General features: G+C 46.5%; 50 protein-coding genes (2 of these 50 running past the window's edge). 18 read left to right on the forward strand and 32 right to left on the reverse strand.

Annotated features, from left to right (window positions below; all coding sequences use genetic code 11):
• From glmS to SD450_RS05735, 3 genes are all read right to left on the reverse strand, one after another.
• Nucleotides 1-336: the start of a glutamine--fructose-6-phosphate transaminase (isomerizing) gene (glmS, locus tag SD450_RS05725; protein ID WP_318343676.1), read on the reverse strand. The gene continues 1,512 nt to the left of window position 1, outside the view; 336 of the gene's 1,848 nt are visible here — the first part of the coding sequence; its start codon is at nucleotides 334-336; its stop codon lies off the left edge, out of view.
• A 132-nt stretch (nucleotides 337-468) separates the two neighbouring features.
• A complete protein-coding gene (locus tag SD450_RS05730; RefSeq protein WP_318343677.1) occupies nucleotides 469-2,292 on the reverse strand; it encodes a DUF4270 domain-containing protein in 1,824 nt (607 codons plus the stop codon).
• A gap of 5 nt (nucleotides 2,293-2,297) precedes the next feature.
• Complete coding sequence (locus SD450_RS05735; protein WP_318343678.1) at nucleotides 2,298-3,107, reverse strand: glycogen/starch synthase; 810 nt, start codon at nucleotides 3,105-3,107, stop codon at nucleotides 2,298-2,300.
• 102 nt (nucleotides 3,108-3,209) lie between these two features.
• Here SD450_RS05735 and panC point away from each other — a divergent pair, with 102 nt between their 5' ends.
• From panC to SD450_RS05765, 6 genes are all read left to right on the forward strand, one after another.
• Nucleotides 3,210-4,058 carry a pantoate--beta-alanine ligase gene (gene panC, locus SD450_RS05740; RefSeq protein WP_318343679.1) on the forward strand — a complete coding sequence of 283 codons (849 nt, stop codon included), beginning with the start codon at nucleotides 3,210-3,212 and terminating at the stop codon, nucleotides 4,056-4,058.
• Between the two features lie 12 nt (nucleotides 4,059-4,070).
• Nucleotides 4,071-4,421 (forward strand): aspartate 1-decarboxylase, encoded by a 351-nt coding sequence (gene panD / locus SD450_RS05745; protein WP_072876081.1) that lies wholly within the window; start codon nucleotides 4,071-4,073, stop codon nucleotides 4,419-4,421.
• 2 nt (nucleotides 4,422-4,423) lie between these two features.
• Nucleotides 4,424-5,389, forward strand: coding sequence for a lysylphosphatidylglycerol synthase transmembrane domain-containing protein (locus SD450_RS05750; RefSeq protein WP_318343680.1), 966 nt, complete (start codon nucleotides 4,424-4,426; stop codon nucleotides 5,387-5,389).
• A 24-nt stretch (nucleotides 5,390-5,413) separates the two neighbouring features.
• Nucleotides 5,414-6,559, forward strand: a complete 1,146-nt coding sequence (locus SD450_RS05755; protein ID WP_318343681.1) for an alpha/beta hydrolase — start codon at nucleotides 5,414-5,416, stop codon at nucleotides 6,557-6,559.
• Nucleotides 6,560-6,682: 123 nt separating this feature from the next.
• Nucleotides 6,683-8,041 (forward strand): DNA repair protein RadA, encoded by a 1,359-nt coding sequence (gene radA / locus SD450_RS05760; protein ID WP_318343682.1) that lies wholly within the window; start codon nucleotides 6,683-6,685, stop codon nucleotides 8,039-8,041.
• Nucleotides 8,042-8,099: 58 nt separating this feature from the next.
• Nucleotides 8,100-10,253, forward strand: a complete 2,154-nt coding sequence (locus tag SD450_RS05765) for an outer membrane protein assembly factor BamB family protein (RefSeq protein WP_318343683.1) — start codon at nucleotides 8,100-8,102, stop codon at nucleotides 10,251-10,253.
• Here SD450_RS05765 and SD450_RS05770 read toward each other — a convergent pair whose 3' ends face one another.
• Together SD450_RS05770 and SD450_RS05775 are read right to left on the reverse strand one after the other, a co-directional pair.
• On the reverse strand, nucleotides 10,254-11,294 hold the full coding sequence (locus tag SD450_RS05770; RefSeq protein ID WP_318343858.1) for an aldo/keto reductase: 1,041 nt from the start codon (nucleotides 11,292-11,294) through the stop codon (nucleotides 10,254-10,256).
• A gap of 60 nt (nucleotides 11,295-11,354) precedes the next feature.
• Nucleotides 11,355-12,119: an exodeoxyribonuclease III gene (locus SD450_RS05775; protein WP_318343684.1), complete on the reverse strand. Its 765-nt coding sequence runs from the start codon at nucleotides 12,117-12,119 to the stop codon at nucleotides 11,355-11,357.
• 124 nt (nucleotides 12,120-12,243) lie between these two features.
• Here SD450_RS05775 and SD450_RS05780 point away from each other — a divergent pair, with 124 nt between their 5' ends.
• The 4 genes from SD450_RS05780 (at nucleotide 12,244) to SD450_RS05795 (ending at nucleotide 14,746) form a co-directional block, all read left to right on the forward strand.
• Nucleotides 12,244-12,792: a cysteine hydrolase family protein gene (locus SD450_RS05780; protein WP_318343685.1), complete on the forward strand. Its 549-nt coding sequence runs from the start codon at nucleotides 12,244-12,246 to the stop codon at nucleotides 12,790-12,792.
• Nucleotides 12,793-12,838: 46 nt separating this feature from the next.
• A complete protein-coding gene (locus tag SD450_RS05785; RefSeq protein ID WP_318343686.1) occupies nucleotides 12,839-13,363 on the forward strand; it encodes a DUF1697 domain-containing protein in 525 nt (174 codons plus the stop codon).
• Between the two features lie 85 nt (nucleotides 13,364-13,448).
• Nucleotides 13,449-13,967 carry a DUF6978 family protein gene (locus tag SD450_RS05790; RefSeq protein WP_318343687.1) on the forward strand — a complete coding sequence of 173 codons (519 nt, stop codon included), beginning with the start codon at nucleotides 13,449-13,451 and terminating at the stop codon, nucleotides 13,965-13,967.
• Entirely contained in the window at nucleotides 13,964-14,746 is a 783-nt protein-coding gene (locus tag SD450_RS05795; protein ID WP_318343688.1) for a DUF1828 domain-containing protein, read from the forward strand. The genes SD450_RS05790 and SD450_RS05795 overlap by 4 nt, the downstream gene beginning before the upstream one ends.
• A 29-nt stretch (nucleotides 14,747-14,775) precedes the next feature.
• Here the strand turns inward: SD450_RS05795 and SD450_RS05800 are convergent, their stop codons facing one another.
• The 3 genes from SD450_RS05800 to SD450_RS05810 form a co-directional block, all read right to left on the reverse strand.
• Complete coding sequence (locus tag SD450_RS05800; RefSeq protein WP_318343689.1) at nucleotides 14,776-14,988, reverse strand: hypothetical protein; 213 nt, start codon at nucleotides 14,986-14,988, stop codon at nucleotides 14,776-14,778.
• 119 nt (nucleotides 14,989-15,107) lie between these two features.
• Nucleotides 15,108-16,649 (reverse strand): glycine--tRNA ligase, encoded by a 1,542-nt coding sequence (locus SD450_RS05805; RefSeq protein ID WP_318343690.1) that lies wholly within the window; start codon nucleotides 16,647-16,649, stop codon nucleotides 15,108-15,110.
• A 36-nt stretch (nucleotides 16,650-16,685) separates the two neighbouring features.
• Nucleotides 16,686-17,582 (reverse strand): hypothetical protein, encoded by an 897-nt coding sequence (locus tag SD450_RS05810; protein WP_072876105.1) that lies wholly within the window; start codon nucleotides 17,580-17,582, stop codon nucleotides 16,686-16,688.
• Nucleotides 17,583-17,791: 209 nt separating this feature from the next.
• On the opposite strand from SD450_RS05810, the gene SD450_RS05815 reads away from it, so the two are divergent.
• Complete coding sequence (locus SD450_RS05815; RefSeq protein ID WP_318343691.1) at nucleotides 17,792-18,325, forward strand: ComF family protein; 534 nt, start codon at nucleotides 17,792-17,794, stop codon at nucleotides 18,323-18,325.
• Between the two features lie 65 nt (nucleotides 18,326-18,390).
• Nucleotides 18,391-20,010, forward strand: coding sequence for an Ig-like domain-containing protein (locus SD450_RS05820; protein WP_318343692.1), 1,620 nt, complete (start codon nucleotides 18,391-18,393; stop codon nucleotides 20,008-20,010).
• Here the strand turns inward: SD450_RS05820 and SD450_RS05825 are convergent.
• The 3 genes from SD450_RS05825 to katG form a co-directional block, all read right to left on the reverse strand.
• Complete coding sequence (locus tag SD450_RS05825) at nucleotides 19,994-20,770, reverse strand: amidohydrolase (protein WP_318343693.1); 777 nt, start codon at nucleotides 20,768-20,770, stop codon at nucleotides 19,994-19,996. The genes SD450_RS05820 and SD450_RS05825 overlap by 17 nt on opposite strands.
• Nucleotides 20,770-21,246, reverse strand: coding sequence for an ankyrin repeat domain-containing protein (locus tag SD450_RS05830; RefSeq protein WP_318343694.1), 477 nt, complete (start codon nucleotides 21,244-21,246; stop codon nucleotides 20,770-20,772). The genes SD450_RS05825 and SD450_RS05830 overlap by 1 nt, the downstream gene beginning before the upstream one ends.
• 102 nt (nucleotides 21,247-21,348) lie before the next feature.
• Nucleotides 21,349-23,577 (reverse strand): catalase/peroxidase HPI, encoded by a 2,229-nt coding sequence (gene katG / locus SD450_RS05835; protein ID WP_318343695.1) that lies wholly within the window; start codon nucleotides 23,575-23,577, stop codon nucleotides 21,349-21,351.
• 273 nt (nucleotides 23,578-23,850) lie between these two features.
• Here katG and SD450_RS05840 point away from each other — a divergent pair, with 273 nt between their 5' ends.
• Both SD450_RS05840 and SD450_RS05845 read left to right on the forward strand, forming a co-directional pair.
• Nucleotides 23,851-24,456: a DinB family protein gene (locus tag SD450_RS05840; RefSeq protein WP_318343696.1), complete on the forward strand. Its 606-nt coding sequence runs from the start codon at nucleotides 23,851-23,853 to the stop codon at nucleotides 24,454-24,456.
• A 102-nt stretch (nucleotides 24,457-24,558) separates the two neighbouring features.
• On the forward strand, nucleotides 24,559-25,089 hold the full coding sequence (locus SD450_RS05845; RefSeq protein ID WP_318343697.1) for a lipid-binding SYLF domain-containing protein: 531 nt from the start codon (nucleotides 24,559-24,561) through the stop codon (nucleotides 25,087-25,089).
• A 63-nt stretch (nucleotides 25,090-25,152) separates the two neighbouring features.
• Here the strand turns inward: SD450_RS05845 and SD450_RS05850 are convergent, their stop codons facing one another.
• Both SD450_RS05850 and SD450_RS05855 read right to left on the reverse strand, forming a co-directional pair.
• Nucleotides 25,153-26,613 (reverse strand): DUF5689 domain-containing protein, encoded by a 1,461-nt coding sequence (locus tag SD450_RS05850; RefSeq protein WP_318343698.1) that lies wholly within the window; start codon nucleotides 26,611-26,613, stop codon nucleotides 25,153-25,155.
• A 73-nt stretch (nucleotides 26,614-26,686) separates the two neighbouring features.
• Nucleotides 26,687-29,422, reverse strand: a complete 2,736-nt coding sequence (locus SD450_RS05855) for a TonB-dependent receptor (protein WP_318343699.1) — start codon at nucleotides 29,420-29,422, stop codon at nucleotides 26,687-26,689.
• 97 nt (nucleotides 29,423-29,519) lie between these two features.
• Between SD450_RS05855 and SD450_RS05860 the strand changes: the two genes are divergently transcribed.
• A complete protein-coding gene (locus SD450_RS05860; RefSeq protein WP_318343700.1) occupies nucleotides 29,520-30,557 on the forward strand; it encodes an endonuclease/exonuclease/phosphatase family protein in 1,038 nt (345 codons plus the stop codon).
• Nucleotides 30,558-30,568: 11 nt separating this feature from the next.
• Here SD450_RS05860 and SD450_RS05865 read toward each other — a convergent pair whose 3' ends face one another.
• The 8 genes from SD450_RS05865 to uvrC form a co-directional block, all read right to left on the reverse strand.
• The gene (locus SD450_RS05865; RefSeq protein WP_318343701.1) at nucleotides 30,569-31,006 is read right to left on the reverse strand and encodes a hypothetical protein; all 438 of its coding nucleotides are present in this window, start codon (nucleotides 31,004-31,006) and stop codon (nucleotides 30,569-30,571) included.
• A 92-nt stretch (nucleotides 31,007-31,098) separates the two neighbouring features.
• Entirely contained in the window at nucleotides 31,099-33,891 is a 2,793-nt protein-coding gene (locus tag SD450_RS05870) for a TonB-dependent receptor (protein WP_318343702.1), read from the reverse strand.
• A 172-nt stretch (nucleotides 33,892-34,063) separates the two neighbouring features.
• Nucleotides 34,064-35,695, reverse strand: coding sequence for a glucose-6-phosphate isomerase (gene pgi, locus SD450_RS05875; protein ID WP_318343703.1), 1,632 nt, complete (start codon nucleotides 35,693-35,695; stop codon nucleotides 34,064-34,066).
• Nucleotides 35,695-36,972 carry a M23 family metallopeptidase gene (locus tag SD450_RS05880; protein ID WP_318343704.1) on the reverse strand — a complete coding sequence of 426 codons (1,278 nt, stop codon included), beginning with the start codon at nucleotides 36,970-36,972 and terminating at the stop codon, nucleotides 35,695-35,697. Before SD450_RS05880 ends, pgi begins: the two co-directional genes overlap by 1 nt.
• A gap of 8 nt (nucleotides 36,973-36,980) precedes the next feature.
• Entirely contained in the window at nucleotides 36,981-37,958 is a 978-nt protein-coding gene (locus SD450_RS05885; protein WP_318343705.1) for a tryptophan 2,3-dioxygenase family protein, read from the reverse strand.
• A 13-nt stretch (nucleotides 37,959-37,971) separates the two neighbouring features.
• Nucleotides 37,972-38,751 carry a DUF3108 domain-containing protein gene (locus tag SD450_RS05890; protein ID WP_318343706.1) on the reverse strand — a complete coding sequence of 260 codons (780 nt, stop codon included), beginning with the start codon at nucleotides 38,749-38,751 and terminating at the stop codon, nucleotides 37,972-37,974.
• Between the two features lie 336 nt (nucleotides 38,752-39,087).
• A complete protein-coding gene (locus SD450_RS05895; protein WP_318343707.1) occupies nucleotides 39,088-41,349 on the reverse strand; it encodes a patatin-like phospholipase family protein in 2,262 nt (753 codons plus the stop codon).
• 6 nt (nucleotides 41,350-41,355) lie between these two features.
• Nucleotides 41,356-43,146 carry an excinuclease ABC subunit UvrC gene (gene uvrC, locus SD450_RS05900; protein WP_318343708.1) on the reverse strand — a complete coding sequence of 597 codons (1,791 nt, stop codon included), beginning with the start codon at nucleotides 43,144-43,146 and terminating at the stop codon, nucleotides 41,356-41,358.
• Nucleotides 43,147-43,618: 472 nt separating this feature from the next.
• Here uvrC and SD450_RS05905 point away from each other — a divergent pair, with 472 nt between their 5' ends.
• On the forward strand, nucleotides 43,619-44,182 hold the full coding sequence (locus tag SD450_RS05905; RefSeq protein ID WP_318343709.1) for a 5-formyltetrahydrofolate cyclo-ligase: 564 nt from the start codon (nucleotides 43,619-43,621) through the stop codon (nucleotides 44,180-44,182).
• On the opposite strand, the gene SD450_RS05910 is transcribed toward SD450_RS05905, so the two are convergent.
• The 4 genes from SD450_RS05910 to ileS are packed head-to-tail and all read right to left on the reverse strand — an operon-like array spanning nucleotide 44,170 to nucleotide 49,291.
• Nucleotides 44,170-44,820 carry a lipoprotein signal peptidase gene (locus tag SD450_RS05910; protein WP_318343710.1) on the reverse strand — a complete coding sequence of 217 codons (651 nt, stop codon included), beginning with the start codon at nucleotides 44,818-44,820 and terminating at the stop codon, nucleotides 44,170-44,172. The two genes, SD450_RS05905 and SD450_RS05910, sit on opposite strands and share 13 nt — an antisense overlap.
• Nucleotides 44,821-44,852: 32 nt before the next feature.
• The gene (locus SD450_RS05915) at nucleotides 44,853-45,473 is read right to left on the reverse strand and encodes a hypothetical protein (RefSeq protein ID WP_318343711.1); all 621 of its coding nucleotides are present in this window, start codon (nucleotides 45,471-45,473) and stop codon (nucleotides 44,853-44,855) included.
• A gap of 29 nt (nucleotides 45,474-45,502) precedes the next feature.
• On the reverse strand, nucleotides 45,503-45,886 hold the full coding sequence (locus SD450_RS05920) for a TraR/DksA family transcriptional regulator (protein ID WP_318343712.1): 384 nt from the start codon (nucleotides 45,884-45,886) through the stop codon (nucleotides 45,503-45,505).
• A 3-nt stretch (nucleotides 45,887-45,889) separates the two neighbouring features.
• Nucleotides 45,890-49,291 (reverse strand): isoleucine--tRNA ligase, encoded by a 3,402-nt coding sequence (gene ileS / locus SD450_RS05925; protein ID WP_318343713.1) that lies wholly within the window; start codon nucleotides 49,289-49,291, stop codon nucleotides 45,890-45,892.
• 183 nt (nucleotides 49,292-49,474) lie between these two features.
• On the opposite strand from ileS, the gene SD450_RS05930 reads away from it, so the two are divergent.
• Nucleotides 49,475-49,756, forward strand: coding sequence for a hypothetical protein (locus SD450_RS05930; RefSeq protein WP_318343714.1), 282 nt, complete (start codon nucleotides 49,475-49,477; stop codon nucleotides 49,754-49,756).
• Between the two features lie 221 nt (nucleotides 49,757-49,977).
• Here SD450_RS05930 and SD450_RS05935 read toward each other — a convergent pair whose 3' ends face one another.
• The 4 genes from SD450_RS05935 to SD450_RS05950 form a co-directional block, all read right to left on the reverse strand.
• Nucleotides 49,978-52,416 carry a TonB-dependent receptor gene (locus SD450_RS05935; RefSeq protein ID WP_318343715.1) on the reverse strand — a complete coding sequence of 813 codons (2,439 nt, stop codon included), beginning with the start codon at nucleotides 52,414-52,416 and terminating at the stop codon, nucleotides 49,978-49,980.
• Entirely contained in the window at nucleotides 52,400-53,119 is a 720-nt protein-coding gene (gene recO, locus SD450_RS05940) for a DNA repair protein RecO (RefSeq protein ID WP_318343716.1), read from the reverse strand. Before recO ends, SD450_RS05935 begins: the two co-directional genes overlap by 17 nt.
• An 88-nt stretch (nucleotides 53,120-53,207) precedes the next feature.
• Nucleotides 53,208-54,551: an NADP-specific glutamate dehydrogenase gene (gdhA, locus tag SD450_RS05945; RefSeq protein WP_318343717.1), complete on the reverse strand. Its 1,344-nt coding sequence runs from the start codon at nucleotides 54,549-54,551 to the stop codon at nucleotides 53,208-53,210.
• Nucleotides 54,552-54,676: 125 nt separating this feature from the next.
• Nucleotides 54,677-55,828: a cystathionine gamma-synthase gene (locus SD450_RS05950; protein WP_318343718.1), complete on the reverse strand. Its 1,152-nt coding sequence runs from the start codon at nucleotides 55,826-55,828 to the stop codon at nucleotides 54,677-54,679.
• Between the two features lie 85 nt (nucleotides 55,829-55,913).
• Here SD450_RS05950 and SD450_RS05955 point away from each other — a divergent pair, with 85 nt between their 5' ends.
• Complete coding sequence (locus tag SD450_RS05955) at nucleotides 55,914-56,657, forward strand: DUF3298 and DUF4163 domain-containing protein (protein ID WP_318343719.1); 744 nt, start codon at nucleotides 55,914-55,916, stop codon at nucleotides 56,655-56,657.
• 31 nt (nucleotides 56,658-56,688) lie between these two features.
• Here the strand turns inward: SD450_RS05955 and SD450_RS19535 are convergent, their stop codons facing one another.
• The 3 genes from SD450_RS19535 to SD450_RS05965 all read right to left on the reverse strand — a co-directional run.
• Nucleotides 56,689-56,898 (reverse strand): conjugal transfer protein TraO, encoded by a 210-nt coding sequence (locus tag SD450_RS19535; protein ID WP_404828229.1) that lies wholly within the window; start codon nucleotides 56,896-56,898, stop codon nucleotides 56,689-56,691.
• Nucleotides 56,899-56,902: 4 nt separating this feature from the next.
• Entirely contained in the window at nucleotides 56,903-57,238 is a 336-nt protein-coding gene (locus SD450_RS05960) for a hypothetical protein (protein ID WP_318343720.1), read from the reverse strand.
• Between the two features lie 154 nt (nucleotides 57,239-57,392).
• A protein-coding gene (locus SD450_RS05965; protein ID WP_318343721.1) for a DinB family protein crosses the window boundary here: on the reverse strand, nucleotides 57,393-57,671 show its 3' portion. It continues 189 nt past the right edge of the window; the window shows 279 of its 468 coding nt (coding positions 190-468); its start codon lies off the right edge, out of view; its stop codon occupies nucleotides 57,393-57,395.

Raw genomic sequence — 57,671 nt, forward strand, 5'->3', positions numbered from 1 at the left:
CTGTTTGATGGAATCGTAATTTTCTATGATACCGTTGTGAATGATGACCAGATCCCCGGAATTGGAAAAATGGGGATGCGAGTTGACATCGTTGGGTACCCCGTGGGTGGCCCATCTGGTATGTCCCAGCCCTAGTTTTCCTGAAATTGAAATGGAAGATTCTGTTTTTTGCTTGAGGTCTTCCACTTTTCCCTTGGTCTTGGAAAGATGGGTGTTCTCCCCGTCGTAAAGTGCTATTCCCGCACTGTCATATCCTCGATATTCCAGCCTTTGAAGGCCCTTGATTATAATAGGATAAGCATCCCGATGGCCAATGTAACCTACAATTCCACACATAAGATTTTTTTTAGTTAATGTCCACTATTGGGGGATAAAGTGTGCTCCAAAATTAAGATCTATTGGGCAAAATCAATACATCTGTCCACAGAAAACGATGAACGCCCAAAAATCTTCTTCAAGTGGCAACCATCAATTGGCCTCTGTGTAGAAAATCTCGAGTTTTAGCTTCTTCCCTTCTTCTCCTGTAGCCACATTGCTGCCATAGAGCACTGTCCCCAAAGGGTTCACAGCAGACATCACGGGATAATCCACTTCGTCAGACACATTGCCCACCGCTTCTTGTACGTTGGGAATCGCTATATTGGACGTCAACGACAGTGCCAATTTGGCGTTGGTGGAGTCACGGACGATAATGTTGTTGATGTGCTCCGTTATCCTAATGGTATATTTTATGCCTTTTCCGCTTTCCTTTTGGATGACACCATCGTGATTGGAAAAATATTCCAGTGGGTTTGCCGTGGTGTTCGGCGTACTGCTCTCGTTGGACGAGTTGTACAAGGGAAAACCGGTCTCAGCATTAAAAAGATAGAGTCTTGGTGGTTCTTCCACGGTCCCACCCGAATTGTCCAAGGTTTCCCTGTCCACATAAAAGACCAGATTGGCCTCGTTGATGATCCAGTTTTTGGCCCTAAGCTCATCTATGAGCTGCCCTCCTCCGTTTTCCAATTCGTCGAAAAGCCTGATCTCTGCCATCGCAGCCCCTCCTTTCACATATATTCTCGAAGCGTTCTCCCCATTGTCCAATGCACTGGCAATATCTGTTGGCAAGGGTTCATTTTCGAATACATTTACGGCATTGCCCGAAATACCATTGTTGGTGCTCATCATCAGCCCTAGCACAAAATCCTTCTCGGCAGTCACGACGGTCTCCTCCTCAGTATCGTAATCTTGGTATTCATAGGTGACCGTAATGGTGGCCTCGGTAATATCCAGCAAGAACATCAGCTCCTCCATATTTGTTCCGGAAAGATGGATTCCCCTAAGAAAGTTCCTAAAATTGGATTGGTTGAGCAATTCCGGCTTTCCTTCCATGTCCAGAAGGTTGGTCTGGAAAAATTCATTGCTCAACGGGATACGGATTCCCGGAGTCAATCTGGTTTCTACCTGCTCGGATTCGTCAACATCTTCAGTATCAGGGTCGTCTTCCCTGAAAAACAACATGTCCTCATTGCTAATAGTGACTTCTTCATTGGCAATAAGTTCGCCGATAAATCCTGAAAAATCATGATTGGAATAGTACTCTTGTGCTTCCTGAAAGCCTGAATTCGGATCCAAATTCCTCAGAAAATAATTTGAACGCGAAACACTGAGGTTAAACGTAGCGGTCCTGTCCCCATAAATACTGTCCAGATCATATCGCTTTTTGAAGGTATTTGCCACAAAGTCGTCGCCTGTACCATCCTCATTAGGGTCGAATGGGTTGGAGCCTATGACCCTTTCCTGATTGTCCGTAACGCCGTCCCCATCCCAATCAGAGTTGGGGTCGTCCACATCATCCCCTTCTTCAAATTCGTCGTCCACACCGTCACCATCAGTGTCTCCCGAAGGGGGCAGTTGGAAAGGGATGTAGAGATAGACCTCCTTCACGGTTTCATTTTCCTGGACCGTGGATGCACTATCGTCAGAATCCGCATTGTCCTCTGCGGCCTGTGTGATATCCCCAAAAGTGGGGTTCTCGGTGGACAAAGTAAGCTGCGAGATGATGCTGGCCGTCCTTTTTCCATAAAGGGGATCGGTAAAGGTGCCCAATTGGTACAGTGGCAACCTGTTGGTCTGCACAGCGGTTATGCCCTTGTTGTAGGCAAACACACCATATTCAACCTTTCCTGTGGTGAAGGGCTCCCCTCCAACGACACCTTCTCCAATGGTGTCCAGTTCGTCTTCACAGGAAGCTATCAGTAGAAGCAAGGTCCCAACCAAGGTTGAAACTTTAGTGATTCTGGAAAATCTCATGCAATTTATTTTAAAACCTCGGTTTTATAGAAATTTGTGTATGCCTCTTCTGCTTCCTGAAGCGAAACATAGGGCAGTACGGGTTTGGAAAGATTGGCTATATGGTCCTTCAGATCCTCCGACATCTCCTCCGAGGCTAAAATAACGGCATCGGAATAATCTACGGCAACCTTTAACAAATTATTATAGTCGGGCTTGGACAGGGAAGAAATATCGTTCTTGTCTATGCCGTCAAAGGAAATCTTATTGATCATCTCATTGTCCAACTCACCTTCATATCCCTTTCCATAGACCGATGTGACGATCTTACTGTCGGCGAACAAAGGTTCATCGGCATAATATTTTCTAAGGTACAACGGCAGCAGGGAGGCCATCCAGCCATGCACATGGATGATGTCTGGTGACCAGTTCAATTTTTTTACGGTTTCCACGACACCCTTGGCTAAAAAGATGGCCCGTTCGTCATTGTCAGGGAACAGCTTCCCTTCCGAATCCTTGAACGTCGCCTTGCGCTTGAAATATTCCTCGTTGTCTATGAAATACACCTGGATACGTTCCCTTGGAATGGATGCCACCTTGATGATCAAGGGCATATCCATGTCGTTTATGACCAGGTTCATCCCCGATAAGCGTATGACTTCATGCAATTGATGCCTTCTTTCATTGATATTTCCATATCTTGGCATGAAGATGCGTATTTGCCCCCCATTGCTGTTCACCATTCTCGGTGCTTCGTACGACATTAAGGAAACTGGATTCTCTGGGAGGTATGGAACTAATTCAGAAGATACAAACAATATCTTTTTACCATTCATAAACACTTTCTTTTGTTTATCTGAAAAACGTAGCTGCAAAAGTACAAAAATTATGCTGATTACCAGTATTTATAGTATTTTTGCACGCTCTTGAATGTCGCTATGCACATATTCGACCGCAAAAAGGAACTTGTTTCCTTCTTACAGGACGAGAGAAGAAAAAACATCTCCATCGGCCTCGTGCCCACTATGGGAGCACTTCACACAGGGCATGTTTCCTTGGTAAAAAAGGCGCTTTCCGAGAATGGTTTGGTAGTGGTCAGCATTTTTGTGAACCCCACCCAATTTGACAAAAAGGACGATTTGGAAAAATATCCCAGAAGTTTGGAAAGGGATGTGGAGCTTTTGCAAAGGGAATCCGATCAAATTGTCATCTTCGCCCCATCCATTGATGAGATCTATGGCAGCTCCGTCAAATCACAATCCTATAATTTTGATGGATTGGACAAGGTAATGGAAGGTGAGTTCCGGGCTGGACATTTCAACGGTGTCGGCACCATTGTGGAGCTTTTGTTGAGAACAGTTTCCCCCGATAAGGCCTATTTTGGCGAAAAGGATTTCCAGCAGCTACAGATCATCCGTAAAATGGTCAAGATCAAAAAACTGCCCTATGTCATCATTGGTTGTCCTATAGAAAGGGAACCCAACGGACTGGCCATGAGTTCCCGTAATGAACGCCTCTCCCAAACGACCAAGGAAGAAGCGGGGTTCATCCATAAAACGCTACTGGCCGCCAGATTAAAATTTGGCACGGAAAGTGCAAGTAGCATACGGCATTGGGTAAAAGCCGAATTTGAGGAAAATCCCGTGTTCAGCTTGGAGTATTTTGAGATAGCCGATGAGGACACGCTGACCCCCATGCTGAAAAAACAGGATGGCCAAAAATATAGGGCATTCATTGCCGTTTATGCCGATGGCGTACGCTTAATTGATAATCTAAGATTGAATTGATAATTTTGCACCATGCAAGTAGAAGTTGTAAAATCAAAAATCCATAGGGTGAAAGTCACCGGGGCCGACCTAAACTACATAGGCAGCATCACCATTGACGAGGACCTTATGGACGCAGCCAACATCATCAGGGGCGAAAAAGTGCAAATCGTCAACAACAACAATGGTGAACGGCTGGAGACCTACGCCATCCCCGGACCTAGGGGGTCTGGCGAACTCACCCTGAACGGTGCCGCAGCCCGGAAAGTGGCCGTGGGCGACGTACTCATCCTCATCACCTACGCCTGGATGGACATTGAGGAAGCCAAGGCGTTCAACCCGGCGTTGGTCTTCCCGAACGAGGCCACCAATCTACTCAACTAATTTTGGGCAGCTCCCTGAAAAAATTTCTCAAAATAGGTGTCCCTATCGCCTTTGGGCTCTTTTTGGTGTGGTATTCCTACAATTCCACCACACCCGAAGAACGCAAACAGATCATCCATTACATTTCCAACGCCAGCCCATTTTGGGTCACCCTCTCGGTGGTCATGGCCATCCTGAGCCATATCTCGAGGGCCATCCGATGGAAATACCTTTTGGAACCCTTGGGTTACAGACCAAAGACGCTGAACAGCATCCTGATTGTCCTTATCTCCTATTTTGCCAATTTGGGGATACCTCGTTCCGGCGAAATCCTAAGGGCCACAGCACTGACCACCTATGAAAAAGTGCCTTTTGAAAGAGGATTTGGCACCATCGTCACTGAAAGGGTCATCGATTTGTTGATGCTCTTGCTCATCGTCATGGTGACCTTGGTGTTGCAGACGGATATCATCCTGGCATTTTTGGACGAAAAAGGGGTGAACATCATGGGTGCCATCGGTATTTTGTTGGTGGGGATAGTCGGTCTTTTTTTGGCCACCTACATCATCCGAAAATCCAAATCTCCCTTTGCCAACAAACTGAAAACCTTCCTGAACGGACTTTTGGACGGAGTGCTCAGCCTTTTCAAAATGAAGAAAAAGTGGCCGTTCATTTTCCATACCCTCTTCATATGGGTCGCCTATGTGGGCATGTTCTGGGTGATAAAACATACCGTGGCCGAGACCACGTCCCTTTCCCTGAGTGAACTTATGGTCGCCTTCGTCGCCGGTGCCTTTGCCATGTCCACCACCAACGGCGGAATCGGGCTCTATCCCATTGCCGTGAGCGCAGCCTTGGGCATCTTTGGCATCAGCTCCGTTTCCGGGGATGCCTTTGGGTGGATCATGTGGATCGCGCAGACCCTCATGGTGGTCGTTTTCGGTACAATATCCTTCATCGTATTGCCGTTATTGAATAGAAATCGGTAACCCCAGCCGCGCAAAACTTAACCCATGAACAAAAAACTACAATTCCTATTGTTGGGCTTGGTGTGCTTCAATCTTGGCGCCCAGGTCAAACAAGAGATCTTTGAATCCTTCAAACTACAGGAAAGAAGGAACGTCTCCTATTATTTTCCAGAGGACTATTCCGAAGAAAAAAAATATCCATTGCTGGTCGTTCTGGATGCCGAGTACCTTTTTGACCTTGTGGTGGCCAATGCCAAGTTCCAAAGCCGTTTGGACCGTATGCCCCAGGTCATTGTGGTGGGTGTGGGCCAGGCCGAGAACGATATCCGGTTGGAAGACTGCGCCCATGAGGAAATCTCGGGACTGCCCTCCGACAAGGGTAAGATGTTCTATGAGTTTTTGGGCACGGAGCTCATCCCCTATTTGGAAACCAGCTATAACATTGCCCCTTTCAAAATGTTCGTGGGGTATGACATCACCGCCAATTTTGGAAATTATTACCTGTTCAAGGACCGTTCGCTCTTCAATTCCTATGTGAGCATATCGCCCACCTTGGCCACTGAAATGGAAAACCGGGTCCCTGAACGCCTTTCGGCACTGGAGCAAGTGATTTTTTATAACCTGATTGTCGAGAAAGAACCTTCGGACGATAGGCAACGTATCCTTCAGATGAACCACAGCATCAACTCCATCACCAAGGAAAACCTGCACTATTTCTTTGATGAATATGAAAATGCCGACCATTCGTCCATCGCGGCCTACGGAATCGGCAAGGCATTTGACAATGTCTTCAAAATATTCAGGCCCATCAGCCCTGCCGAGTACAAATCGGAGATATTGACCTCCGAAGAACCTGTTTTCAACTATCTGGAAAACCGCTACGGCACCATAGAAAAACTGTTCGGCTTCCAAAAACATGTGGAGCTCAACGACATCATGGCCATCTATGCCGCCTGCCGAAAGAAGGAGGATTACGAATCGCTGAAACCTTTGTCGGACCTCTGTAAAAAGGAATTTCCCGATACCATGATGGGCTTCTATTTTGAGGGAGAATATTACGAAGAGATCGGGGAACCTAAAAAAGCGTTCAAAACGTTTGAAAAAGCATTCCAGATGCAGGAGATCGACTTTTTGACCAAGGATATGGCCTTGGAAAAAATCGATGCGCTGAAAGCAGATTTTGGGTATTGAGCCATAGAATCTGGGAGAATGGGATTGCTGGAAAAATTGGTCCATAAATCGAGAAATCCAAAAATCCGATAGTCCGATCCTCCATCTAAATCCATATCTTTAGGCCTTCACCCAAAGAAAGGAATGGCCAAGACGAAAACTGCTTTTTTTTGCCAAAACTGCGGCACCCAATATGCCAAATGGGTAGGCCAATGTTCCTCCTGCAAGGAATGGAACACCGTTGTGGAAGAAGTGGTCCAAAAGGAAGAAAAAAGGAGTTGGAAAACGGACACGACCTCGGTCAAACAGGCCAGCAAACCCCTTCGCGTTTCTGAGATCACCCATGAGAAAGAGCTTCGACTGGACACCTTGGACCAAGAGTTCAACCGCGTTCTGGGCGGCGGATTGGTTCCCGGTTCCCTGACTTTGCTGGGAGGGGAGCCTGGGATTGGAAAAAGTACCCTGTTGCTTCAGATTGCCCTAAAACTGCCCTATAAAACATTATATGTTTCGGGCGAGGAAAGTCAACGGCAGATCAAGATGCGGGCTGACCGGATCCTGCCCAATAGTGACAATTGCTATATCCTCACCGAGACCAAGACCCAGAACATCTTTCAGCAGATAGCTGCCTTGGAGCCCGATCTGGTGGTCATCGATTCCATCCAGACCCTGCACACCGATTATATCGAATCGGCTGCTGGAAGCATTTCACAGATCCGTGAATGTGCCGCGGAACTCATCAAATTTGCCAAGGAAAGCCATACTCCCGTGATTTTGGTGGGCCATATCACCAAAGATGGCACCATAGCCGGACCAAAGATATTGGAACATATGGTGGATACGGTACTTCAATTTGAAGGTGACCGCAACTACGTTTACAGAATCCTTCGTTCGCTAAAAAACCGCTTTGGTTCCACTGCCGAATTGGGTATTTACGAAATGCAGGGCAGTGGGTTGCGGGAAGTGAACAATCCATCCGAAGTATTGATCTCCAAAAATGAGGATGACCTCAGCGGTACTGCCATTGCCGCTACGGTGGAAGGCATGCGCCCGTTATTGATAGAAATCCAAGCCTTGGTAAGCACTGCGGTTTATGGCACACCGCAGCGTTCCGCAACCGGGTTCAATGCCAAACGATTGAACATGCTCTTGGCCGTTCTTGAAAAACGGGCAGGATTTAAATTGGCCGCCAAAGATGTCTTTTTGAACATCACCGGGGGCATTTCGGTGGATGACCCTGCCATCGACCTTGCCGTTATGGCCGCTATTTTGTCCAGCAATGCGGACATATCGATTGAAAAAGGCATCTGTTTTGCTGCGGAAGTAGGTCTTGCCGGGGAAATCCGTCCCGTACAGCGGGTGGACCAACGCATTTTGGAAGCTGAAAAACTGGGTTTCTCCACCATTTTTGTTTCCAAAAACAACAAAATCGGTCTGAAGAACACGGGCATCCAAATCCGCAAGGTTTCCAAAATCGAGGATGTGGTGCACTTCCTTTTTTAGTCCATTTTTTATCTCCTTCCTTTTTTAAAACCTATATTTAGGAAACCTTCCATTGCACATGAAACGACTTTTACTTTTCCTGTGGGTTGCCGTATTGGCCTCCTGTTCCAATGAAAAAACCACTTCTTCCGACAAAGACTATTTTACTACTTGGGAGCATTATTTAGGTGATCCCGAGCGCACCCACTACTCCAATCTCGACCAAATCGATACCGCCAACGTTGGCCAATTAAAATTGGCCTGGAGCTATAAAAGTGGTGGGCTTCAAGAAGGAAGGACCACCCAAATCCAGACCAGCCCGTTGATGATCGGCAATGTGCTTTATGGGGTAAATGCCGCCATTGAACTCTTTGCCATCGATGCCGCTACGGGCAAGGAAATCTGGAAATTCAAACCCGTTACCAAAGACGATTCGGGATTGGGCATGAACCGAGGGTTGAATTATTGGAAATCGAACGGCGATGGCCCCAGCCGAATCTTTTTCACTTCAGGACCCCGACTCTATGCCATCGACATTGAAACTGGGAAACCGGTTCCTTCCTTTGGAAATAATGGCAGTATCGACCTGCGGGAAGGTTTGGGCCGGGATCCCAAAAAACAATCCGTGGTTTCCAATACCCCTGGAGCTATTTTTGAAAATATATTGATCCAGGGCACCCGGGTTGGGGAAGGGCCTGGTGCTTCCCCTGGGCATATTCGGGCCTACGATGTGCTCACGGGAAAAATTGTCTGGACCTTCCACACCATTCCACAACCCGGCGAATTCGGGCACGATACTTGGCCTGCCGAAGCCTACAAAACGGTCGGGGGTGCCAATAATTGGCCCGGGATGGCCTTGGACAACGAAAGGGGCATCGTTTATATTCCTACGGGTTCGGCCGCCTTTGATTGGTACGGAGGAGATCGGGAAGGGGCAAATTTGTTTGCCAATTCCCTTTTGGCTCTCAATGCCAAAACCGGGGAGCGTATCTGGCATTTTCAAATGGTGCACCACGACATTTGGGACCGCGACCCACCAGCCCCGCCCAACTTATTGGAAGTGAAAAGAGACGGAAAAACCATTCCTGCCGTGGCACAAGTGACCAAAAGTGGACACGTTTTTGTGTTCAATCGGGAAACTGGAGAGCCATTGTTTCCCATTGAGGAAAAAGCCTATCCAAGTTCCAAACTCATTGGTGAAAAAGCCTATCCCACACAACCGCTTCCCTTGAAACCCGAACCCTTCGCACGTCAAATTTTAACCGAAAATGAGTTGTATGCCCCCAACGAAAAAGCTTTTGTGGATGATTTAGTGAAAGGCAATACAAGTGATGATGCGCCAACCGTTTTGGAAAAATTCAAATCCATCACTTCCAATGGGCAATTTGTTCCGATGGACACTACTGGGGTTCTCTTGTATCCGGGAGCAGACGGAGGTGCCGAATGGGGCGGTGCCGCCATCGACCCACGAAACGGAACCATGTATGTGAACGGCAATGAAATGGCCTGGATCATCAGAATGAAGGAAGTGGGTGGAGATGGTGGTTCGAGCATGGGACAGTCCTTGGCCCAGATCCACTGTGCGCGCTGCCATGGCGGAGCGCTGGAGGGACTTGCCGGAATTCCTGAACTTCAAAAGGTGAAATTGCGCTTGCAGCCCGATTCCATCAAGGCCATCATTCAAAAAGGAAGGGGTGCCATGCCCGGAATGCCCAATCTTTCCGAAGCTGAAATTGATGCTATTACCGAATTTTTGACCGATATGGAAGAAGCAAAGGACCATCGGGTAGAAAAAATCAAAATCGATGTGCCCTATTCCGTGGCCAGTTTTGCCCGTTTCAAGGATGATAGAGGCTATCCCGTGGTCAAACCACCATGGGGCACCTTGAATGCCATCGACCTGAACACAGGGGAATATCTTTGGAAAGTCCCATTGGGCCATGAGGAAAGTCTGGAAGACCCCCATGTGCCTGTTTCCGGCCTCGAAAATTACGGCGGACCCGTAATCACCAAAGGTGGGGTGCTGTTCATTGCGGCCACCAAGGATGAAAAAATACGGGCCTTCCACATGAAAACCGGTAAAATGCTATGGGAGGACCAATTGCCCGCAGGAGGATACGCCACACCCATCACCTATGAAGTGGATGGCAAGCAATACATCGTCATTGCCTGTGGCGGCGGCAAAATGGGAACGGCCTCCGGTGATGAATACCGTGCCTATGCCTTGGATTAATTAAGGAGCTGGATTCGGAATAGCATTATGGATGGCCTCGATCCCTTCCAACACCTCATCCGAAAGGTCCACATCGATACTCTCGATGTTTTCCCGAAGCTGCTCCATGCTGGTGGCCCCGATAATGTTGCTCGTTAGAAAAGGTCGTGTGTTCACAAAGGCCAACGACATCTGCGCCAGGCTCAACCCATGTTCTTGGGCCAATTGGGCATATTTCTCCGTGGCTTGGGTAGCAGTTTCCCCACTGTACCTGTTGTAATTGGGAAACAGGGTGACCCTGGCCTTTCTTGGTGGTATCTCGGTCAAATATTTTCCGCTGAGCACCCCAAAAGCCATAGGCGAATAGGCCAACAATCCTATTTTTTCACGGGTCGATATTTCGGAAAGCCCCACCTCGAACAAACGGTTCAAAAGGTTATAGGGATTTTGGATGGTCAACATGCGTGGGAGGGTCCTGTGCACTTTGCTCTCCTCCAAAAATCGCATGGTCCCCCAAGGCGTTTCGTTGGAAAGGCCCACGTGCCTGATCTTTCCTTCGGCAATCAGGTCGCGAAGGGTTTCCAGGACTTGGTGGATATTGTCCTCCCAACCATCAATGATATGGGCATTGAATCCCCTTTGCCCAAAATAATTGGTGTTCCGTTCGGGCCAGTGCAGTTGGTACAGGTCGATGTAATCCGTCTGGAGCCGTTGCAAACTGCCTTCCACCGCACTTATGATGGATTCCTTGCTGAACCCGGTATTCCTGATGTGCGTAGCGGCATGTCCTTTTCCCGCAATTTTGGACCCCAATACCACCTTGTCCCTGTTCCCGGTCTTTTTGAGCCAGTTCCCGATAAATTCCTCGGTCACCGCATAGAGTTCCTTCTTTGCGGGGATGGGGTAGAGTTCCGCGGTGTCAAAAAAATTCACGCCTTGGTCCAGGGCATAATCCATCTGTTCGTAGGCCTCTTCCTCGGTGTTCTGCCTGCCCCAGGTCATGGTGCCAAGGCATATTTTGCTTATTCGGATATCGGTATGTGGGATTCTGGTATATTTCATCATATCAAGTTTAGGACGGTCAAAGGTAACTAAACCAAAACATTGACCTTTACGTCAAGGTTATCTTTCCACTTCCAACAAAATGGGACAATGGTCGCTGTGCATGGCCTCGGACAGGATCACTGAACGTTTCAACCTATTTTCCAAGGGCTCTGCCACCATACCGTAGTCCAACCGCCAACCCTTATTATTGGCCCTTGCATTGGCCCTATAGCTCCACCACGTATAATTGTCGGGCTCTTTGTTGAAGTGTCGGAAACTGTCAATAAACCCACTGTTGATAAAGCTCCCGATCCATTCCCGCTCCACGGGCAGAAAGCCAGAAACATTTTTGTTGCGAACGGGATCGTGGATGTCGATGGCCTCGTGACAGATGTTGTAGTCCCCGCACACGATCAGGTTGGGGCGCTCCTTCCGAAGTTCATCGGCATATTTTTGAAAATCGGCCATGTACATCAGTTTATGGTCCAACCGGGCCAGGTTGGTCCCCGAGGGCAAATACATGCTCATGATGGACAGATCTCCATAATCGACACGCAGGTTGCGTCCTTCAAAATCCATATAATCGATTCCGGTACCATATTCCACATGGTCCGGCCGTTCCTTACAAAGTAAGGCCACCCCGCTATATCCCTTCTTTTGGGCACTGAACCAATAATGGTGTGGGTATCCCGCTTCTTCAAAAACAGCAGTGTCCACTTGGTCCACCATGGCCTTGGTTTCTTGTAGGCAGACCACATCCGGGTCCACCGCCTGCAGCCATTCCACAAAACCTTTACTGAGTGCGGCCCTGATGCCATTCACATTGTAGGAGACGATCTTCATCTTTTAAATTTTTCCTAAAAATAGCTATTGTAGGCTTCTTCTTAAAATTGAATTTAACAATGGTCCTATTTCAAAATCAGATTGCAGTTCCTTTTGTCGTAATTTTAAGTCCAAAGACTACCCAATGACGGCACTTGTTCTCATCGATATCCAACTTGGGCTACAGGAAATGGCCTTTTATGGCACAGAGCGCAATAATCCCGTGGCCGAGGAGAATTGCCGGAAAATCTTGTTGGCCTTTCGAGAAAAACAATGGCCCATATTTCATGTGAAGCACGATTCCACCAACCCGGATTCCCCTTTGCATCCTTCCAAAAAGGGGAATGCGATACACCCATTGGTGCAGCCCATCAACGGTGAGCCCATTTTTGCCAAAAACGTGAACAGTGCCTTTATAGGCACCGACCTTGAGGCCCAACTCAGGGCCATGGGCATTTCCGAACTCGTTATCGCTGGGCTTACCGTGGAACATTGTATCTCCACTTCCGTGCGGATGGCGGCCAATATGGGTTTTGCTGTTGTTCTGGTATCGGATGCCACCGCGGCCTTTGACAAAGTGGGCGTGAACGGTCAAGTTTATGGGGCCGACCTCATCTACCACACCGAACTGGCCAACCTGAAGGATGAATTTGCCCAGATCATGGATACGGACACGTTCTTGAAGAGTCTGTAAAATTGATTACCTTCTCCTTTTTATCCATTTTAGAAAAACACATCAAATGAAAACTTGGATTGCACTGTTAAGAGGCATCAATGTTGGCGGGAAACACAGTGTCCCCATGAAGGAACTGAAACAGTTGATGGAGTCCAACGGATTTTCCAATGTCAGGACCTACATCCAAAGTGGCAATGTGGTTTTTGAAAGCCCGCAAAGGCCTCTGGACAAAATTGGGCAACTGATAGAGGAGCAGTTTGGGTTCATGCCCTACATTTTTGTTTTGGATAGGGACGAACTCATGGGTGCCGTGGCCAATTGTCCCTATCAAAGCGACCAAGGGAAGACCATCCATTATTTTTTTCTGGACAAGGAACCTGAGGTTTTTGATGAGGCGCTTTTGGATTCCCTAAAAGCCGATAGCGAGCGGTACATCCTAATCGAAAAGGTATTTTACCTCTACGCGCCAGAGGGCATAGGCCGTTCCAAATTGGTGGAAAAAATCGGCAAGGCTTTACCAGGCGTGACCATGACGGCCAGAAACCTGAACACGATCAACAAGTTGGTGGAGATGGTGGGGGAAGGTTGAATCTAAAATTCTTTTGGTCAATATTTTAACTGGTTATGTACCCATTAATTTTATGTATTTAGATTATATTATCATTTATATTTGATTGAAAGCAATTCATAATATGTTGACCAATCAAGAAGCAAAATATCTGTTAGACCTTGAAAAGGTTCTTAATGATCCTACACAGATAATTGATTTAGGAAATAAAAAAAATCGACTTGAATTGATTTCTCATGAAGATCCAGATTATCAATTTTGGTTAGAGATAACGACAAATCAAAAAATAATTCTTAAAACATCTATACACCATCTGGAAAGTAATTCTTTTATAGGTCTTTTACGTATTGACTTTAGAGGAGGGCATCATAATCCTGTTGAGATTAAAGACACTCTTCCCGAAAATCTTGGACAATATGCTGATAAGTGGTTCACTCCTACAGAGCCTCATATGCACATATATGTTGAAGGTTATAAACCTTTAGCATGGGCAATACCACTAGCAGAAACCGATTTTGAAACACAGGATATAACCGACCAATCTGACCTAACCGATTTAATATTTAACTTTGCTTTGAGAATTAACCTAAAATCTCAAATCAAAATACAACAAGCATTACTTTGAACTACTGGATAAACAAGCATGTTTCCGAATACTATGATTGGCTAAGAGAAAAAACTTTTGTCCAAAAAGGGGAAAGTACGGATTGGTTTCTGATAAACACACCTTTTATTGGTGCGTTTAATGATACCATTGAGATTTATGCTAGAAAAGAAAATAATCATTTGATTTTGAGTGATAATGGTGAAACCATGAATAATTTGGAACTTCAAGGTTTACATATACAAGGTTCTAAAAAAAGAAGAGATATTTTAGACTCCATTTTGCTTAACTATGGGGTTCGAAGTAAGGATAATGAACTAATGATAGAAAGCGATTTTGACAATTTTTCTCAGTCAAAACATAATTTTCTTTCTGCAATTATTGAAATAAATGACCTTTATGTTTTGTCAAAACATAATATAGCTTCAATCTTTAAAGAAGACGTAAGGTCATATTTGGATTCTTTGGATATTATTTACACACCTGATTTTATTTCCAAAGGAACCACTGGACTTGAATTTAATTTTGACTTCCAAATCGCTAAGAAAACCAGTGAAATTGTTATAAAATCTTTTAATACAATCAACAAGTCCAATCTTCCCACCTTTCTATTTTCATGGGAAGACATCAAACCTGTTAGAGAAAAATCAACAAAAAAAGAGGTCAAGGCAATTGCAATTATAAACGACCTTGAAAAAGAGATAAAAGGTGAATATTTAGAAGCATTAAAAGCAAAAAACGCTGATTATATTTTGTGGTCTGAAAGAGATTCTGAAGAAAAAAAGTCACTAGTTGCTTAAAAGCTTATTTCCATGAGGGGTAGTTCCGTTCACCTCAAAACCCGCCTCAACCCATACAACACAGTAATCACCTCCTGTAATTCCCGTTGCCCAAAAAGATCTTGCTCCACATAAAAGAGCATTTCCACAGCCAAATCAAGGTAATGTGCCAGTTCTCCGAATGTGCCGTAGGTATCGGTGATCCATTCGTTCAATTGGGTGATTTGGGTTTCGTTCAACATAAGGGCAAGATACCCTTCCATTTTGAAAAACGTTACTACTAATTTGTGGCTTTTTGGGGCTTCATTGTAAATTTCCGTCACCCAGAAATGCCTTTGGCATGACGGGAAATGGAATTTCGATAACCAACCCCTGATTTGAACTAGATTTTCTGCAACCAGTAGCGCATGTCCACCTCTTTGGAGATGATGACCTTCACTTCGGACAATTTCACCCGACTTTGCTCCATGGTGTCCCGATGGCGGATGGTGACGGTGTCATCTTCCAAGGTTTGATGGTCCACGGTGACACAGAAGGGCGTTCCTGCGGCATCTTGACGACGGTAACGACGGCCCACGGCATCCTTTTCATCGTAATCCACATTGAAGTCCCATTTCAGTTCGTCCACCAGTTTTTGGGCGACTTCAGGAAGTCTGTCCCGTTTCAGCAACGGTAGAACGGCCACTTTGTTGGGCGCCAACACAGCAGGAATTTTTAATACGGTACGAGTGGTGCCGTTGTCGAGTTCCTCTTCTTGCAACGAATTGGAGAACACGGCCAGGAACATACGGTCCAGACCAATGGATGTTTCCAACACGTAGGGCACGTAGCTTTCGTTCAGTTCTGGGTCGAAGTATTGTAGTTTTTTACCGGAATATTTTTCATGGTTGCCCAAATCGAAATCGGTGCGGGAGTGGATTCCCTCCAACTCCTTGAACCCGAAGGGGAATTTGAATTCGATATCGGCAGCGGCATCCGCGTAGTGGGCCAATTTTTCATGGTCATGGAAACGATAGTTATCGGCTCCCATTCCCAAGGAAAGGTGCCATTTCATCCGTTTTTCCTTCCAAGCCTCGTACCACTCCATTTGGGTACCCGGTTTGATGAAGAACTGCATCTCCATCTGCTCAAACTCCCGCATCCGGAAGATGAACTGACGGGCCACGATCTCGTTACGGAAGGCTTTCCCTGTTTGGGCAATCCCAAAGGGAATCTTCATACGTCCACTTTTCTGAACGTTCAAAAAGTTGACAAAGATACCTTGTGCGGTCTCTGGCCTAAGATAGAGGTCCATAGCGCTATCGGCGGAGGCACCCAGTTTGGTCCCGAACATTAGGTTGAACTGTTTTACATCCGTCCAGTTCTTGGAACCGGAAACGGGACAAACGATTTCCAGCTCTTCAATCAAGGCCTTCACATCAGCAAGATCTTCTTTTTCCAAGGACCTTGCCATGCGTTTCAGGATGGTATCGGCCTGGGCCTGATATTCGATGACACGCTGGTTGGTGGACAAAAATTGTTCTTTATCAAAACTGTCACCAAAGCGTTTTTCGGCCTTGGCCACTTCTTTTTCAATTTTGGCTTCGATCTTGGCGACATGGTCCTCGATCAAAACGTCGGCGCGGTATCTTTTTTTGGAATCCTTGTTATCGATCAAGGGGTCGTTGAAGGCATCCACGTGACCAGAGGCCTTCCAAGTGGTGGGATGCATGAAAATGGCGGCATCGATGCCCACGATGTTCTCGTTGAGCTGCACCATGGCCTTCCACCAATATTCGCGAATGTTTTTCTTTAGCTCGGCCCCGTTCTGCCCGTAGTCATACACTGCGCTGAGTCCGTCATAAATCTCACTGGATTGGAACACGTACCCGTATTCCTTCGCGTGGGAGATTACCTTCTTAAAAATGTCTTCCTGATTTGCCATTGGGCAAAAATAGAATTTTACCCAAAAAGAAATACGCTATTTCAACTGAAATTCAGTGGAGGCGAGCAATCTTTCATCCTCAAACACATTCAAGGTATAGATTCCCTCCACCAATGATGCTTCGGGGACGGTTATGGCGTCGCAGATACTGATTTCTTTTCCGGTGTACACGATCTCCACTTTCTTGCTATAAGTGTTCCCACTCACAGAAATGGTGTTGGCATTGTCCTCGATGACGGCCATATTGGGGTCTAAAAATTGAAGGTACAGCACCTTGATGTCGCCTTTTTCGTTGGCATCGCTCAAAATGGTGACACAGCCCCGCAATTTTTCAATGGTGGAAGCCTTGTTGGTCTTGATGGGTCTGCCTGCCCTCAATCGGAAACCGCTTCCTTCGGCGTCCTGTAGTTTCAAATAGCTTTTGATCTTCAGCTCGCGGGTGAGTTCCCTATTGGTTTCCCGTAGCAGGGACTCTGTCCGCTCCATATTGCTGGCCCTGCCCCTCAAATCCTCGAGTTGTTTGCGGGTCTCTTCATACCTGCTGGCCAAAAGGCTGTTGTTGTACCGGAGAAAGTTGTTCTTGAGCTTTAGGCTATCGAACCGGATTTCCAACTTGCGCAGTTCCTTTCGGGTTTCCTTTAATTTGGTGATGCTGAAGTTCAATCGGCCCACGGAGTCCAACAATTGCTGCACCCGGAACCTAGAGGTTTGCAACTCTATATCGTTCACTTCGTTGAGCCCTGATAAACGGTCCACTTCGGCCTTCATCAGGGTCAGGTCCTTCACCAAAAGGGATTTTTCCTGTTCCAAAAAGGACATTTGGTTCTTGGACTGTGCATAGCTGTAGTAGAAGGCTATCAAAATACCCACAATGACCGCAACAAGCGCAGCAAAGATAATCTTGTAGTTGAAATTGTTATCTTGGGGGTTCATGGGTTGACAGACTACTCTAACGCGTATAAGATTTGACAGCAAAAAGGTTGGCTAAGATAATAAACGAGATTAACAACATCCTATTGCCGAGGGCATGTTTTGGATGTAATGCCCAATTATTTAGGGGAGAACACATTTTGTGTGCAGTTTGTCGACATGATGTGCCACTCACCGATCATAACTTTCTGGAAGAAAACGTGGTAGACCGTATGTTTTATGGAAGAATCCCGATAAAAAAGGCTGCTTCGTTCATTTTTTTCCCGAAAAATGGATTGGTGAAAAACTTGATCCATTGGTTGAAGTACAAAAACCAAGAAGAGATCGGGAGCTTTTTGGGGGATTGGTGTGGCTCCACCCTACAAAATGATGCCGGCCTCGGACAGATAGATGTCGTGGTCCCGGTGCCACTGCACCCCAAAAAACAGAAAAAAAGGGGCTATAACCAAGTGGCACTCTTTGCCCAAAAGATAGCGGACAATATCCAAGCCGAGTACAGGGACGACATCCTCATAAAAGGCGTGAACATAACATCACAGACCAAGAAGGATAGGCACCTTCGCTGGGAAAGTTCCAAAGAGGCTTTTCGGCTGAACCCCGACTGCAATGTCGATTTTAGGCATGTGCTCTTGGTGGATGACGTGATCACCACGGGCTCCACCATGGAATCCTGTGCAAGTATCCTTTTGCAACTCGAAGAGGTGGAAGTTTCCCTGTTGAGCATGGCCGTGGTGCAACAGGGTTAAAATTTGTGAATCCCTTGTCCCAGTTTTCAAATTAGTTGTTTCTTTGTCCCACATTGGTTTTAGGCATGGTGTACTTAAAAAAAGTGTTGGGCTTTCTTTTCTTCGCCTTCATCGTTCTGGCGCTTTGGCAATGTGCCAAAAGAGGATCCCCGAGCGGTGGGCCCAAGGACATCACACCCCCAAAACTGGTACGCACGGAGCCTGAAAACTTCAGCATCAATTTCAAGGCAAAAAAGATCAGGCTTTATTTTGATGAACTCATCAAACTTGAAGATGTACAGAACCAACTGGTGGTTTCCCCTCCTTTTAAAAACTCGGCACAGATCATGCCCCAGGGAATTCCGAGCAAGTACATCGAACTGACCATAAAGGATACCCTTCGGGAAAACACCACTTATACCATCAACTTTGGACAGAGTATTGTGGACAACAACGAGGGCAATCCCAACCGGTTTTTGACCTATGTTTTTTCCACCGGTGATTATATCGATTCCCTCTCCGTTTCAGGTGCCGTAAAAGATGCCTATAACCGCAAAGCGGAGGAATTCATCAGTGTGATGCTCTATGAAATGGACAGTACCTATACCGATTCGACCATCTATAAAAGTCCGCCGCGGTATATTTCGAATACGGGGGACAGCCTCCCACTGTTCGAGCTCAAAAACCTCAAGGCAGGGAAATATGCCCTTGTTGCACTGAAAGATGTGAACAAGAACAATATGTTCAACCAAAACCAGGACAAGATTGGTTTTGTAGAGGACACCATTACCATCCCCACGGACTCCATCTACGTGTTGAGCCTTTTCAAGGAAGTCCCAGATTATTCGGCTTCCGTGCCCAGTTATGTGGCCAAGAACAAGATCATCTTTGGTTTTCAGGGCGACCCTATGGACATGAAAATCGAACCATTGACCACATTGCCCGATTCGGTGAGGACCACCATCCAAAAGGAGCGGGGCAAGGACACCCTGAACTATTGGCTGACTCCTACCGATCTGGACTCCATCATTTTTACGGTGACCAATGACAAGATGAAAATGATAGACACCTTCACTGTGAAGACCCGAAAATTGCCCTTGGATTCCCTGAAAGTGTCCACCAATGCCAGTGGAAAGTTCAATCTGGAAGACACGTTCAGCCTGCTGGTCAATACGCCCATCACCGAAGTAGATACCAGCAAGGTAGAACTCATGGTAAGCGATTCCATTCCGCTGCCCTATACCCATACCCTGGACACCTTGGAGAACAAAGTGGATTTTGATTTTGATGTGGAGCCCAACCAAAAGTACCGTTTCTCCTTTTTGCCCGGGGCCATCACCGATTTTTTTGGCATGCAGAACGATACGCTGGATTATAGTTTCTCCACCAGTAGCCTAACAGATTATGGCGTTCTTCGCATGAACCTCGGCGGTGATGTGACCTATCCGGTGATTGTACAGTTGACCAATGAAAAAGGGGACGTCCTGCGTGAGATCATAGCCACCGAACCTCGAATGTTCGAGTTCAACAGCCTTGAGCCGGCCAATTATGTGGCCCGTGTCATTTTTGATGAGAACGGGAATGGAAAATGGGACACGGGAAGCTACCTCAACAAAATACAGCCCGAACGCATCAGTTACTATCCCGGTTTGATCGAGATACGGGCGAATTGGGAAAAAGAGGAAAATTTTATCCTTTCCAACTAAAATTGTCCCTATCCTCTAAAAAGCGAAGTTTTTTTCGGGTGGATTCGATGTGCTCCTTGTCCAATGTGGCATATAGGATTTCCTCTCCCCCAGAATAAGCCATTTGTTTCCCCAGCACATCATAGACGGCCGAATGGCCCGGATATTCATGTTGTAGATGGTCTTGGCCGATTCGGTTCACCCCGATGCAGTAAGCCATGTTCTCGATGGCACGGGCCTTGAGCAGCGTATCCCATGCCTCTATTCTGGGTTTCGGCCAATTGGCCACATAGATCAGCACATCATAATCTTCCACATTTCTGGCCCAGACCGGAAAGCGAAGGTCGTAACAGATCAGCGGGCAAATGTTAAAACCCTTGTACTCCACGATCAGTTTTTGTTTCCCTGCTTCATATACCTTGTCCTCTCCTGCCAAGGTGAAGGTGTGCTTTTTATCGTAGGTATGGTATTCTCCGTTGGGTTCCACAAAGAAGAGTCGGTTGAAGTAGTTTCCATTTTCCTGAAAGACGATACTCCCCGTTAAGGCCGTGTTCTTTTGTTGGGCCAATCGTTGCATCCATTCCACTGTTTGCTTTCCTTCGGAGGAATCAATCTGCCCTGGTTCCATGGTAAATCCACTGGTGAACATTTCGGGAAGCACGACCAAATCGACTTCCTCTGAAATGGCATTGATCTTCTCCCCGAACATTGTTCTGTTTTTCTCCGGGTTTTCCCAATGAAGATGGGACTGTATGAGTGCTATGCGAAGGGTTCGGGCCATCACTTGTTTTCCAAAAGTTTCACCAATGGCTGTATGCCCTGTTCCTTGGCATGGTCCAAAGCGGATTTTCCTTTGGCATCCTTGATGGAGACATCGGCCCCATGTGCCAAAAGTAGCTTTGACATATCTTCCCTATTGAAGGTCACGGCGTAGATCAAACAGGTGGCGCCCATGGCATTTTTGTGGTTCACATTGGCCCCGGCTTGGATCAATTGCTTTGCAATGTCCACATAACCCTTGAAACAGACACCCATGAGTGCCGTGTTGCCTGAGCCGTCCTTGGCATCTACCTTGGCCCCATTTTCCAATAAGAGTTGCACCACATCCCCGTGGCCATAATAGGCTGCCAGCAAGAGCGGGGTAGAGCCTCTTTGGTCTTGGGTCTCCAGGAGTTTGGGAGCGGTCTGCAATTGGGATTCAACAGCATCCACATGGCCGCTTCGGATATGGTTGAAAAAATCTTCGGTACTGCTCATACTAGTTTGAAAGTTATAAAAAAACTGCCACAACCTTGGTCGGTCATGGCAGTCTTTTGCAGTTTCTTTTCTTTTTCTATAGACTTAATTCATTTGCCCAAATTAGGCCAAATCGAAACGATCCAGGTTCATCACTTTGGTCCAAGCGGCCACAAAGTCCTTCACAAATTTCGCTTTGCCATCCTCTGAAGCATATACTTCGGCCACGGCGCGCAAGATGGAATTGGAGCCGAACACCAAGTCCACACGGGTACCGGTCCATTTAAAATCGCCTGTCTTGCGGTCACGTCCTTCGTACAATGATTTTTCTTCATTGGCCGCTTTCCATTCCGTGGTCATATCGAGCAGGTTCGCGAAGAAGTCATTGCTCAACACGCCTACATTATCGGTAAGGATACCGTGCCTTGATCCGTCAAAGTTGGCGCCCAAGACACGCAAACCACCCACAAGGGCCGTCATTTCGGGAGCGGTAAGGGTCAGCAATTGGGCTTTGTCCACCAACAGATGTTCAGCTTGCACTTTTACCCCATCCTTCACGTAGTTACGGAAACCGTCGTATTTAGGCTCCAAATAATTGGTGGCCTCAATATCGGTTTGATCTTGACGGGCATCGTTACGTCCGGGTTCAAAAGGCACTTCGATTGCAAATCCGCCATCTTTGGCAGCTTTTTCCACGGCAGCACTACCTGCCAGAACGATCATGTCGGCCAAGGAAACTTTCTTACCGCCAGTGGTGGCGTTGCCGTTGAATTCATCCTTGATTCCTTCAAGAACCTTAATGGTCTTATCGGTGCCTTTGTTCACTTCCCAGCTTTTCATGGGCTCTAGGTTGATGCGTGCCCCATTGGCTCCTCCACGTTTATCCCCTCCACGGAAGGTGGAAGCTGATGACCATGCGGTGTAGACCAAATCAGAAATGGAAACACCAGAATCCAATACTTTGACTTTCAATGCCTTAACATCAGAAGCATCAATCAATGTATAATCTATAGCTGGAATGGGGTCTTGCCAAATAAGTTCCTCTTTGGGCACTTCAGGGCCGAGATAACGGGAACGTGGTCCCATATCACGGTGAGTCAATTTGAACCATGCACGGGCATATGCCTCGGCGAAAGCTTGTGGGTTTTCCAAAAACTTACGTGAAATCTTCTCATAAGCGGGATCAAAACGCAACGATAGGTCGGTGGTCAACATCATCGGTTTTCTATTGGGACCGCCAAATGGGTCAGGGATAATGGCCTCCGCATCTTTGGCCACCCATTGGTGTGCACCAGCGGGGCTCTTGGTCAATTCCCATTCATACTTAAATAGGAATTTAAAGAAGTCGTTGCTCCATCGTACCGGTGTAGAGGTCCAGGTCACTTCCAATCCAGAAGTAAAAGTATCAGGCCCTAAACCAGTACCGTTCTTGTTGAGCCAACCAAAACCTTGCAGCGCCAAATCTTCTCCTTCAGGGTCAACACCTACCAACTCGGCATTTCCATTACCATGGGTTTTACCAATGGTATGGCCCCCGGCAATCAGCGCCACGGTTTCCTCATCATCCATGGCCATTCGCTTAAAGGTTTCGCGAATGTCGTGGGCGGCAGCCACAGGATCGGGGTTTCCATCGGGTCCTTCCGGATTTACGTAGATCAATCCCATTTGCACAGCGGCCAATGGATTTTCCAGATCACGCTCTTCCTTATTATGGGAATAACGGCTGTTGGGTGTGTCGCTCAGGGCCAACCATTCCGTTTCGCTGCCCCAATACACATCTTGGTCCGGCTCCCAAACGTCCTCACGACCTCCGGCAAAACCAAAGGTTCGGAACCCTGTGGATTCCAAGGCTACGTTCCCGGCCAATATCATAAGGTCTGCCCACGATATTTTCTGACCATATTTTTGTTTGATGGGCCATAACAGACGACGGGCTTTGTCCAAGCTTACGTTGTCCGGCCAGGAGTTTAGTGGCGCAAATCGTTGCTGACCACGTCCACCACCGCCACGACCATCTCCAGAACGGTACGTACCGGCACTGTGCCATGCCATTCGGATAAACAGACCGGCATAGCTACCAAAATCGGCGGGCCACCAGTCCTTTGAATCGGTCATGACATCCAAAAGGTCTTTTTTAAGTGCTGCGTAATCCAGTTTTTTAAACTCTTCAGCGTAATTGAATTTTTCTCCAAGCGGATTTGACTTTTCGGAATGCTGGCTCAAAAGCTCCAACTTAAGTTGGTTGGGCCACCAATGTGTGTTTTGTGTACCGCTTCCGGCCACTGGGCCCTTCTCTCCATTTAAAAAAGGGCACTTTGCATCATCGGCCCCATTTGCCAGTTCTTTACTCATGATTGTATGTTGTTTTAATTAGATTTTTTTCGCCACCCTAAAAGTACAAAAATGCTGTTTTTCAGCATAGACAATTCATATTAAAATATTATAAAATCATAGATTAAACCTATTTCAACAAGTGGTTTCATGGATTTTTTCATTTTAGATAAATAAATCTCTCCATTTGGCGCATTTGACCCTCTTAGGGGTCTATATTTACCATATCTTTATATTTGGATTACATCGATCGATCCAAAAAACACAATCACAACAACCTAAAACACTGTAGAAATGAAAAAAATGATTCTACCCATGTTGGCGTTGGTCCTCTTCGGCTTTAGCACAGATACGGGAAAGCTTACAGAGGAAGAGCGCAGGATGGCAAACCAACATTTGGCCGAAACCCGGGACCATATGTTGGACGTTCTGGACGGCCTTACCGATGAACAATTGAACTTTAAACCAGGTGATGGCTCTTGGTCCATTGCAGAAGGAGTGGAACACCTTGCCATTCTGGAAACCACCTTTGGGGATTTGGTGCACAAGTCCGTGGCCGATGGCCCCAACCCGGAGCTAAAGGATTCCTTGGTATTCAAGGACGAACAGATCATGCCCATGGTAACGGACAGGAGCAACAAAGTGAAAACCTCCGAAGCTTTTGAGCCCAGTGGCAAATTCGGTTCCCACGAGGAAACATTACAAGCTTTTTTGGAGAAGCGGAGCGAACTCATGGATTATGTAAAAACCACCGATGACGACCTTAGAAACCGCTTCAACAGCGATTTCCCATTTGGTACAGTGGATGCATTGCAACTCATTATATTCACTGCTGCCCATACCGAGCGCCATGTGCTGCAAATGGAGGAGGTCATGGCCCATGCCGATTTTCCTGAATAGGCGGCCCAACAATACAATTTCATTAACATTAATTGGCAAACCCTTTCCAAATTGGAAGGGGTTCGTTTTTTACCTTTGGTAAAACACTAAAACACACGTATTATGAAAATCGCGAAATCAATAGCCTTGGCTTTGATGCTGCTATTTGGCGTTGGTGTCATGGCCCAGAGCAAAAAGGACCAAAAAATAATGGACGATGCGAAAAAGGCGAAGCAGACCCTTTTGAATGCCCAACCGGGACTGGAAGACTTTTTTGAGAATTCGGCAGGTTATGCCCTTTTTCCCAACGTGGGCAAGGGAGGCTTCATCATTGGCGGGGCCTCTGGGAACGGGGTCGTCTATGAAGACGGTACCGCCGTGGGCATGGCCGACCTTAAAAAACTGAACGTGGGACTACAGGCCGGTGGACAGGCCATCATAGAGGTCATCTTTTTTGAGACCGATGTGGACCTGGAACGCTTTAAGGGTGGTGAGTTCCAATTTGCCGCGGAAACCTCTGCCGTGGCCCTAAAATCAGGGGTGGCCTTCAATGCCAAATATAAGGATGGCGTGGCCGTGTTTGCCCTGCCCAAGGCCGGCTTGATGGCCGATGCCTCGGTAGGCGGACAGAAGTTTGGGTATAAGGCTTTTTAAGGCGTGCCCATCGATAAAGAACAAAGCCCCATTTATGGGGCTTTTCTTTTTTAAAGACTTCGACTAATCCCTTACTCCGGGCGTAAAATCCTGTGGGGCATTTCGGGGCTGGTTGGTGGTGCCCGCGTCACCGGTATCGTTAAAGATGTTCCATTCCGAGAAGGTATAGACCGCATTTCCTTCGGTAATGTTGCCGTTCCGTACAGCGCGGCCATCCTCAAACTCGTGGTCGGTGCCGGAACCATCCTCGCCGATCCTTCCAAAGACATCGATCACGGTACCAAAAGGGTCCACCAATTCCAGATTGTCATCTCCGTTGGAGTCTGCCGGGCTGTTGGTGGAAACGCCAAGATCTGGGGGAAAGCCATAGACCAGTTCAAATTCCGCGGCATTGGGGGAAATCACGAGCGTACTATGGGCGTCAATGATCAAACCAGATAGATCAATGGTGGAACTAATCTCCGTATTTTCGTTGGTGTATCGCCCAAGTGTCCACAGGTTCAGATCCAAAGGCTCCGAGGCAGCATTGTAGAGTTCCACAAAACGTGCACCTGCATTATTATCAGGATCGGCGAGTTCTGAAATGAAAATTTGGTTGGACGTAAATTCGGTGATGATTTCGGGACAACGTTCATATATCAACTCAAGATCGGTCACATCCCTTATGACCAATTGAGGTGTTTTGCCATCCTTGATCAGCACTCCGGTGACGGTTCCATTTCCTTCGGGAAGCGGTTCGGCCTGAAAATCGGCGTACCCACTATTGAGCAAAACCAGTTCATTTTCCCCACAGTCCTGAAGATGTCGTTCCGTTTCCTCTGCTGAAATCGCGTAGGTTTCCCCAAGCTCCCTGTCCACCACCTCCAATCCTTCCAACCGCACCAAGGTGTTGATGGGGATGCTATCCAGTTCTGAAATGGTGGTAAGGGTCGGTTCCACACTCACTTCCTCGCAGGAACGGAACACATGCTCCATGACCTTCAGGCTGGGCAACCTGCCCACGGACACATTACCAAAAGAGGTGAAGGCACTTCCCAACTTGATCGTTCCTCCCGTTTTCCCCAAGTAAAGTCCCTTCAACTTTACCAAAACCTTACTGTTCGCTGGAAAAAACAGATGGGAATCCCTCAAATCTATTTGGAGCAGCACCCCTTGGGACGGATTCGTTGGGGTGTCCTGAAGGTGAATTTCCCCGAAAAAATTCCCTGCCCTATCCGAAGAAATGACAACGCCTTCCAACACGAGGTCCTCATGGATCTGGATTACTTCATCCCTCAAAAGGGTGTCCAACCCAGCAAAGCTGATGTTGGCCTTCAGGTCGGGGTTGCAATTTTTTTCCAGTGTCCCAAAATCTGTTCCGTCCACACAGGACATGGCCAGTATTAAAATAAAAATTGTATATCCGTAATTGTACCAGTGGTTCTGGAGGTTTGTACCGATGCTTTGTTTTTGTCCTCTTGAGCGCAGTCGAAAGGCAGACAAAAACATCTCGACTGCGCTCGATGTGACATTTGGATTGATCACTGGTACAATTGTGTGTAATTCAAAAATAAAAAGTGATATATGTTTAAAAAGTATATTCTTCATGGTCAATGGATTAAAAGCTTATCGCCAAATTCAAAAAATAGGTTCTTCCATAGCTGTACCAATACTTTGGTCCAAAGGATGGCGAACCGCTCTGGTTGTCCTGCTGCCATTGCCCAAAATTTCCATTTCGGCTCTGTTCATAACCGCCTGTCCTAAATATGGAGTCGAACAGGTTGCCCACACTTGCAAAGGCACTGATGTACTTTTTGCCCACAATCCACGATTTTCCTCCCACCAGATTGAGGAGGTAGATGTCGTCCATATTCCGTTGCTTTAGCAATTTTTCCAAATTTTCAGGGGTGGCTTCCTGAAATGGCTCCCCGGTTTCTGGGTCCAACAAAAAACTTTGGGTCCTGGTAATGGTCGAAATGCCGATGTAGTTGTTGCTCAGATAATTGGCCGTGGCCCCGGCCCACCAATATTTTGGCGACCGATACTCCACCCCCAGAGCAAAGGCCTTTTGTGGCCCTTGTGCCAGTTTCAGCCCTTTTAAGGAAGCAATGCCCAAATCGATGGTGCCTTCGGGATCGATCAGGTCTTCCTCAGGTCCGGCGGTGTCAAAATTGATCTGCACGTTGGGGTTACTGGCATACACATACTGCCCCACATTGCCCACAGCGGTCAATTTTACGTTGGAAGAAGGTTCGTATTGCAACCCGAATTCAATCCCTTTGTGCAGTTTGTCCAGATCTGTAATGACCTCTTGCACGAAATCGGAACCCAGTCCTGAGTCCACAAAGAAGAAATTGATGTCCGTGGTGTTCTGGAACCGGGTGTAGAAGGCACTTATCCGCCCGGTCAATTGGGGCAATCGGACAAAATAATTCAGGTCAACGGAGGTGATGGTCTCCTTCTGAAGCGCTGGGACAACTTCATTGTTTTCCCTGGGGTTGATGAAACTGTTCTGCAAAGTCGGTGGTCTTTCCATTTTTGCCCCATTTGCCGTGAACCAATGTCTACCTGTCAGAAAATAGCTGACACCTCCCTTGAGGCCCAAACTTGAAAACGATACTTTCTCACCAGGACCGAAGGAATTTTCCAAAAAACGTTCATTTTTGAACAGCCCGTTTCGCTGTGCATTCAAACTGGCATAGGAAACTGAGGCAAAACCCGTCAATTTATTGCTGGTGTATGATCCTTGCGCAAAGGTCTCCAGTTGAGAAGCATCCATTTTATAGTGGTAATTGGACCTATCTCCCTCCATTTTTTGGAGACTTCCATCCATATCGTTCAAGGTTTGGGAAAAGGCATCCATATCCTCATAAAATTCCGCCCCCAACAAATCGGTGATCTGCGCATAATTCTCTGATGCCGTGGACTTGAAATTTCCACCAAAACTGAGTTGAAAACAATCGTTCGGGTTATAATTCAAGTTGCTGGATGCTGTAATCGTTCTATCATCCGACACATCATCATAAAGGATATAGGCCGCTTTCCCATCATTCTCACCATTGGCGATGTACAATTGTTCCCAAACCGTTTGCGGATCTGTCAAAAATGCTTCCTTCGCCAAATTTGCATTGATAAAATCGGCCCCGATGGAACTGTTGATGTGGTAACTGGGCAGATAACGGTAGTAAGTAGGGTCGGGGTTGGGGGCATTGAAATAACCCAATCGGCTCCTCGCATGGGTCCCGAATTGGTAGGCAACTCCCGTGTTCCACTGGAGTTTGTCCAGTTGCAGTGTATGGTTGAGCAAAAACAGGGGTTCAAAAAGGTCGCGTTCCCTTGAATTTCGGATCTTTCCATCCTGCACTCCCCAATAGGGATTGTACTGATGGCCCACCAGTTCAAAAACTTCTTCGGTGAGTGCTGCGGAGCGTCCCCGCCTGTTCTTGGCCAAAATGGAGGTGAACGAGATGCTGTTCTGTGGATTGAATTGGTATTCCAAGGCCCCGAAAAAGGAGTAGGCATCGTAGAGGGTGCCATCCACATACCCTTCCTTGGCCCATCTGCGTGAGGCCGAAACGGTATAGGCCAGGCCATTCTTGCCCAAACCAGAGCTGTAAGTGCCCATCAACCTGCCCCGATAGGTGCGGTTGGAGGCAGAAGCTGACAGACGGACTCCAGGTCTCATCCCAGAAGGCCGGGTATCGATATGGGTATTGCCCAAAATGCCTCCAAAAGTATAGGGATTGAAGGAGAGCGTGTTGGTATATTCTTGGTTTCGCAACACATCGTTGAGCCCGCCCCAGTTGTTCCACTGGGGCCTTCCATCAAAAAACTTGTTCATCGGGATGCCATTGATGAGCACGTTCCCGTTTTGCGAATCGTAGCCCCGTACCTTAAAAAAGGCCTGACCAAAATCAAAGGCGGCGCGGTTCAGAAAAACATCCCTTGTGGATTGCAGAAGTCCCAAGGCCCCTGAGACGGTTTCCTCATCATCCAGCAATTCGCCATCCGTCAACGTGATCAGGTTATCCGTTTTTTCCTGGACAATGTCCCTTTCCAGATAAAGGATACCCAAATCAATAGGGCTTCCTTCCAAATAGAGGGAAAACCGTTTCTCGATAAAATCCTGGGCATACACCCGCAGGATATATTCCCCTGTTTGTTCCACATCAATCTTGAAATGGCCATTCTGATCTGAACTAAATTCATTTGAAGTGCCCTCCAATAAAAGAGAGGCGTTCTGAACGGGCAAATCTGTCCCCTTTTCTTGCAGATGCCCTGTAATGACAGTACGTTGTTGTCCATATTGGGAGATGGAACTACAGAGTACCGCCACGAGTATAGCTGTTCTCATAGCGTATAAGTAGGTTAACAAAAAAGAGGTTGTAATTGCTTTACGAGGTATAAAAAGCAAACAATCTTACTTATTTTAGACAAAAAATCAAAACATAATGCGATCATTAATATGCCTACTTGTATTAATATCGACCTCACTCCATGGACAAAAGTCCAAAACATACACCTTAAGGACCATTGCGTTCTATAACCTTGAAAACCTTTTTGATACACAGAACGACACGCTGACCTTTGATGAGGACCATACGCCAGAAGGCCGTTATCATTGGACGCCCGAGCTGTACCAAAAAAAGATCGGGAACATGACCCGGGTGCTTTCCCAGATCGGTCAGGACGTTTCCAAGACCTCACCGGATGTCATCGGTCTGTGCGAAGTGGAGAACCGAAGGGTTCTGGAAGATTTGATAGCCCATCCTTTCCTTCGGGACAAGGATTATGGCATCGTACATTTTGATTCCCCGGATATGCGGGGCATCGATGTGGCGCTGCTGTACAAGAAGGCTTCTTTTTTACCATCTTCCTTTAAAAGCCATAGGCTTTTGCTTTTCGATGACCTAGGAGAGCGGATCTATACCCGTGACCAACTGGTGGTGGGTGGAACGATGGACCAAGAAGAAGTCCATTTTATTGTGAACCACTGGCCTTCCAGAAGAGGTGGCGCCACCAAAAGTCAACCCAACAGGATTAAAGCGGCCCTTTTGAACAAGCGCATCATCGATTCCATCCAAGAACTGGACCCTGACGCCAAGATCATTGCTATGGGCGACTTGAACGACGACCCTATCGATGATAGCTTAAAATCCATATTAAAGACCAAGGGCGAGGTACAACAACTGGACAGCCTGAGTCTTTACAATCCCATGGAGAAAATGTTCCGAAAAGGGGTCGGCTCCTTGGCGTATCAGGACAAGTGGAGCCTTTTTGACCAATTTTTTATGACCCCGAACCTTGTGAACGAAAGCAAAGAAGGGCTTTCCTTTTGGAAAGCGGGCATTTATTCCCCATCCTTTTTGAAAACAAGCAAGGGAAAGTACAAGGGATATCCGCTACGTACGCATTCCGGCGGAAGCTACACAGGAGGTTATAGCGACCATTTCCCTGCCTATATTTTTTTGGTCAAGGCGGTTGATTGAGATTCCCGCAATTAAGCGAACCACTGACTCCAAGGAATACGGCTCAGAATCAACAGGAGGCCAAGCCCATAAAAAATGGAAATAGTCTTGAACTTTTTGTCACTCTCCATAAATTTCTTGTGCCTGGACCACCCAATGGTGATCAAAGCCAAGGCAATAATGTTGATGAAAGGATGTTCCACAGCCAAGAGACGCGCAGGGGCATTCAGTCCGCTCATCCCCAAGGTTTGGATGGCCTTTAGGCCATTGGCGGAAACAAAATAGAGCAATAGCCCCACCAACAGTTGGATGTGGCTCAGGATCAATGCAAAGAGGCTGATGCGCAAATCCTTGTGCATGGTAAAATCCTTTTTGCCCAACCAGCCCAACAGGGCATTGACAACTGCAAAAACAAGTACGGCCAAGACGATATAGGCCATGTAGGAGTGTAGGTTCTTGATAACTTCCATCGGTGTAGTTTGTGTGGCCTAAAAATACGGAATTTATGTATAAAAAAACCCTGCCGATGGGCAGGGTTTTAGTTATTGTCCAAATACTGGTTCTAGAAGTTATATCTAATACTCACATTCCATGTTCTTCCAAAACCGAAAAACACTCTGTTGAACCTATTTATACCGTTCCAGTTATCTGCAGGGTCAGTACTAGGTGATGAATTCGTCTCTGCTTCAGATATATACAATTCATCAAAAACATTGTTCACATTCAATCTTAAATTAAGTGACTTTGATTTATCGACACCAAGTAGCATTTTATAAGAAACTCCTGCATCAAATAAGTCATAAGCAGGCAACTTCAACAAAAAGTCACTATCTGCACTGCCGTCATTATTCTCATCAACAAAATCCGTTGGCCCAAAATCTGCATATAAGTTATCGGCATGGAACCAGCTAACATCAAACTTAAGTCTTTCAACTGGCTCAATATCAACTCCCAGTAAAGAAGTAAATTGTGCTGCGTCTCCTACCTTAACACCATCCAAAATAAGATTGGCCTCACCTACCGGATTGTTCCCGTTGTCAAAAACTGTACCGGATGGATTTCCTGAATATTCCCAGTTACCAATGGAAAGCATCCCATTTACATTTATCATAGAAGTGGGTTTTGCCACAAAATCAACTTCAATACCAGTATGAACCTGCTCTACTCCATTATAATTTACAGATCCTTGGAAAACTACATCCCCATTGCCATCTAATCTACTGTAACTATCAGAGACAAATCTATCTTTCCAAGAAGTTCTATACAAGTTGACATTTGCATTCAAGAATTGTGATCTAAAACCATAACCCAATTCAAGTCCCAAAATCTTTTCGTTGGTAAGTTCTGGATTGATGTCGTTAACAAAGTTTAAGAATACTGCATCAAACAAAGGTTGTTTCACATAATAACCGGCGTTTGCAAATACATTGTTCTTTTCATCCAAATTGTAGTTAAGACCACCTTTTATATTTCCCCCAACTTTGTTCACCCAATCTGTTGTTTGCTCAGGGTCTGAATCCAAATAATTAAAAGGATCTTCTCTTTTAAATCCTTGATTGGATATAGAACCTTGAACAAAAGCAGAAATATTGTCTTTATTGTATTCAAGTTGACCAAAGGCTCCTGTCCATCTTACAAAACCTAGATTGTAGTAATCTATCTTCTCCTCATCATCAATATTCTTAAATACATTAAGCGTATTCTTGATGGTAGGAGCATAAGTTTCCCTTACAAAATTGAAGGTGTTGTTTATGTTGTCGTTGTCAACATAATAATCCGCACCCAATAAATCTACCAATCTTCGGTAATGAAAACCTTTGTACGTTCTAAGATCAACACCTAGATCCCAACTCCAGTTTTCATTGATTTCGTTGTTGAAATTAATAATTGCCCCGAACCAGTTATGCGAATTAACCGAAGAACGTTGGGAAATACCATTTTCGGGACCATCTGTATATGCTTCGTCATCTTCAAAACCATAGGAACTGTTGTTCCCATTGACGAACAAGCCTTGATTTGCCAACTCCCCACCAAAAGTATAAGTTTGCCTTGGGGTACCGAAGTCAGGCACATTAACCCCACTGTTCCATGCTTCTATATCATCTACTCTGATTATTCCATCTTCAGTTTTGAAAGTGGAAGAGAAAGATTGTCTATCATTGATTTTACCTATTGATCCAACTGATCCACCCCGTCCAAATGAAGCATAAACCACCGTAGATAGAGATGACCTATCAGAAATGTTCCAATCCCAGTTAAGGGATGCTATCGGTTTATGATAAAAATTTCCACCAAATGTAAACTCTTTTCCATTTCTGTAACCCCAATCGCTATTGTAACGGATATCTGGGTCGGTCCCATTACCAAATCTTATGTAATCATTAATGGTAGGTGCAAAACTTCTTTGATTGTGTTGTTGTGGAGCACCTGTTACTGTAAACTGAAAACTATGGTCGTCGTTTGGATTATAGCCGAGTGCAAAAAAGTAATTGTAGCCTTCAAAACTGGTACCATCGGCATATCCATCCCCTGCTGTTCTACTAAGCAGCAATGAAGCGGATAAACCGTTATCCATTATACCCGTATTATAGGATGCGAGTGTTTTGATATAATTATTGTTTCCTATTGACGTTGAAATTGCACCGCCTTCTTTTCTGTCAGCAGTTTTGGTCACCACATTTATGGTACCACCTACAGAAGAAATTGCAAGTTTGGAAGACCCTAGTCCTCTTTGGACCTGCATTGCTGAAGTAACATCACTCAATCCTGCCCAGTTGCTCCAATAGACAATTCCATTTTCCATATCATTCACTGGAACTCCATTGATCATGACAGCAGAATTTTGAGTGTCAAAACCACGGATATTGATTCTGGCATCTCCAAAACCACCTCCTTGTTTGGTTACATATATGGATGGGGTGGATTTTAAGATTTCAGGGAATTCTTGAGAACCAAGTTTCTCTTGAATCTCAGCTGCTCTAATTGTAGATACAGCAACCGGAGTCTGTCTATCTTTTGCAATATCCATTACTCCAGTAACAACAACACCTTCCAATTCTTCGGCATCTGGCTGTAGGGTAATGGTGCCAACATTGCCTGTAGTGCTAAAAGGAACGCTCTTGCTCACAAATCCGATGTAGGAGATGAGCAGGGTTCCGGAACTTTGGTTTACTTCCAAAGTAAAGTTTCCATCAAAATCAGTTGATGTACCTGTGCTGGTTCCCTTCACCATCACAGTTGCCCCTGGAAGCGGACCGCCCAGTTCCCCGTCTGTGACCGTACCAGTAAGAGTTCCTTGTGAAAACGCCATTGCGGACATCAAAACTGCCGCAAAAGCCAAGTAGATTCTTTTCATTTAATTCAGTGTTTTAAGTAATTAATTAGCCCTGCAAATGTGATTTATTTTTGACACACTGCGATTAAGGCAAGGTTAAAAAAGAACGTTTTGATTAACACAAAATTAACAAACAAAGTTAGCTGACAAACAATTGTTTAGGCTTTTTATTCACAAATAAGAACCTCGCAGCCTACTCCTTAAAATATTGCAGAAGATGTAGCGTGGAGCTGTCGTGCTTGCCAATTTCTGAATTTCCCATCTCAGAAAGGATGGCAGTGGCCAATTGCTTGCCCAATTCCACACCCCATTGGTCATAACTGAAGATGTTCCACACAATCCCTTGGACGAATATCTTATGCTCGTAAAGGGCGATCAGGGCACCCAAGCTCTTGGGGGTGAGTTTTTGGATCAAGATGGTATTGGTGGGTTTGTTGCCCTCGAACACTTTAAAGGGAAAAAGCGCCTGAAGCTTGTCTTCGGACAGGTTTTTCAATTCTGCCTTGGCCTCTTCCGCTGTCTTTCCGTTCATCAGGGCCTCGGTCTGGGCAAAAAAGTTGGCCATCAGCTTGTTGTGATGGTCCTTGTCGCCATAAAGGGATTCCTTGAACCCAATAAAATCTGTGGGAATCAGTTTGGTCCCTTGATGGATCAGCTGGAAGAACGCATGTTGTGAATTGGTGCCGGGCTCTCCCCAAATAATGGTCCCGGTCTGGTGGGAAACCCTGTTCCCGTTCCGGTCCACACTCTTGCCATTGCTCTCCATGATGCCCTGTTGCAGATAGGCCGAAAAGCGGTGCAGGTATTGTGTATAGGGAATGATGGCCTCCGTTTCGGCGCCAAAAAAGTTATTGTACCAAACGCTGATGAGCGCCAAAACAACGGGTATGTTCTCCTGAAATGGGGTTTCCCTGAAATGAAGGTCCATTTCGTGTGCCCCTTCCAATAATTTCTCGAAATTTTCGTATCCTACGGAAAGCGCAATGGAAAGCCCTACGGCACTCCACAGGGAAAAGCGACCTCCTACCCAGTCCCACATGGGGAACACATTGTCATCGGCTATGCCAAATTCCCCGATTTTTTCCAAATTCGTGGAAACCGCAGCAAAATGAAGGGCCACATCTTTCTCAGCGGCATTCTTCAAAAACCATTTTTTAATGGTAAGCGCATTGCTGAGCGTTTCCTGTGTGGTGAACGTTTTGGAAACAATCACAAAAAGGGTGGTCTCTGGGTCGAGTTCCTTCAGCACTTCATGTACGTGGTCACCGTCCACATTGCTTACAAAGTGCATCTTCAGATGGTTCTTGTAGAATTTCAGGGCTTCGGTGACCATTACCGGCCCAAGGTCGGACCCCCCGATGCCAATATTGACCACATCGGTAAAGGTCTTGCCCGTAAAGCCCTTTCTTTTTCCGGAAATGACCTCTTCGGAAAAGGATTTGATCTTTTCCCTGACCTCGAAGACTTCATCCACGATGTTCTCTCCGTCCACAAAAATTTTGTCTCCTTTTTTAGCTCTCAGTGCCGTATGGAGCACGGCCCTACCTTCGGTCTGGTTGATAAGATCTCCTTCAAAATAGCTTTTGATGGCGTCTTCCAGGCCAACCTCTTCGGCAAGTTCAAAAAGCAACGAGAGGGTCTCCCCAGTGATTCTATTCTTTGAATAGTCCACCAAAAAATCGTCCCAGGTCAACATGAGCTTTTTGCCGCGGTCCTTGTCCGCTGCAAACAGTTCTTTTATCTGTGTGTTCTTCTGTTGTTCGTAATGTGCTAAAAGTTTGTTCCAGGCTTTGGTGGTAGTGGGGTCTATTTTGGGTAGTGCCATTACTGGTTATAGGTTATGAGGGTTTCTTCGGGTTCTGGGGCTGGCTCCATGAATTCTATGCAGTCCAATTGTGTTCTTAGGGGCTCTATGTGCTCCATATATTGTGTGCGGAGCGAATCGACAATGGGTTCTGCCGACGGGAGTTCTTCCCTAAGGGGATCCACTTGCTTGCCGTTCTTCCAAAAACGATAGCACACGTGGGGGCCTCCCGTGTTTCCGGTCATCCCTATCCAACCAATGACGTCCCCTTGACGTACAAAATCACCTCTTTTCACATTTTGGGCCTTCATATGGAGGTATTGGGTACTATAAATGCTGTTGTGCTTGATCTTCACATATTTCCCATTTCCACCCCTTCGAGTGGATTCCTCGACGGTTCCATCAGCCGTGGCAATGATGGGTGTACCTATCGGAGCGGCATAGTCCGTTCCTTTGTGGGGGCGCACTTTGTATCCGTAATAGGCAATCCTTCGCTTGAGGTTGTACCTTGAGGACAGTCTGTAACCAAACTTGATGGGCGCCCTCAGGAAAGTGCTCCTCAGGTTATTGGCCTCTTGGTCGTAGTAATCCAAAATATTGTTGACAGAATCAGTCACATAGGGAAAGGCGTAGATGGGCCTGCCCTTGTGCTCAAAATAAGCAGCCTTTATGCGGCCACGACCTGCATAGATGCTGTCGTTGATATATCGTTCATCAAAAATGACCTTGAACTTGTCGCCCTTTTCCAGTTTGAAAAAGTCGATGGTCCAAGCATAGATTTCCGAAAGCCCGATGGTGACGCTGTAATCCACGCCCAAATTGTCCATGGTCACGGAAAGATTGTTGTCGATGATGCCACCCACTTCCCTTTCCACCAATTTCACCTTGCGCTTGCTCTTGTAGGCCACTGCACTGTCCCTGAGGTCCACCACGGTATAGTTGATCCTATCTTCTTGATAGATGAACACCTTGGCCACCTCGGTAGTATCCTTGGATTTGAGGATAAGGTAGGGGTTGCCGATTTTGATTTTCCTTACATCGAAAGTGTCCCTATAATTTTCGGAAATGGCGGCAATCTTGGGGTAGTCCACTTTGTTCTTCAGCATAAGTTCACCAAAGCTGTCGCCAGATCTTACGGTATCGTGGACCACGTTGAACTCCTCCAGATTGAACCCATAATGTAGGACGGGAGGTTTTTCTATCGTTTCCACAATTGCCACTTCATCGACCGGTTCCTTGGCCTGTTTGCACGACACCAATACCATCAGTGTCAAGATTGCCCCAATACATTTTTGCATCACTATCCTTAATATTCCTTGTATTCTTTGTTTGCTGGGTTAAAAATATGATCCACCCATTGTTTTCCCCATGTCTCCAGTTCCTCTTCGGAATACAAATTTGGGAAAAATATTACTTTCTGAAAACTGGGCGGCAAAAACTCTTTCCAGTTGGTGCCCCCAGTGGCCTCCACATCCTTGCCCTCCCTCGCCAAATAGCGGTAGGCCGAGCCCATGTGCATCAATGGCCAGTTCACGTTGGCATTGAGGTCCAATTCTTTTAACGCCTTTATCAGCTCTTCATTGTTCTTGGACGCATCAGGGAGTTGGAGGTATTTGTGGTATATGGTACTGTCCTTCACTTGATTGGCTATCCGCAGAAGTCTTGGGGTGTATCGAATCTCGAACTGTTTCAGGGTCAATGTTTTTTGACCCGTGGCCAAATCGGTCGCCCCTTTTTTCCAATAGATCTGTTCAAAAAGTTCCTCAATACTGTCCTGGGACGAAATGGAATCCCTTACCGTGTGGTGCACCAAGTGTTCCAGCGGAGTCGCATAGAGTTCGATCATTCTATATTGGGCAGATTGGAAACCACTGGCCGGGAGCAGGGCCATACGGTAGCGAAGGAACTGTTCGCGTTCCATGCCCTTGATCATGATACTGAACGAGGATATCAACGCCTTGAAATAGTTGTTGGTCCTGTTCACTTTTTCTATGAAGAACGGAACATCTTGGGATCTGTCCTCCACAATCTGCTTTTGTTCGTGTAGGATGAGCTTGAAATAGAGCTCCGTGATCTGGTGGTACATGATGAAGATTTCCTCATCGGGGAAATGGGTGCGGGGCACTTGGATGCTCAAAAGGGTGTCCAAGTGGATATAGTCCCAATAGGTAAGGTATCTTTGGTAGAGTAGTCCGTCCAGATAGGAACTCAGGTCCTGACCGGAGTTTTTGTACTTTTCTTCAAGTTTGTTGATCTGGGACTGGATTTTTTCACCATTCTTCATCAATGCCGATCTACTAATTCATTATAATTTTAAACTGGTTCCTCAGTCCATTGTATGCTTCCAAGTCCGCCTTCAGTGACCCAACGGCCAAATCTGCCTTGATGCGGATGGGAATCTTGTTCAAGTCGTTGGATACCCAAAGGGTAAGACTCTCCTTTTCCTTAAAAACACGCCCTGATTGAACATAAGGCCTAAATTTAAGACATTCCACTTTCCCAAACTTGGTTCTGATGACTTCTTTTCCCAAATATTTCAACTTGAACTGAAACACCCCGTCATCATCAAAGAGCATATCCAGGTCTATGGACTGTCCTTCCTGAAACTCCTCAAGATTGTAATTGTTCCTCAAAAAATAGGAAGCGGAAATCAGGTCCTGGATCTGGTCGTGCACGGGAATGTCCATTTGGGTGCCGTTCTTGTAATCGTTCAACACGGCTTTTTTTTCATCATAGTCAAAATTGATCTCGATGTCCTTGGTGTAGCCTCCCTCATCAATCTTTCGAATAAATTTATAGGGCTTGCCGTTCCTGCGGCCAAAATAACTCTCGTAAGTATCGTCCACCTTAAAAAAGATACTGGCAAAACCGGTCGTTTTCCCTTCGCCTACCACGTGGTACACAGGAATACTGTCGAGGGTTTCTGAGGTTAGGTGCAACGTGGCATAGCTGGCATTGAGAAATCCATAATGTATCCTGAACTTCAACCACTCCCCCGACTTGAAGGCGGGCTGGAATTTTTGTCCCAGCATCGGGACGGCCATAAGCAGGAAAAGTAGGGGCAGTATTTTTTTCATAGGTATTTTTAACTTGTATAAAATTAGCAAAATAGGTGTTCGGGACATTTGGTTTACATATACTTAAACAAAACTTGTTCCAAAATAGTATATACAAAAAAAGCCCAGTCTTGAAACTGGGCTTTTCCTAAATAACCAACCAAACTTTAAATTATGAAAAACCAATACTTAAAGTTATAAGGGAACCACCCCTTATGTGGAACAAATATACGCCAAGCTTTTGTAGGAAAATGAGTTTTTAACGGACTTTAACTATACTTATCCTTTTTTGATGGCCAAAGACTATTTTTTTGGCAAATTATTAAGAACATTGGGGGTTTTGATAAATTCTTAACACTAGAACCAATATCCCACACTAAAGAAAATACTGTCATTTTTTATCTCCGGTGACCAAGAATAATAAATCTGTACGGGACCCAAAAACGACTCAAATCCATACCCCAGTCCAAAGCCTGAAAAGGTGGGCTCGGTAAACCAGTCCCCTGTCCTGAAAAGATCGTCGCCCACATTGGCAAAGTTGGCCGAGAAAAGGATGTGGTTCTTGGGCGCAATGTTATAATCCAATTTGCCGAATGCCTTCACAAAGCTGTTCCCGGGGATACTGAGAAAATCATATCCAAAAAAGGGCACGAAGTTGTTCACAAAATCATTCCCGAAACCACCCAGCACAAAATCAAAGGAGGTCACCTCCGACGTGCCCAACTTTACCCCGCCCGAAGCTTCCAAATTTAGACTCAGTCTGTTCACTAAGGGAATCACAGTACCCAAGCGACCCTTGGCAATGGAAAATTCCCTGAAATTATCGTTGAAATCCGATGAGAAGAGGTAAACGTGGTAATCACTGTCAAAAAGCAGCCCTTTTGTGGGGAAATATTTATCATCGTAGGTGTCCAGGGTAATCTTTCCAAAACCACTGAAATAATTGGAATTTTCAAAATAGGTCCGCTCCGAGGTGGGTGCCGCCTCAAGGTCTTCCCCCAGTTGATTGAGCGTCCTCGTGCTGTATTTCAAGAGTTTGTGCTCGCCCCCCACTGTAAAGGCAAACTCTTCCCTGAGGACCGTCTGCAAATAGATCTGGTTGGTGAGATCGGTCACATCTAGACTGATCCTGCGGATGTTAGGGTCGATCGGTGCATCAAAATTTCCCTGGATCAGTGAAAAATCGATCTCTGAATCGAAATCCGTGAACTTGGAATTGACCCCAAAGCTCCAATAATAGCCTTTGTCCAAATAGTACTGCATGTTGTACCTGATATGGTCGCCCAGAATAAAATCGAAAGAGGCCACGTCGTCCTTCATCAAAAAATTCTTTTTGGTCAGGTTGATGAGTGCCGCACTTTTGTAAAGGTCATCATAGTGCGCGGACATTTTGATGAACATCTTGGTCGGGTTCTCCTTTAGCTTCAAGATCAGGTCCGTTCCCAAGCCGTTGGATATCAGCTCATACCTGATGGCCCTGAAGTTTCCTGTCGCCGAAAGGTTGTTGATCCCCTGCTTCAGGTCGTCAAATGCGATTTTCTCGGCCAGGTTGAACCTTAATTTCCCCTTGATGTACCCTCTTGTGTATTGGTCGTTTCCCCTTATGATCATTCGGTTCACCACCAAACTGTCCATTCCCTGTATCCGTTTTTTGCGGTCAGGGGTATATTTCTGGGCCTCCGCAACTTTTTTTAACTCCTCTATTTTGGCCTTGGCCGCCTCCTCCCCACTTTTGACGATTTCCTTGCTCCGACCAAAATCGATCACGGAGAATTCATCAATGGCCGGCCGGATATAAATATCCGTCTCTTCGGATTTTTTCCTCATGTCGTTCACCGTGCGGTAGTTGTTGATCTGCAACAATATCTCGGTGGCCGATGAGAGGGATTCCCGTGTGGCCAGATCATGCTGCACGTCCACCCCAATGATGAAGTCTGCGCCCATGGCCCTGACCCTTTCTATGGGATAATTGTTCACCACCCCACCATCGATCAAGATTTCTTCCTCTATTTCCGAGGGTTCAAAAAGGGATGGAAACGTCCCACTCGCCACTATGGCCTCGGGAAGGTAACCGTGGTCCAACAATACTTGTTCGCCCGTCTCTACGTTGGTGGCCATACAAAGAAAGGGGATAGGGAGTTTGTTGAAGTCGTGCACATCCTTTACATGGAAGAGCAAACGTACCAGTTCATTATAAATGTTCTGCCCCCCGGAAATGGCCTGGGGAAAACTTACCTTGAAATTGGTGAACGGTAAGGTAAGCGCATATTTTTCTGAATTTTCCTTTTCGTAGAAGGTCTTGGCTCCCCTGGGCACATTGTCCTGGATAAGTCTCGTAAAGTCCGTGACCCTGAAAATGGAGTCCAGTTCCTTGGCCGAATATCCCGATGCATAAAGTGCCCCGACAATGGCCCCCATGCTGGTTCCGCCAATATAATCCACTTTCACCCCGGCTTCCTCAATGACCTTCAGTGCACCAATGTGAGCCAGCCCCTTTGCCCCGCCCCCACTCAGTACAAGTCCCACTTTGGGAGGTGGGTCGCTGTTCTGGTCTTGGGCCATCCCGAGAACGCCCAATAAAACAAACATCAATGTGATCTTTATATGTTTACTGTGCATGGTTCACTAATGAAAGGATTTATAAATTTTCTTGGCCTTCGCCATTCCCACGGATTCGGCCAGGCTCTCCATGGAGGCTTCTTTGATACGTTTTACCGATTTGAAACTTTTCAACAGTTGCTCCGCCGTTTTCTCCCCAATGCCCTCTATGCCTACCAACTCCGTACCTATGGCACCTTTGCTCCGCTTGTTCCTATGGTGCGTGATACCGAATCGGTGGGCCTCATTCCGCAATTGTTGGATAATCTTCAATGTTTCAGACCTCTTGTCCAGATATAAAGGTACGGGGTCTTCGGGAAAATAGATCTCTTCCAACCTTTTGGCGATACCGATGATGGCTATCTTGCCCCGTAGGTCCAAGGCTTCCAAACTTTTCAGGGCCGACGACAATTGCCCCTTTCCCCCATCGATCACGATCAGTTGGGGCAGGGGTTCATCCTCGTTGAGCAACCTTTTGTACCTTCTGAAAACCACTTCTTCCATACTTGCAAAATCGTCAGGGCCCTCCACGGTCTTGATGTTGAAATGCCTATAGTCCTTCTTGGACGGTTTGCCGTCCTTAAAGACAACACAGGCGGCCACAGGGTTGCTTCCCTGGATGTTGGAGTTGTCAAAACATTCAATATGTGTGGGTTCCACCGAAAGTCGAAGATCTGCCTTCATCTGGGCCATGATCCTTTTGGTATGCCTGTCCGGATCGGTGATCTTGATCTGTTTCAACTTGTCCTGTCTGTAAAAACGCGCATTGCGCTCCGACAGTTCCAAGATCCTGCGTTTATCGCCCAGTTTGGGCAGGGTGACCTTTACATCTTCCTCCACCGTCACAGGGAACGGCAGATAGATCTCCTTGGTGCGGGAATGGAATCGTTGCCTTATCTCCGTGATGGCCAATTGCAAAAGTTCCTCATCGGTCTCCTCCAATTTCTTCCTGATCTCCAAAGTGTGCGACCTGATGATGGCCCCATGCGACAACTGCAAAAAGTTCACATAGGCATGGGTCTCATCGGAAATGATGGAAAAGACATCCACATTGTTGATCTTGGGGTTCACCACCGTGGACTTCGCCTGATAATTTTCCAGAATATCTATCTTGTCCTTTACCCGCTGCGCCTTCTCAAATTCCATTTTATCGGCCAGTTCCTTCATCTGCTGCCGGAACGATTGTAGGGAACTTTTGAGATTCCCCTTTATAATCTGTCGTATGTCCTCTATCTGGTCATTGTATTCCTTCTCTCCCTGGAGTCCTTCACAAGGGCCCAAACAGTTGCCCAGATGATATTCCAGACACACCTTGTACTTGCCAGCCTCAATTTTTTCCTCGGAAAGGTCATAGTTGCAGGTCCGGAGGGGATAAAGGCTCTTCACGAGTTCCAAAAGGGTCCGCACCGTTTTCATGCTGGTGTAGGGGCCATAATATTCCGAGCCGTCCTTGATGAGTTTCCGCGTTGGAAAAATTCTAGGGAAGCGTTCATTTTTTATGCAGATCCATGGGTAGGACTTGTCATCCTTGAGCAACACATTGTAGCGTGGCAACAGTTTTTTGATGAGATTGTTCTCCAACAAGAGGGCATCCGACTCCGTAGAGACCACAATATGTTTTATGGTATGGATCTTCTTCACCAATACCCGGGTCTTCCCATATTCCTGTTTTTTATTGAAATAGGACGACACTCTTTTTTTAAGGTTCTTGGCCTTGCCCACATATAGAATTTTCCCAGCAGCATCATAAAACTGGTACACCCCTGGGTTATCGGGCAAAGTGCTTATCTGTATATTGATGGATGGTGGGTTGGACATACGGTTTTTGGAAAATTACCCTATTCGACTTTACAACAAAGTTATATTTTAATTACCGTGTTTTCTGTTAAACTTGATGCTTTGCCCTTTTGTGTTGATATCTGCCCAGTTTGGATCCATGGAAAAAGGTCACCTCATCAATTTCCCTCCTTTCCTTTTTTGGAGCGAGGCATCAAAACTGGGGTTTTTCCACAAAAAAACTATGGAAAACCTATAATGGAGAATAAAAAAGTGTTAAACTGTTGCAAAAAATGATGCATTTCACCGATAAAAAGTGCATTTCGTGGTGGCTTTTAAAATTCTTTTACCTACATTTAACAGTATAAATACAATCCTATGGAAAACTATGTCATCGTTTTGGGAATGTACTTGATCTTGATGCTTTTCTTCAAGATATTCTTCTCTGTGTCAACAAGCAAGGGAGAATAAGACCATTGTGCCCCAAAACAACCCCTAAATCTTCAACATCTAGATGTTGAAACATGAACTAAGAAAAAAATACAAGAATCTGAGAGCGGGAATAGACCCATCAAAAGCCTCAGATTTTAGTTTGATGTTAGCAAACCATCTACTCCAAATCCCAATCTGGGATTTTTTTTATTACCATATCTTTTTGAGTATCGAGGAGCAGAGCGAAGTGGACACCCTCCCCATCATCACCCTGCTACAAGGGAAGGACAAGCACGTGGTCGTGCCCAAGGTGAGCGGCGAAAATTCCCTGGACCATTATTTGTTGACCGATGGCACTGCCTTCAGAAAAAACAAATGGGGCATTCCGGAACCAGTGGACGGCATAACGGTCCCTGAAGAAAAAATAGACGTCGTCTTCATCCCTCTCTTGGCCTTTGACGACATGGGCAACCGAGTGGGCTATGGAAAAGGGTTTTATGATGTCTTTTTGGAAAAATGCAGAAAAGATGCACTCAAAATCGGGCTATCCTTTTTCGGTGTCGAAGAAGAACCCATAACCGATGTGCATGAAAACGATGTGAAACTGGATTACTGCATTACCCCAGAAAAGGTCTATACATTCTGATCGGCGACCTCTTCCTTTTTTTCCGCTTGCTTGGGAAATGCCTTCTTGTTGAAAACAATCAAAATACCCACTCCTGTACTGATGGCTGTATCCGCGATATTGAACACGGGCTCAAAAAACCGGAAACGATTGCCCCCCACTGACGGGACCCAATCGGGCCAAGTAGTGTCTATCAAAGGAAAATAGAGCATATCCACCACCTTGCCATGGAACAGGCTGCCATAAGGATTATCGGAAAAGAGGGTGGCCACTTGGCCATTGCTATGATCAAAGATCAACCCATAAAAAACCGAGTCGATGATATTGCCTACTGCACCGGCAAAAATGAGCGAAACGGCCAAGATCAAGGTTCTTGGTGACTGTTTTTTGACAATGTCCCAAAGCCAATAGCCAATGCCCAACACGGCAAAGATCCTAAAAATGGTCAGCACCAGTTTTCCTGCTGGTTCCGAGATGGGCAAAAGGTCGCTCAACTTGGTCCCCCAGGCCGCCCCTTCGTTCTCTATGAAAAGGATCTTGAACCAACCAAAGACATCATGGGACTCTCCCAAAATAAAATGGGTCTTGATATAGACTTTGCTTATCTGGTCAACGAGCAAGATCAGAATGATGATCAACAGGGATTTCTTTAAACTCATGCTTCTACTAAGAGGTTGCAAAAATATGGATATTATTTTGTTTTCTTGAGATGGATTTGCCCTTCCACCGTCTTCAGTATAAATTGGTTGTCCCCGAAGGGTATGGTTTCTTGGTCCACCTTTCCATACGCACTTTCGGCCAAGATGTCTCCATTGGGCACAGAGAGCCATATGTCCCCTTTTTGGGTGGTCACCTCAACCGTTTCGGAAACGTTCTCCAAGGTGCATCTCCCATCGGAAAGGGTGATATGCAGGTTGTCATACTTGCCCGTGGCATTCACATTGCTGTTCGTTCCAAAAACAGAGACCTGTTTGTATTCCGGCACACTGATCTGCAATGCTATGGAAACCACTTTGTGGGCACTGAGTTTATCATTGGGATTGATGAAAATGGGTTGGAACCCTGCGCTGACCAGCACCGTTGTCCCTTTTTCCTCTATGGAGACCAACAGATCCTTGGCATATTCGCCCTCAATGCTCGCGGACACCTGTACCTCTTTGGTCGGGGCCGTGCGAAGGTCTATCTTATAGCAATATTGGGCATCTATCTGGATGGACTCGGTCCTGGGTCCTATGAAGGCCTTTTTGACCAATTTTTGTCCATGTAGGTGCACAAGAAAAAAGAGGGCCGGCAAAAACAACAAGATCTTCATAAACAAAAAAACGCCCGAAGGCGTTTCTATTATTTTTGCATGTTCTTCGCCTCGATGCTCAAAGTGGCATGGGGAACCAGCTTCAACCGCTCCTTGTTGATGAGCTTTCCGGTCACACGGCAGATGCCATAGGTCTTGTTCTCGATGCGCATAAGGGCGTTCTTCAGGTCGCGGATAAATTTCTCCTGACGGATGGCCAGCTGTGTATTGGCCTCCTTGCTCATGGTCTCCGAGCCTTCCTCAAAAGCCTTGAAGGTGGGTGAAGTATCATCCGTACCGTTATTGCCATCATTCATGTAGGAACTCTTCAAAAGTTCCAGATGACTTTTTGCCTTTTCCATTTTTTCCTCGATCAAGACCCTGAACTCTTCCAGGTCCTTGTCGGAATATCTAACTTTTAAATCTTCTGCCATGTTCTAATGCTTTTGAATAAACAATTTAGTATTCACTTCGTCGAAGGCAATCGCTATGCCCTCATCCAATTTTTCCTCAAAGTTGAGCACTGCGGTCAGGGTCTCTGTCTTGATGTATTCCTCATTACTGGAAACCGCATTTTCCACAAGCCCGTCCTTCAGTATTTTGATGTCGATCTTGTCGGTCACCTCAAATCCGGAATCCTTTCGGATGTTCTGGATCCTGTTGACCAATTCCCTTGCGATCCCTTCTTTTTTAAGGGCTTCGTCAATGGTTACGTCCAGTGCCACCGTAAGCGGACCTGAACTGGCAACCAGCCAACCTTCGATGTCCTGGGAACTGATCTCTACATCGGCTAACTGTAAATTAACGGTTTTATTTTCCAATTGGAGTGTTAATTCTCCTTCTTGTTCCATTTTTTGGATATCCTCCTGGCCCAATTGGTTCACTGCTCCCGCTATCGCCTTCATGTCATTGCCAAATTTCGGGCCCAAAACCTTAAAGTTGGGTTTGATCTGTTTTACCAAGACACCCGAAGCATCATCCAGCAATTGGATTTCCTTTACGTTCACCTCGGATTTGATCAATCCGGACACGGCTTCGATGTCCTTTTTCTGTTCTGCGTTCAAGATCGGGATCATGATCTTTTGCAGGGGTTGGCGCACTTTTATCTTTTCCTTCTGGCGGATGGAAAGTACCAAAGACGATATTTTCTGTGCTAACTGCATCTTTCGCTCCAATTTTTCATTGACCATGGAGGCGTCATACGCAGGGAATTCTGCCAAATGCACACTTTCAAAACCTTCCTTGCCTGTGACTGCATCCAGATCTTTGTACAATCGGTCCATAAAGAAAGGCGCCACTGGTGCGGAAAGCTTGGCCACGGTCACCAAACACGTATAAAGGGTCTGGTATGCGGAAATCTTGTCCTGCCCATATTCACCTTTCCAGAACCTTCTCCTGCACAAACGCACATACCAGTTGCTCAGGTTTTCCTGCACGAAATCAGAAATCATCCGTGAAGCCCTGGTAGCTTCGTAATCTTCATACGCCTCATCCACATTTTGGATCAAGGTGTGCAGCTCGGACAGGATCCATTGATCTATTTCCGGTCTGTCCTTCAACGGGATATCCGCCTCAGCATAGCTGAACCCATCAATATTGGCATAGAGCGCCATAAAGGAATAGGTGTTGTAGAGCGTTCCGAAGAATTTTCGCTTTACCTCGACCACGCCTTCAATATCAAATTTAAGGTTGTCCCAAGGGTTGGCGTTGGAAATCATGTACCAACGGGTGGCATCGGGTCCGTGCTCGGGTAAGACCTCAAAGGGATCTACCGCATTGCCCAAACGCTTGGACATTTTTTTGCCTTCCTTGTCGAGCACCAATCCGTTGGAGACCACATTTTGATAGGCAATGCCATCAAACACCATGGTAGCTATGGCATGGAGGGTATAGAACCATCCACGGGTCTGGTCCACCCCTTCGGCGATGAAATTGGCCGGAAAGGCAACCCCATCATCGATCAATTCTTTGTTTTCAAAAGGGTAGTGCCATTGGGCATAGGGCATGGAACCACTATCGAACCAAACGTCGATAAGGTCCGATTCCCTTTTCATGGGCTGGCCACTTGGCGATACCAAGGTGATGCCATCCACTATATTTTTGTGCAGGTCGATCTTGTCGTAATTGTCCTCGCTCATATCGCCCACCACAAAATCGGCAAACACATCTTTTTCCAGCACCCCAGCTTCTACGGCCTTGGCCATTTCTGCCTTGAGCTCTTCCACAGAACCGATGATCAGTTCCTCCTTGCCATCATCCGTTCTCCAGATGGGCAACGGAATGCCCCAATATCTTGATCGGGAAAGGTTCCAATCGTTGGCATTGGCCAACCAGTTGCCAAAACGACCTTCGCCGGTTGCCTTTGGCTTCCAGTTGATGGTCTGGTTGAGTTCGAACATCCGATCCTTCACGTCGGTCACCTTGATGAACCATGAATTCAGCGGATAGTACAAAATGGGTTTATCGGTTCGCCAGCAGTTTGGGTAACTGTGGACATATTTCTCGACCTTGAAGGCCTTGTTCTCTTCCTTCAGTTTGATGGCAATCTCGACATCCACCGATTTTTCGGGGGCCTGGCCATCGTCATAATATTCGTTTTTGACATATTTCCCTGCCAATTCGCCCATTTCAGGACGGAAACGGCCCTGTAGGTCCACCAAAGGCACCAAGTTGTCGTTCTCATCTTTTACAAGCATGGGTGGAACTTCTGGATCGGCCTGTTTGGCCACCAGGGCATCGTCCGCACCAAAGGTGGGAGCCGTGTGCACGATCCCGGTACCATCTTCCGTGGTCACAAAATCCCCAGCAATGACCCTAAAGGCATTTTCGGGGTTGTCGTTGGGCAATGTGTACGGAAGAAGCTGCTCATAGCGGATTCCTACCAAATCTTTTCCCAAACAGCTCTGGCCTACCCAATATGGGATTTTTTTGTCCCCTTCTTTAAAATTGGACAATTCTTCTGCGGTCTCCACCTTGGCAAACTTTCCTGAAAAATTATAGCTGACCAAGTTCTTGGCCAATATCACTTGGATGGGTTGGAAGGTATATTGGTTGAAGGTTTTCACCAATACGTACTCAATTTTTGGCCCAACCGTCAAAGCCGTGTTGGAAGGAAGGGTCCAAGGGGTGGTCGTCCACGCCAAGAAATGCACATCGCCCTCAACATTTTTCAGAAAATCGGGAAGCGATTCTTTTTTGGCTTTGAACTGTGCCGTTACCGTGGTATCCGTCACATCTTGATAGGTGCCGGGTTGGTTCAGCTCGTGCGAGCTCAATCCTGTGCCCGCCTTTGGCGAGTAAGGTTGTATGGTATATCCTTTATATAAAAGTCCTTTATCGTAGATCTGTTTCAGCAACCACCAAACGGACTCCATGTACTTGGGTTTGTAGGTGATGTAGGGGTCATCCATATCCACCCAGTACCCGATCTTTTCGGTCATTTCGTTCCAAACGTCCGTATAGCGCATCACCGCTTTTTTACAAGCGGCATTGTACTCCTCAACCGATATTTTCTTGCCGATATCCTCCTTGGTGATGCCGAGTTCCTTCTCCACACCTATCTCTATGGGCAGTCCGTGGGTGTCCCAACCGGCCTTACGCTTCACCTGAAAACCTTTCATGGTCTTGTACCTTGGGAAAATATCCTTGATGGTACGCGCCATCACGTGGTGGATGCCGGGCATGCCATTTGCAGATGGGGGGCCTTCATAGAAGACGTAGCTTTCCTTGCCCTCCCTGGTGGAAACACTCTTTTCAAAAATCTGTTTGTCCTTCCAAAAGTCCAGAACTTCTTCCGATACTTTAGGCAAATCCAATCCCTTATATTCCGCAAACTTCATAAACTGCTACTTCTTCTAGAATTCAAGTTTGCAAAATTATAAATTTAGATGGAATTATGGCCTACCCATCGCCTATTAGAATTTCCTTAATCTGCTTAATGTAAATATGATATGGGGGCAATCCCTATTTCAGGTAAATTTTTGTTATTTTGATTTTACATTAACACTAATCCATTTTTTAAAATGAAAAAAGTATGTATCGCCGTATTGGCCTTATCGTTATCGGTATCCGTGCTGACCTCTTGCAAAGATGCACCCGAAAATGCAAAAGAAGCTTCCGAGGAGGCAGGTGAAGCCCTTGAAGAAGCTGGCAAGGACCTGAAAGAGGCTGCCAACGATGCCATTGACACTGCAAAGGAAGTGGGCGAGGATGCCAAGGAATTGGGTGAAAAAGCCATCGACAGTCTTGAAAAAGCCGGAAAAGAGATGAAAGAGGCCACCAAAAAGGCCCTTGATAGCTTGTAGAAGTTATTATTAACCTGTTGAAAAATATCGGTTAAGTCGATTTTGTCAGTTCGAGTGATTTTTCTCTCGAAAAATTGTGTCGAGAACCAAAATCCAAAACCTGAAACAATTCTCGATACAAAATTCCTCTGGAATTTCACTCGAATTGACAGGTAACTCAAAGTACAGAACGGGACATTTCCATCAGTAAACCAAGGGGCAATTAAAATTGCCCCCTTTTTTTAAAACACATAACCCACTCCCAAAATTAGATTGGTTCCCGGTGCCACTATCCCCGACGAATAGGATCGGTACCGCTGGTTGGTCATGTTTTCCAAGGCCATGGTGGCTTTGAGCGCATTGGAAATCTGGTATTGCGACCTCAAATTCAAGGTGTACCACGAAGGGGAATACGGGTTTCCGTTGCGGTCACTGGCATACATATAATCCTTGCTGAGTTCCGAGAGCGTGAGCTCATCGTTGCTGATTTCCCCATTGTAATTCACGAACACATCCGCCTTTAGCTTTTGGTTCTGCCAGATCAGGTGCACGTCACCAAACGTAGGGGCGGCATGTCGGGCAGGCGTGTCCGTGCCGCTATCATCTTCTTCCGTACCTTCCGTGAGGGTGAGATTGGACAACAGCGACCAATGCTCATTAAAGTAGGCTTCCAGCCCAAACTCAAAGCCATACACATAGGCCTTGGCCGCATTTTGGATGGCCTGCACATTGCTCAGTTCTCCATTGTATTCGATCTCGCGTTGCCCATTGAAGGTAAAGTCCCTTCGGACCAAAGCGTCCACTAAATAGGTATAATAGGCAGCCCCTTTGAACACCACCACATCATCAAAATTCTTCTTGATGCCCAGTTCCCCGTTATAGGCATATTCGGGTTCCAGATCTGGGTTGGGTACCACCACGGAGCCGGGTTCAGAGTCGAAAATCTTCCCGATATCATCAATATTGGGCGCCCTGAACCCTGTGGAGCCGTTCAAGGTGACCTGAAAATCGGACCATGGAAACCAACTGACCCCCAAACTGCCCGTGAGTGCCCCGGTCACAATATCGGCTTCTTCAAACGGAAAAGGATAAAAGGTGTTTTCAAACTGGGCATCCACCCAAACCTGGCTGTACCGTATTCCCGACAGCACGGTGAGGTTGGGTTTCACTTGATATTCACCATTGATATATCCGGCAAAGGTCTGCCATGTGGCCCCGTCGGGATATCTGGAGGCGGTCAATTCTTTTTCATCCGTCACAATATCTTTCACACTCCCTTCCGAATGGACTTTATTGAAAATATATTCTGCCCCATAAAAAAGATTCAGGTTGCCCATTTTCTTGTTCTCAAAATCCAAATTCACGGAAATGGCATCCACCTTTTCCCTTGTGGAATACAGCTCCACATCGTCAAACCCACGGTCATGGCGGCTCTCTTCAAAAAATTGATAGGCCGTGGTCAACTTGACACCGTCATAAAACTTGTTCTTCCCCTTTTGCGTGACCTGAAAGTTCCCCATGAACCATTTTTGGGGACCGTAGTACCATTCTGCGGAGCGAAGTCCCAAACCATCACCAGTGGGACGAATCAACCTATCGTATCTGGAATAATCGGATGTTTCGGAATAGTACAGCCCCAGATCATAGTTCCACGAAGTATTTGGCCTGTAGGCGAACTTCTGGAGAAAATTGAACTGATCATATCCAGAGGTCACTTGCTTTCTGGGATCATCATTTTCCACCAAAACATCGGTGCCGTTCTGCCGCACCACATAATTGTTCCGTAAATAGGAATCGGGGCCATGCTTACCCATCTTCAGGTCATCAAAATCATTATAGGTGAAACTGGTGTAGGAGGCCCATTTTCGTTGCCCAAAGTTCAAATCCACATGGGCGGTGTTCTCATTGTTTGCCGTGGCGTAGCGATAGTTGGCATGGCCCGAAAAGGCAAGACTGTCGGTATGTGAAAAACGTGGTTTCTGCGTGTAAAAATTCATGACCCCTCCAATGGCGTCACTGCCATAGATCACGGAACCCGGCCCGAAGGTAATCTCGGTCTTGGCAATGGTAAACGGGTCGATGGATATTACATTTTGGAGATTGCCTCCCCTGAAAATGGCATTGTTCATCCGGACGCCATCTACGGAGAGCAAGAGCCTGTTCGTGGCAAAACCCCGTATCATTGGGCTTCCCCCGCCCAGTTGGCTTTTCTGCACAAATACTTTCCCGCTGTTCTGCAAAAGATCGGCAGAGGTTTGGGGCGAGGTAAAATAAATGTCCCTTGCGCCCAGCGTCTCCACTTTCTGGGGAATCCGCTTTTTCTGCTGCTCCCATTTGGAGACGGACATGACCACTTCCTGTAATTCTTCGGCCCGGGTGAAGAGATACACCCGATTGCCCCTTCTGCCAATCTGCGATTTCGTAGCTGTGTAGGTCTCATACCCGATATGGCGAAAGGTGATTTTCTCGTCCTCCGCAAAAATACCCAGATCGGTGTTCCCGCGGGCGTCCGTGATGGTCGTCTTGGTCTGTTCCTTGTTGAACAGGGCCACATTGTCCACAGGCGCCCCACTATCGGCATCCAAAACGGTTACTTGTTGGGCATAAAACGTGAAGGAAAAAAGTAAAAAGATGAGGGCCGAGGCTAATTTTGGGTTTTGCATTTCAATGGAATACTTCATTTAGTACGGCAAGCGACTTTGGCTCCCTGAATCCGTGCACATGCAACCGGAAATACAGGATCACCATTTTTAAAAGCTCCCGCCTTTGGAATTTAGTTAGTTGTACAGTCTGAAGTGCATCAAAATCCATGCCCAAAAATTTCTTAAAACTGATTAGGTTTTCTCTCTGTATCAATGGGTTAAGTGATGGCGTTTCGCAAAACTCCCCTTCTTGAAGGTCAAAGAAAGGTGCTTCCTCCAAAGAAGTGTCCGGATAGAAGCCCAGATATTTGGTAAGGTTCAGTAAAAAGAGGATATGGAAATTGGGTGAAAGGGCATGTTCATCCAACCATAGCAGGGCATGCTCCAAATAGTTGAAGAGTCCTTGGTCCTGCTCCTGTTCATGGATGCTGCTTCCCAACATTTCCGCGAGGAAAAGCACCACGCTGTTCTTTAAGATGTCCGTGTGCAGGGTACGGTAAGGCGTCGCCACCTTCACTTCCCGGATGCCTTCCAAAGTGCCCTTGTTCCTGTGGCTGGCCACGACCTCCAATTGCATCAAGGGAAGAAAATAGGCAGGCTTCAATTTTCCCTTTCCCGAGGAAAACACCCCTTTCAACAAATAGGATTTCAAACCATCGGATTCGGTAAATGCCCTGACGATGAGACTGGTGTCTCCATATTTCAATGAGGAAAGAACGATTGCCTTTGTGGTGATTTGCATGGGCCAAAAAAGAAGCAGTTACCAGAAGTGTAAAAATAAGCACTCCTTTCGGTAACTGCCAATCAAAAACTATTTTAGGTCAAAGGCCTTAAATGACCCCTTGGGCCAACATGGCATCCGCAACCTTTACGAAACCGGCAATATTGGCTCCTTTTACGTAGTTGCAGTACCCATTGTCTTCTTTTCCATACGCAATACAGGCATCGTGGATATCGGACATGATTCCTTTCAATCGCTGGTCCACCTCTTCACGCGTCCAACTGATCCTAAGTGAGTTTTGTGACATCTCCAGTCCTGAAGTGGCCACACCTCCTGCATTGGACGCCTTGCCTGGTGCAAACAAGATTTTCGCATTGTGGAACGCATGGATGGCTTCCGGGGTGGAAGGCATATTGGCTCCTTCGGCCACGGCGATACAGCCATTTTTGATCAACACGGCGGCATCATCCCCGTTCAGCTCGTTCTGGGTGGCACAGGGTAATGCAATGTCGCACGCCACTTTCCAAGGGGTCTCCCCTTTGTGGAATTCTGCCGAAGGATACTTGGCAACGTAATCCGAAATCCTTCCCCTACGATTGTTCTTCAAGTCCATCACATAGGCAAGTTTTTCCTCGTTTATTCCGTCCTTGTCATAGATGTAACCTCCCGAATCTGAAAGGGTCAATACTTTTCCTCCCATCTGTAGCACCTTTTCGGCAGCATATTGGGCCACGTTCCCTGAACCTGATATCACCACTTTCTTGCCGTCAAAAGATTTTCCTTGGGTCTTGAGCATGCTATCGGCAAAGTAAACGGTACCGTATCCGGTCGCTTCGGGACGGATCAGCGATCCTCCCCATGAAAGTCCCTTACCGGTCAACACGCCCGTAAACTCGTTGCGTATTTTTTTGTACATCCCAAAAAGGAACCCTATCTCGCGGGCACCCACCCCGATGTCCCCAGCGGGAACGTCGGTGTTCGGGCCAATGTGTCGGCAAAGCTCTGTCATGAAGGCGTGGCAAAAGCGCATCACCTCATCGTCCGACTTGCCTTTGGGGTCAAAATCGGAACCTCCCTTTCCTCCGCCCATGGGCAAAGTGGTGAGACTGTTTTTGAATACTTGTTCAAATGCCAAGAATTTCAGTACGCTGGCATTTACTGTGGGGTGAAACCGGAGTCCTCCTTTGTAGGGGCCTATGGCCGAGTTCATTTGAATGCGGTAACCACGGTTCACATGGATCTCTCCTTCGTCATCGACCCATGCCACACGGAACGAGATCAATCGTTCCGGCTCGACCATTCTCAGGAGGATGTTCTTCCCATTATAGATGTCGTGCTTGGCAATATAGGGTATTACCGTTTCCGCCACCTCTTGTACCGCTTGTATGAATTCAGGTTCATGGCCGTTCCTGGCCTTCACCTCGTCCATAAATGCTTTTATTTTTGCTTCCATAAACGGATTAAGATTAATTGTCCCCTCGACTTTGCTTGGGGTTATTTTTATTGAATTATGAATTTGAGCGCAAAATTATACTATTTCAATATTTCAAATGCTTGTTTTTTGTAAATTTTTCAAAATCATTGTGTAAGGGCCTGCTCTAGATCGGCCCTCAGATCCTCCACATCCTCAATGCCCACACTGAGTCTGATCAACGCATCGACCACCCCACTTTTCTCCCGCTCTTCTTTGGGAATACTGGCATGGGTCATGCTGGCCGGATGTCCCGCCAAACTTTCCACTCCGCCCAGCGATTCAGCAAGGATAAATATTTTCAATTTTTCCACAATTTTTATGGCATCGTCATAATTCCCTTTGGGCACAAAGGAAATCATACCCCCAAAGCCTTTCATCTGCCCCTTGGCCACCTTGTAGTTGGGATGTGTCTCGAAACCAGGCCAATAGACCTTTTCGATCTTCGGATGGGCCGCCAAATAGTTGGCGATGGCCTCCCCGTTTTCACAATGCCGTTGCATGCGCACATGCAGGGTCTTAATCCCGCGGAGGGTCAAGAAACTGTCCATTGGACCGCATACGGCTCCACTGGCATTTTGAATAAAATATAGCTGGTCCGCAAGCGATTTGTCCTTCACCACCAATCCGCCGACCACCACATCACTGTGGCCACCCAGGTATTTTGTGGCCGAATGCATTACGATATCGGCCCCCAGATCCAACGGTTGTTGCAGATAGGGCGTGGCAAAGGTATTATCGACCGCCAACAGCAATCCATGTTTTTTGGTAAGCACGGACACGGCTTTGATGTCGATAATGTTCATCATGGGATTGGTAGGGGTCTCCACCCAGACCATTTTGGTGTTCTGGTTGATATGCGCTTCGATTGTCTCCACATTGTCCATCTCCACAAAGTGGAAACGAATCCCGTATTTTTCGAATATTCTTTTGAAAAGTCGGTAACTGCCCCCATACAGGTCACTGGTAGAGATGACCTCATCCCCAGGGGCCAATAGCTTGATAACGGCATCGATGGCGGCCAGTCCACTGGCAAATGCCAGTCCATGGCTCCCATTCTCTATGCTGGCCAAGGCATGTTCCAATGCCGTTCTGGTCGGGTTGGCACTTCTGGAATATTCATACCCTTTGTGTCCGCCGGGGGTGGATTGGGCATAGGTGGAGGTTTGGTATATGGGGGGCATCACGGCACCGTAGGCCTTATCGGGCTGTTGCCCTCCGTGGATGGTCTTGCTGTTGAACTTTAGGTCTTTTTTCATCCTGTTCCAATCTACTTACAAATGTATCGCTATCTTTCGGAGTAATCAATGAAGTCTTATTTTTGAAGACCCAAAAACCTCTTTTATGAAAAAAATCCTTGTCCCTGTCTTATTCCTATGGTTCATTTTGGGCTGTGAAAGTGAATCCCGATTGACTTTTGAGCCGATGTCGCTCAGCGGGGAAACTTGCGCCAACTGCCCCAGCATCGAAATCAACATCCCTAAAGCAATCGATGGGTCGTCGGTGGCTACGGCCATCAACCGGTCATTGAGCGAAGAAATCATCAGCCTTCTTTCCTTTAGTGAGGGGCAGGAAGATATCGATACGGCCGAAAAGGCCATAGCCTCGTTCACCAATAGTTATAAGGAACTGAAGTCCAAATTTCCTGATGAATTGGCCTGGGAAGCAAAAATAAATGGGGACGTGGTCTATGAGGACCTGAATATCGTGACCGTGGCGGTCAATTCCTATTCCTTTACGGGTGGTGCCCATGGATATGCCTCCACTTCCTTTCTGAACTTTGACAAAACGAAAGGGGTGGAACTGGACACTCCCGACCTTTTTGAGGACATGGAAGGGTTTGAAAAATTTGCCGAGGCCCAATTCCGTGCCCAGGAAAAAGTGCCGGAGGGCCAAAACATCAACGCAACGGGCTTTATGTTCGAAGGGGATGCTTTTCATCTTCCCTATAATGTGGGCTACACCCCGGACGGCATCCAACTCATCTATAACCAATACGAAGTGGCGTCGTATGCCGATGGGCCTATCGTACTGACTCTCCCCTACGATAAGGTCAACGTGTATCTAAAGAGAAAAGTAATCCTGTGATCGGCCCCATGGCGCAGCACAAAACAGACAACTATTTGAAATAATAACGGAGACCGGCTCCCAATAAGAGCGTGGAATCGTGAAGGTCACTGTTAAAATGATAAAATCCATTGATGGGGACAATCACAGAAAAAGCATCCGATAGGAAGAAATCCATTTCAAAGGAAGCATAGCCGCCATAAATGAAACTGCTCTCGGCCTCTATGGCATAGAACGGGAAAAAAGTGTCCCCATTATTGATGTGCTTATATCAAGGAGGGTCCGCCACCAAAATAAAAGGAGATCCCTCGTTTGGGAGAGGTCAAAATAGTGGTAAAATAGCCCAGGTTAAAAAAATAATCCTCATACGGAAACTCCACCCCTGAATTGGGGGTTTCCTTGGAAAAAGTTGCCGCCAAGGACACCTGGAAATAATCCGTGGCATTGTGGTAATAGTTCGTGTTGAGCTGAATGCCGTAGCCGTCTGTTTTGTAGGTGGGCACCGCGCCAATGGACAAGTAGCTTCGTTGGGAAAAGCCCTGCTCGCATCCCAAGGCAAACAGCATGCAAAAGAGCCCCCAGCATAAATGGAAGTGTTTCATTTTGATCAAGATTTGGGTTCTTACAATAAATCAGCAGCAAATATAACTGATTTCCAGTCTGTTTTGCTTTTCACAGATCCATTTGGATTTGGAAAGTAAAATGGGGCAGGGACCATCGTGCGGTCAAGCAGTTCCAGGATGGAAAAGTAGACTTTCAGCGATCTGTGTCCAAGGCTTTTTTCAACGCACCGATGGCCCCCAAATGCAGTCCTTCGTGGAACACATTGAACGCAATGGCATCCTCTGGACTGGTCAAGGCTATTTTTGGGGTCGTCATGTACTCCTTGAACGTCTTGAACTTTCCGTGCGAATGGTCCAATTGTATGAGCTTGACCGTGCTGAACAGGTAGGCCGATATTTTTTCCATCTCCAGCTTGGACGGCTCCCCATCTGGAAAGGTCCCTTTTCTGTACTTGTCGATCAGCTCCTTTTC

Origin of the sequence: Flagellimonas baculiformis, assembly GCF_033441575.1 — a bacterium.
Classification (GTDB): Bacteria; Bacteroidota; Bacteroidia; order Flavobacteriales; family Flavobacteriaceae; genus Flagellimonas; species Flagellimonas baculiformis.

What these genes read in the sequence shown, in the direction of transcription:
- SD450_RS05950 (WP_318343718.1), bottom strand. Translation starts at nt 55,828, where the DNA reads ATGAAAAAAGACCTAAAGTTCAACAGCAAGACCATCCACGGAGGGCAA.
- SD450_RS05870 (WP_318343702.1), bottom strand. Translation starts at nt 33,891, where the DNA reads ATGAAAAGAATCTACTTGGCTTTTGCGGCAGTTTTGATGTCCGCAATG.
- SD450_RS05775 (WP_318343684.1), bottom strand. Translation starts at nt 12,119, where the DNA reads ATGAAGATCGTCTCCTACAATGTGAATGGCATCAGGGCCGCACTCAGT.
- panD (WP_072876081.1), top strand. Translation starts at nt 4,071, where the DNA reads ATGCAAGTAGAAGTTGTAAAATCAAAAATCCATAGGGTGAAAGTCACC.
- SD450_RS05825 (WP_318343693.1), bottom strand. Translation starts at nt 20,770, where the DNA reads ATGGCCCGAACCCTTCGCATAGCACTCATACAGTCCCATCTTCATTGG.
- pgi (WP_318343703.1), bottom strand. Translation starts at nt 35,695, where the DNA reads ATGGCACTACCCAAAATAGACCCCACTACCACCAAAGCCTGGAACAAA.
- SD450_RS05820 (WP_318343692.1), top strand. Translation starts at nt 18,391, where the DNA reads ATGGTGTACTTAAAAAAAGTGTTGGGCTTTCTTTTCTTCGCCTTCATC.
- SD450_RS05905 (WP_318343709.1), top strand. Translation starts at nt 43,619, where the DNA reads ATGTTGAAACATGAACTAAGAAAAAAATACAAGAATCTGAGAGCGGGA.
- SD450_RS05855 (WP_318343699.1), bottom strand. Translation starts at nt 29,422, where the DNA reads ATGAGAACAGCTATACTCGTGGCGGTACTCTGTAGTTCCATCTCCCAA.
- gdhA (WP_318343717.1), bottom strand. Translation starts at nt 54,551, where the DNA reads ATGGAAGCAAAAATAAAAGCATTTATGGACGAGGTGAAGGCCAGGAAC.
- SD450_RS05920 (WP_318343712.1), bottom strand. Translation starts at nt 45,886, where the DNA reads ATGGCAGAAGATTTAAAAGTTAGATATTCCGACAAGGACCTGGAAGAG.
- SD450_RS05895 (WP_318343707.1), bottom strand. Translation starts at nt 41,349, where the DNA reads ATGCACAGTAAACATATAAAGATCACATTGATGTTTGTTTTATTGGGC.
- uvrC (WP_318343708.1), bottom strand. Translation starts at nt 43,146, where the DNA reads ATGTCCAACCCACCATCCATCAATATACAGATAAGCACTTTGCCCGAT.
- SD450_RS05770 (WP_318343858.1), bottom strand. Translation starts at nt 11,294, where the DNA reads ATGAAATATACCAGAATCCCACATACCGATATCCGAATAAGCAAAATA.
- SD450_RS05840 (WP_318343696.1), top strand. Translation starts at nt 23,851, where the DNA reads ATGAAAAAAATGATTCTACCCATGTTGGCGTTGGTCCTCTTCGGCTTT.
- SD450_RS05815 (WP_318343691.1), top strand. Translation starts at nt 17,792, where the DNA reads ATGTTTTATGGAAGAATCCCGATAAAAAAGGCTGCTTCGTTCATTTTT.
- SD450_RS05805 (WP_318343690.1), bottom strand. Translation starts at nt 16,649, where the DNA reads ATGGCAAATCAGGAAGACATTTTTAAGAAGGTAATCTCCCACGCGAAG.
- katG (WP_318343695.1), bottom strand. Translation starts at nt 23,577, where the DNA reads ATGAGTAAAGAACTGGCAAATGGGGCCGATGATGCAAAGTGCCCTTTT.
- radA (WP_318343682.1), top strand. Translation starts at nt 6,683, where the DNA reads ATGGCCAAGACGAAAACTGCTTTTTTTTGCCAAAACTGCGGCACCCAA.
- SD450_RS05930 (WP_318343714.1), top strand. Translation starts at nt 49,475, where the DNA reads ATGAAAAAAGTATGTATCGCCGTATTGGCCTTATCGTTATCGGTATCC.
- SD450_RS05755 (WP_318343681.1), top strand. Translation starts at nt 5,414, where the DNA reads ATGAACAAAAAACTACAATTCCTATTGTTGGGCTTGGTGTGCTTCAAT.
- SD450_RS05810 (WP_072876105.1), bottom strand. Translation starts at nt 17,582, where the DNA reads ATGAACCCCCAAGATAACAATTTCAACTACAAGATTATCTTTGCTGCG.
- SD450_RS05885 (WP_318343705.1), bottom strand. Translation starts at nt 37,958, where the DNA reads ATGAAGAATGGTGAAAAAATCCAGTCCCAGATCAACAAACTTGAAGAA.
- SD450_RS05765 (WP_318343683.1), top strand. Translation starts at nt 8,100, where the DNA reads ATGAAACGACTTTTACTTTTCCTGTGGGTTGCCGTATTGGCCTCCTGT.
- SD450_RS05960 (WP_318343720.1), bottom strand. Translation starts at nt 57,238, where the DNA reads ATGAAACACTTCCATTTATGCTGGGGGCTCTTTTGCATGCTGTTTGCC.
- SD450_RS05735 (WP_318343678.1), bottom strand. Translation starts at nt 3,107, where the DNA reads ATGAATGGTAAAAAGATATTGTTTGTATCTTCTGAATTAGTTCCATAC.
- recO (WP_318343716.1), bottom strand. Translation starts at nt 53,119, where the DNA reads ATGCAAATCACCACAAAGGCAATCGTTCTTTCCTCATTGAAATATGGA.
- SD450_RS05910 (WP_318343710.1), bottom strand. Translation starts at nt 44,820, where the DNA reads ATGAGTTTAAAGAAATCCCTGTTGATCATCATTCTGATCTTGCTCGTT.
- SD450_RS05955 (WP_318343719.1), top strand. Translation starts at nt 55,914, where the DNA reads ATGAAAAAAATCCTTGTCCCTGTCTTATTCCTATGGTTCATTTTGGGC.
- SD450_RS05785 (WP_318343686.1), top strand. Translation starts at nt 12,839, where the DNA reads ATGAAAACTTGGATTGCACTGTTAAGAGGCATCAATGTTGGCGGGAAA.
- SD450_RS05865 (WP_318343701.1), bottom strand. Translation starts at nt 31,006, where the DNA reads ATGGAAGTTATCAAGAACCTACACTCCTACATGGCCTATATCGTCTTG.
- SD450_RS05800 (WP_318343689.1), bottom strand. Translation starts at nt 14,988, where the DNA reads ATGGAAGGGTATCTTGCCCTTATGTTGAACGAAACCCAAATCACCCAA.
- SD450_RS05730 (WP_318343677.1), bottom strand. Translation starts at nt 2,292, where the DNA reads ATGAGATTTTCCAGAATCACTAAAGTTTCAACCTTGGTTGGGACCTTG.
- SD450_RS05890 (WP_318343706.1), bottom strand. Translation starts at nt 38,751, where the DNA reads ATGAAAAAAATACTGCCCCTACTTTTCCTGCTTATGGCCGTCCCGATG.
- panC (WP_318343679.1), top strand. Translation starts at nt 3,210, where the DNA reads ATGCACATATTCGACCGCAAAAAGGAACTTGTTTCCTTCTTACAGGAC.
- SD450_RS05935 (WP_318343715.1), bottom strand. Translation starts at nt 52,416, where the DNA reads ATGAAGTATTCCATTGAAATGCAAAACCCAAAATTAGCCTCGGCCCTC.
- SD450_RS05780 (WP_318343685.1), top strand. Translation starts at nt 12,244, where the DNA reads ATGACGGCACTTGTTCTCATCGATATCCAACTTGGGCTACAGGAAATG.
- SD450_RS05845 (WP_318343697.1), top strand. Translation starts at nt 24,559, where the DNA reads ATGAAAATCGCGAAATCAATAGCCTTGGCTTTGATGCTGCTATTTGGC.
- SD450_RS05830 (WP_318343694.1), bottom strand. Translation starts at nt 21,246, where the DNA reads ATGAGCAGTACCGAAGATTTTTTCAACCATATCCGAAGCGGCCATGTG.
- ileS (WP_318343713.1), bottom strand. Translation starts at nt 49,291, where the DNA reads ATGAAGTTTGCGGAATATAAGGGATTGGATTTGCCTAAAGTATCGGAA.
- SD450_RS05915 (WP_318343711.1), bottom strand. Translation starts at nt 45,473, where the DNA reads ATGAAGATCTTGTTGTTTTTGCCGGCCCTCTTTTTTCTTGTGCACCTA.
- SD450_RS05880 (WP_318343704.1), bottom strand. Translation starts at nt 36,972, where the DNA reads ATGCAAAAATGTATTGGGGCAATCTTGACACTGATGGTATTGGTGTCG.
- SD450_RS05860 (WP_318343700.1), top strand. Translation starts at nt 29,520, where the DNA reads ATGCGATCATTAATATGCCTACTTGTATTAATATCGACCTCACTCCAT.